Consider the following 57,671-nt stretch of genomic DNA (forward strand, 5'->3'; position numbering starts at 1 on the left):
CCTAAAAATCTTGAAAAACAGTAAAGAAAATCCGAATTTCCAACCCGATACAACAAAAGGTGATCCTACTTATTTTGAAATTATTTTATATACAGGCGAACCAATAGCCTATCAGTATGATATGCAATTTGACGGGGGCACTTATTTCTGGCATCCGTGGGATACATCTATATTGTCAAATAAGATTGGAGAGTTTATACCAAATTAATATTCTTTATTCAACAAACTGGCGCGATAGTCGAAGATCAAGAGCTGCTAATAAGCAGCTTTTTTCATTGAAGCAACTGGCAGGATAGTTCAATATGGAAAGGATTATATGAGGGGGAAATTGAATTAAATAATATGTAGTGTTTAGAGGTAAATGAGGAGGAGCATCTTGTGAGAAGATTATTCTTGTGCATTTGTTTATTAGTTATTGTAGCAAGTTTAATGTCCTGTCAAAAAAAAGAAGACGGAATATCTTTCAAGGAAATCTATACAGATAAAGATATAACTAAAATCGTATACGGTAAAAATGGAAACTTTAAAGAATTAACTGACCTTGAGAATATAAATAATTGGGTTAATAATGTAAGGAAGATTAAGTTTATTCGTGACGAAAATCAAGAAGACCGTGCCGTTCTTTTACTCTTCGACGACGGATGCTCAGTAAAGGCTTATCATAAAAATAAAGAAATTGGAGACTTTAAACTATTAAAATTAAAAGGCGAATTCTACAAGAGTAATACTGAGTTTGATGAACAAGTAAAAACTTTATGTAAATAGAATTTAAAATTTTCTTATTCAACTAACGAAAGCATTAGTTCAATAAGTTCTACTTCAACCTTCACTTTTATGTCCGTGTTATAATGGATATGATTTTTTAGACATTATAAAGGGGATTACATATGTACATTTGGGATGTAAAAGGGCTCGTTCAAGCTTTAAAAGAAGAGAGTCTGTCCAGTAAGTCACAAAGATACCAGAAAATAATAGGTATTTCTTTATTTACAATAGTTTTACTAGCTTATCCGCTAAAATTATTAACTAAAACTTTTAATATCTTAGATATTATTGATATGATTAGTTTTCTGCTTATAAATCTAGTTGGAATTTATTTAGCATATAAAATAAATCAACAAGGAGATGGGAAGGTATTTGTCTTTCGCTATTTTAGTTTGTATCTTCCACTCACACTCCGATTCTTTGTCCTAGTTACGCTTATTATGATAGTCGGTTATTTAATTCTACCTTATATTCTTGCTTCAATTTCCTTGAATGAGACCAACTGGTTCGATTTAGTTACTTCTGTTGGAACAGAATTATATTTCAATTTCTTAATGATTAAATATATAAAAATGTTAAATAAGTAATTAGTTTCTAAGTTGTATCTATCATTTTATTTAATGATTAGCTTATTCAACTAACGAACGCGTTAGTTGAACAAGACGAAAGGTTGCATAGCAGCCTTTTTATTGTGTTAACTGGCAGGATAGTTATATAAAAGGGGAGAAAATAAAAGATATAAAATTATAGATGGAAAGTGATAAATTGAAATATTTAAAAGAGAATTTAGATGATTTATGGGCAAATGTTATTGATGAAATGAATATTGATGTTTTTAATCATAGAATTGTTTTCGATACAAGAGCTATTAATGATGGTATAGTTAAAAATTACAAACTAATATTCGAAGATGTATCGTCATTTTATTTTCTTGAAAATACTAGTGAAAATAGATTTAATCTGTTGGAGCTAGATGAAGACAGTTATTTAGAATTAACATCTATTTATTACTATCCAAAGGGAATAGGATTAATTTCAATTAATTCAAAAACAGATGATAATTGGGTAAAACAATATTCGTCTAATTCGAATTTTTCAATAGAAATTTGGAATTCAATGCTGTTTGTTGAGGCTAAACGAGTAGTTATAAACGATAAAGTATTTGATGTAGGGTACCCTCAATAAAGCATTTGCTTATTGAACTAACTGGCGCTTTAGTTGAAGAACATGATCGGCAATATTGTCGGTCTTTTTTTTGTGCTAACTAGTAGTATATTTCAATAAGAAACTAATAATCCGAATAAATATTATGCCTAAAAAGGAAAAAATTACCTATTGGTAGAATAGAAAGTAATATGTAATAAATGTAAAAGGAGATATTATGGTTAAATTTTTAGTAATCAGCTTAATTTTTATTCCTATAGTCATCATCATTTGTAATCAGAATCCGGAAAACTTGAGTGTTTGGATGTTAGTAATATTATTTTCACAAACCACTGTTTATACACTTTGGGATTATATAATAAAAAGAAAAACAAAAAAACACAATCCAACTAACGAGCGCGTTAGTTGAACAACATGATCGACTGTATAGTCGACGTTAACTGACGGTTTCCTTTAAATGAGTTAAAAGGAATAATCAAACAAATAAAGAATATTCACAAGTATTAGGATGTAATTATAGGGGGACTATTTTTTGTACAAACAAATTAGTTTAGTTATTTTTATTTTTATTTTTATTTTTCTTATAGGATGTACTAATAATTTATCTTTAAGAGATGAATTCAATGAGACAATGAAAAAAGAAAAAAATGTTCAAAAATATACTATATTGTCAGAAGATATACAATCTAATACTGGTACAATTTTCTATCAATACAAATTAAAAGAAAATGGTTTAGGTAGAGGACAGTTGATTTCCCTATCCGTTTTTAATAAACAAGATGATAAATGGAAACTAATGTTTTCAGGAGGTTGTAATGATAAATGGAATATCTCTTCGTCTGAAAACGAGAAAGAGAATATCTATTGTGGAACGATAAATGATCCAATTTATACTAACGTATTAATTGGTGATATAAAAGCAAAAATTATCAAGTTAAAGAATAGCAATTTAAAGGCCTGGTTTTACTTGAATAGTAATCCTTACTTAAGTATTACTGCTGAACGAGTAGATGGCAAAAAAGAGATTTGGCAGCCTGCCAGTAAATAAAAGATACAAGTAGAACACTTATAAAATTTTATTGAACTAACGAGCGCGTTAGTTCAACAAGATCACAAGTCGCTTATTCGGCTTTATTGCGTTGATATTAACGGGATTAATGCATTCTTTCATATTGCTTTTTGAAAATTCTATAATTTGTTATGATTTGTTTTGTAAGTAAAGTAATAAGAGTATACAAAGGGAGTGCTTAAAACTATGGAATACATAACACTTAATAATGGGTTAAAAATGCCAATTGTAGGTACAGGTACAAATACTTATGGAAAATTAAATAACGAGTATAACGGGACGTTAATAAATGAAATTCCTGAACTCGTATCAGCACTTGAGTTGGGTTACCGTTCAATAGACGCAGCCATCATTTATCGAAACGAAGAACTTGTCGGAAAAGTTTTAGCAGAAAGCACAGTACCTCGAGAAGAGTTATTCATTACGACAAAAGTTCCAGGCAACGAAGAATATACTTCTTCAAAAGTAGCAACTCGAGCAGCTATCGATAAGAGTCTAAAAAACTTCCAAACAGACTATCTCGACCTACTTCTTATTCACTTCCCTATCGAAGACAAAGTACAACTTAAAAACACTTGGGAAGTCTTTGAAGAATATTACGAAGCGGGCAAACTAAAAGCAATCGGCGTTTCAAACTTTGGAAAAAATCATCTAGATGAATTGAAAGAATTCGCTAAAGTGAAGCCAGCTGTTAATCAAATACAAGTTAACTTAAAAGAACCTAACAAAGATCTCCTTGCCGTATTAAAAGAAGAGGGCATTACACCTGTTGCATGGGGACCTATGAAAGTCGAAGCCCATCAAAAAAAAGTTTTGGATGAAATCGGTAAAAACTATAAAAAATCTGGTGCACAAGTCTTATTAAAATACCAAATCCAACGCGGTGTAATCGTTATTCCTAAATCTCACAACTGTGAAAATCAAGCATCTAATATAGATCTTTTCGAGTTCGTATTATCTGCAGAAGATATAGAAAAAATTGAAAACTTATAATTAGTTAGTCTTTCATCCTAGTGATATGAATAATATCGCTAGGATTTTGATTTTTTCAAAACAATGAGAGTGGTTTAGTACCGTTTTTTCTCGAACTCAATTAAGCAGTTTACAAGAGGAAGGAAAGCTTTCAAGGGAACGAATTATTAATGCAATTCATGTTTTACGGAGTAATTTTACTAAGTATAAATGTGGAATTATATTTGATTAATAAAGTGATTTCACTCTGAAATTTTCATAATTTATTTTTAAAAATATATATATCCTTAATGAACTAACGAACGCGTTAGTCCAATAGCATAGTCGACTATTTAGTCGGCTTTTTTATTTATTTAAACCTTATTTAAGGAAATAATTGAGAATGGGTATATTAAGAAAAAAATGAAGGGTTTGTGTTTAATGAAATATATAACTACACTCTTAATTTCAATAGTTGTTTTGTGTCTACCATTGGATATTCAGGCAAAAGATTTTAATTATAATCGAAATAGTAATACAGTCTCTGAATTACAAGAAAAAACAAATTTTAAAATTTTGGTGCCAACAAAAATGAATCAAAAGTGGGTGTTACATACAAAAACTTATAACGAATCAGAAAGAATTATTATTGCTTTACACTTTCTAGATGAAAATGAAAAGGAATTAATGGTCGCTATAAGACAGACTAAAAACTCTAGTGGACTTAGAAAATCTATTTTTAAATCTGAAAAAATTGAAGTAAATGGTCATGCTGCACACTATATAGGATGGGCAGATGGTTCTGTAGGTGGACAACTGATATGGGTACAAGCTGGAACATATATAGAAATGCTAAGTCAGAGTTTATCCAAAAATAAAATGCTGGAAATTGCACGAACAATGAAATAGTTAAAGAGTCTTATTCAACTAACGAGCGCTTTAGTTGAACATCACGAGTACCTGATTGGTGCTCTTTTTTATCGAACTAAATGGCAGTATAGTTCATTAAGACAAGGACTTTTTCGAATTAAGTGGAATAAAATAAAAGTAGTAAAATGACTAATAATCTAAAAAAGAGGTTATTAATATAACTTGGCTAGGCTTACATTTTGGGGTCTATGTCTATTAGGGATAATTGTAGGATATTATTTTAAGAAGAAATCTGGAGCAAAAGCAATTGATAAAGAATATGACCAAAATTTAGATCAACAAATTAGAAGACATTCCATTAATGACAGACCTAAAAAATTTTAATTACAAAATTGCTTTAACTATTGCATGTACTAGTTGAAGATTGAGGCAGCCATTGGCTGCTTTTTATATTAGTATTTGCAGATAAGTTGAACAAAGCCATATTTCGTAATGGATAGGAGGTTATCTTTTGAAAAAAGAGCAGATCGAAATGATTAATAATAAATTTCCCTTTTTCAGAGAAATACCAATACATGAATGGAAAGATAGCGGTGGGTTTATAACGATCCTACCTGTTCGTCAAATGATTGAGGAAGGATATATTTTTAAACATGTTTCTTTTGTACTTAGCGGGTGTATTCGAATTTATAAAATAAGTCCATCAGGAAAAGAGTTAACATTGTATCGATTAAGAAGTGGTGACACATGTGTTATCATGTTAGCAAGCGTTTTAGGTGAGACAGGATATGAAGCTATCGCGGAAATAGAAAAGGAAACCGAGCTATTTGTTCTACCTGCGCAATTATTTAGAGAATGGACACATAGATATAAAGAAATAAATACATATATTCATCGTTTATTTATAAAAAGAATAACAACAGTTGCGAATCTTATTGAGGATATAACGTTTAAGCCATTAAATTCAAGGTTGGCTGACTTGTTGCTCCAAAAATCAAGTGGAACATCAGACAATCTTCTTTATATTACTCATCAATCTCTTTCCATAGACTTGGGTACTGCAAGAGAAGTAGTCAGTAGAACATTAAAAGATTTTGAAAGAAATGGATGGATTCAACAGGAACGGGGTAAAATTTTTATCCTTCAAAAGGAAAAATTAAAAGATCTAGTTGAAGAAATGTGATAAAGTCACTGAAATTATTAAATCAAAATCCTAGAATAAAGGATGTAAATCGTTTCATGCACAAAACATTTATAGTCTAGGAGGAAATCAGATGACTTATTATAAGCCAGAAAATTTAAAGAAAATTCCACAGTTAGTAAAGAAAAGCCCTGAAGCTGCAAACGCCTATTTTCAATTTGAGAAGACGGTCTTTGAGAAAGAGACTATTCTTTTAAAAAAAACTAAAGAGTTAATTGCAATAGTAGTAGCTCATGTTACTGGTTGTCCGTATTGTATTGAAATACACATAAAAAAATATAAGGCACTTGGAGGTACAATGGAGGAAGTTACTGAAGCTATTTTAGTAGCAGCATCTACTAGAGCAGGAGCAATTCTTGCTCATGGTGTTAACTCTTTAATCGCTTTCGAGGAAGGGAATTGAAAGAACACGAATTAGCTTTTGCAAAGGGACAAGGACAAAGAGAAATCGTAGAGTTATTAGAAAAAGGCTTATGTAACTAACGAGCGCGTTAGTTATACAAGAACAACAATTAAACAGACATGATTAGGGGATAGTAATAGTGAGGTGAAGTAATTTATGAAGAAGATATTAATAACTTCATTTATGCTATTATTTATGATCCCAAGCACAACTTATGGTGCAAGTCTAGTAAATGCAAAATGCCCTCCAACTGAGAATTTACAAATGCCAAATATAAAGGACAAAGAAAAGTTGATAGGTGCCTTAAATGACATTATTCCAAAAGTATATGAAACAGATCTTAACCATAAAGAATGGCGAATCGAGAAGATTCAACCTGTTGCAAGCTTGACTGGATTCGAGAAACACTACCACGGTATTGCAGTAACTTTTTGTGGTAAAGAAGTAGCAAATCACTCATGGTTCGTTCGACTAATATTCCCTAGGATGCTTCCAGCTGTCAGTGCTGCAACTGGAGAACTCTATATTGTTAAAGATCGGAATGATAACTGGATTCCTTGGTTTCAATATCATTAATACTAAAAGTAATTCAACTAAAGAGCGCATTAGATGGAGAACAAAAAGGCTGTTATACAGCCTTTTTGTTTGCAATCTGGCAGGATAGTGGAACAAGGAATGATATAATTATTATAAGTTTAGTTGAAATTATTACTTCATTTAAGAGGTTGAATGATTTGGAAAAGAAAGGTGAAATAAGTTGAAATTAACTGCTATTCTATCAAGTGTATACAAAGAAAAGTTTAAGGAAGTATTGTTACCTTTGGGATTTAAATTGAAAGGTTCTCTCTTTATACGAGTAATCAATGAAGAAATTATTCAAACCGTAAACACTTTTAAAAAATCTCCTTTCGACTTCTCATTAAATATTGGTATACTTCCTTTTTCTCGAGATAATGAAAAGGAGCTTTTAAAGGAAGGTAATTATAGGCTATATGACTTTGTAGGATATGATTTAGGCGAATTTCATTATCACCCACTTAAGTTTCAAAGCATAAAAGAAGTCGTGGATGAATGTGTAGTCCAGTTTAAAAAAGGAGTATTACCTATTTTTGAATCTGTTCAAACGGAAGAAGACTACTTGTCGTTTGAAGAACAGTATGAAATGAATAGATACGGAGAATATTCCTATCTCGGTCATGAAAGATTGATGATTAATTTAAAGCTAAGAAACTATTCAGAGGTTTTAAAGGGAGTTGAAGCGTATTGGAAACAAAATGTGGATGCAATAACTTCTAACTATCAGGACGGAGATGTCTATGATTTTAAAAGCGAGGAAGAATTTCAAGCATATCTACGTGGTGAATTGCAATTGTGGAAGGATATTAAAAAGGCAATTGCAGAACAAAATATAATCTATCTCGATAATCTTGTCGAGACGAATCGTCAGAAATCAAGAAAGATCCTGAAGGATTATGGACTTGTATTTAAAAATATGTAATTCAACTAACGAGCGCGTTAGATGAACACTACAAAGCTGAAAGAAAGGTAGTCAAACTATGAAACTTTTTAAGAGTAATCATTACTATTTTCCGATACACAAAAGTAGTCCAATAATAGATACCCCTTTTGGTAAAATTTTGATGGAATTAAAAGTTGCTGACTACAATTTTTCTAATACTAATACAGATCCAGAATGCTTAAGGTTGTCTAAGGGTAGTACTTTACTTAGTTATTGTCACAATAAATTTATTGCTGAATTAGTTATTGGTGAACCTGACTACAATATTCCAAATCAAATGGATGTTGATAAAGTTTACGCTGGAGTTTGGAGGATCAAACCTTTAATTAACAATTTAAAATGTATTTTTGAAACTAAATTAATACCGAAAAATACAAAAGGTTTAGTTAGTGGACCTAATAGTGGCGAAGGACTTGATGCAATAACCTTTGAATATGAAGAAAATCAAATGACATTAGGTACTGAAGATGGATTAACATTAATAAATCGTTCAAAGAAGAATGATTTAATGGCAAATCAATTTAGTTCATTTAATCATGAATCACCAGATGCCATTATTGAATATATAGAAGGTTACACAGGACTTTCTGTGCAACTTGACGAGCTTGATAAAAATGAAATATCTCAAATACATTTTGTAGTTGCCTGGAATAAAAATATTGACGAAAACGATGGCTCTACATGGTTTACCGTAGATATGTCAGGTGATGAGATTCTCTTTAAAGAAGGATTAAAATGATAGCTTATTCAACTAACGAGCGCGTTTGTTGAAGAGCAGGAGCACCTTATTGGTGCTCTTTTTTATAGAGGTAAATGGCAGGATAGTAAAAAAAGATATTTTAGAAGCTAGGAATTACTTGGGGTGGAACATGGCCAGAGAAAAAGAGGCATAAGCTACACTTTGAAGTGGCAAAAAATTGGATTGGAACAAATGAAATAAAAGCTAATGTAACAGCTACGAAAGCTGAAACAGTAAATAAAGACATTGTTCCTTATCCTGGTAAACCACTTAAAATAGGTAGCAAAGGAAAAAGATGTCGAGCGAATTCAAAGAGCGCTGAAAGTTCCATTAAGTGGTGTAATTGATGAAGTAATTACGAAAGATATAATGGATCATCAAACAAGAAAAGGTTTAATTGCAGATGGTGTATGTGGATCTATAACGTGGAGTAAGTTGTTTTAATTACTACATTAAAAATACACTTTAATTTAGAAATGAAGTGTATTTTTAATATTCATAAAATAATGTGGTATACTACATAAAAAAAGTAAGGGGGAGGAATTAAAAATGACACTTAATAACTTAGTAAACGGAAAAAAATTACCAATTTTATTTGTTGGATCCGGATTTAGTAAACGATACTTAAACACGCCTGATTGGGAAGGTTTACTAGTAGAATTATTCGAGATGATGGGGAAAAGTAGTCATGATTATAAAATTTTTAAATCGAGAATAAAAACTCACCCTGAAAATAGAAACATATCAACAGGTGAGATATATGCAAAAATTGCGAGTGAACTTGAAATAATCTTTAATAATTATTTTTATGAAAGTGAAATGAACGAAGAACAAATTGAATGGATAGATCGGGGGTTAAATCCATTTAAAGCAAGTATAGCTCAAATTATTAGTACATATACTATTATTTCTGAAAAAGAAGAAGAAATTACCGCTTTTAAAAATTTAAAGGATAAAATTATTTCATTAATAACAACAAATTATGATGTCTTAGTCGAACAATTATTTGAACAACATAAAGAAAGTGTATTCATTGGTCAATCACAATTGTTCAATCCGAATTCTATAGAACTAGGAGAATTGTACAAAATTCACGGGTGTATTACTGAATCGAATAATATTGTAATTACCTCTGAAGATTATGAAGCATTTAAAAATAATGCTAAATTATTTAGTGCTAAGTTATTAACCCTAATAAGTGAAAATCCAGTTATTTTTATAGGTTACTCAATGAGCGATCCGGATATACAACATATTTTGATGGACTTGGTTAGCTGTTTAACTAAAGAGCAAATCGAAAGTTTAAAGGATCATTTTTATTTGGTAGAGTATTCTAAGGACGAAAGTGACATAGTTGAAAAAGTATATTGGTTTAATGCAAAGTCATACTCTGGTGAAGAAACAACATTCCCAATTTCAATTCTCAGCACTGACAATTACTTGAAATTATATAATGAATTAGCTAATTTAACTCCATCAATGAACCTTAATACAGTTAAACAAGTTAAAAGAATCGTAAAAGATATAGTAATTGAATCAACATTGGCAAATACGGCAAACGAAAAGGTCATGACTTTTTTGTTAGAAGATATAAATGATTTATCTAACGTAGGTCCGTCTCAAAAATTTGCAATTGCAGTTGGAAATATTAAAGAAATAAATAACTATGGTTATAAAATAAGACCAATGCAGGAAATTTTCGAGGACGTTTTATTTAATGACAAAGGTATAAATAATGAGAAAATTTTGAGGGATACTTATGAAGAACATTATTTAAAATCTCAAAGTATATTACCAATTTACAAATATGTTAATGGACTAACTGAAGAACAATTAAATTGTTGCCCTAAAGTAATAGAGTTTATTGAAAAACATAATACTGTTGAAGATTATTTAAATGGTGCGATTGTAAAATCACTCAAACATATTCCAAAAGGTAATACAATAGCTGAAGTTCCATACGAATGGAAGAGTTCTACAAGAAGAATGTATTTGTGGATTATTAAAAATTTTTCCAATTTGGAATTAGAAGATGTTGAGAAATTCTTAAAAGAGGAAATGCCAAAATTTAATACATACACCCCCGATAGTCAGGGATTATTTAAAAGATTAATTTCAATTTATGATTTATATAAGTACAAAAAATAAATAACCCAATGAAGTGTTCATATCAGATGATATGAATTTCATTGGGTTATCTTCTTTCATTTGATTATACCCTTATATTAGATTTTTTATGATAAATTGTCAATAAAAAATGTTGCTAAGAGCATAGTTTAGGATTAGCATTTTTTGATTTAGCTTTCTTAAATAAGAAAGAAACTTAATTGCTTTTTCTTCAACTAACGATCGCGATAGTTAAACAACGTTCGACTGCTTCAGCAAGTCTTTTTTATTGCGTAAAATGACAGTTTAGTTGCATATGGAATGATAGTATATATTGAGAGATATGAATAATTAATGAAGGGATTTATTAGTATGAACGATCATCAAATAGAGTTTTTACATGCATTGAAAATTATTAAGGATATTGAAGTTGACTTATCAGAATCATTTCTTAATAATCCACGAAATAGTTCATTAAACAAAGAGTATATGTTACTAAAACAAAAATTAACTTCTGAAGAAGACATTACAGCCTTTAGAAATGTCCAAAATGAACTTGCTGAAACTGTTATTTATAGAATAATGGAAATGATTGATGGTTATGGAGATTTGCCATATAAAGTTGACTTAATTGATAAGGATAGTAATGATTCATTAAAAAGTAATATTCAATTACATGATCAATTTATCAATTATATCTCTTCTGAAGATAATGATGATTGATCATATTCTTATTCAACTAACGAGCGCGTTAGTTACATAACATGATCGACAGTTTCGTCGGTCTTTTTTTTGTTTAGATTGTCAGTATAGTTAAACAAGGATTATTTTGCTAGTTGGAGAATAGAATAACTTAGGAAAAATATGGAAAATAATAACTGTTCTGTTGTCATCGTACGAATTGGATTACTAATTCAATCGTTATTTTCTATGATAATTCGGAAGTACAAAGGAGGGATAAAATGACGTTAATCAAAAAGAAAACTTCAAAATGGATTATATTTATTGGAATAGGAATCTTACTTTTAGTGGTTGGAGGAATAACAAGGTGGCAGTTAATTGACAGACATAAGGAAATTCAACAAATAGAATCAAAATTGGGTTTTGATATTAAGGTAGTAAATAGACAATCGAACGGTACTTTGTGGGATATCTCGAGAACGTATATAGTGAAACCACTTAAAGATGATAAGGAAAAAGGAATAGAATACATTCTTTACTTGAACAAAGATAACAAAATCGAACAATGGGCGAAGCGTAAAAATGGAAAGATAATAGGAAATCATATATGAAGATAAGTAACTAACGAGCGCGTTAGTTGAGGACATGGAGCTACCTAGGTAGTTCTTTTTTATTGTACTAATTGGCACGATAGTGAATCAGCTAAATAAATTATGTTAGAATTATCTTATTAATTGATTCTGGAGGCAAAAACATGAAGCGTATGCCATTTGAACCACCTACAGACCACTACGATTCAAAAATTGAAGTAATAGATGAACAAATATGTAATTTAATTAATCAACGGAAGGAACTTTCAAATAATAACCCTGGTTTTCCAATTAAAGAACTTATTGTTAAGTGGTCATTGAAATATAACTTCTATGAAGATTTTCTAAATAGTGTTTTTTCACACTTATTAAACGAAGATATATATAAACCTGTTGTCGAACCAAAAGGATTTTTGAAAAATATACCATTACTAAAATCATTCGAAAAAGATGGTGTATTTTATACAGTAACATTTGTACGTCAATTTAAAAATGCAAGTGTCGTTCATTTTACCATTGATAAAGAAGAATCAGATATCGAACAAAGAAGGTTTCAAGAATCTTCATTTTTTGAACTATCTATAGAAGCACAAGGGGTTGATTATGACTGCCGCAACAATTTTGGGGGAGGATCAGGAACTCATAATTCTTTTACATTCACCATATCACCAGCTTTACCTAATGATCTTTCAAATATAAAGTTAATATTCAAAGAATGTAAAATACCATATCAAAAACCAACAGGCTTTGAATTTGTTATTCAAATAGACAATTAAATAGGAGTGTTTATAAAACGAGGTGATTAGTTAGTGAAGTTAAATCAAGAATCTCAATACATTAGGTCTGTGAATCTTAAAGGTGAGCAAATATCTTCATCTGATCAATTCCCACTTAATCTCCCAGTAATTAGGAATTTCCAAGAAATAACGTTTCATCCATGTGTTACTTATATTATCGGTGAAAATGGTATGGGTAAGTCAACTTTACTTGAGGGGATTGCTATAGCTTTAGGATTTAATCCGGAAGGTGGCACGTTAAACTTTAATTTTTCTAGTTATGACTCACACTCAAATTTAGATGAATACCTGCAAATAGTAAAAGGAGTAAACAGGGCAAATGATTCTTTCTTCTTTAGAGCAGAAACTTTTTATAATATAGCAACCAATATTGAGGAATTAGATAAGGAACCTTTCTCTGGCCGTAAGATAATTTATTCATATGGAGGGAAATCATTACATGAACAATCTCATGGCGAATCTTTTTTCGCAGCATTTATGGAGCGTTTTCAAGGAAATGGTTTATACATATTAGATGAGCCAGAAGCTGCTTTGTCACCATTAAGGCAAATGTCGATGTTAGCTAGAATTAATGATCTTGTTAATCAAGGTTCTCAGTTTATTATTTCCACTCATTCACCAGTAATTATGGCATACCCGAATGCTAAAATTATCCAGATTACAGAAAACGGAATGAGTGACTCTAAATTAGAAGATACGAATCATTATTCAATTATGAAACAGTTCTTTGAAAATAAAGAACGATTATTGCACCATCTTTTCGAGTAACGTAGGACTTTTGTTAAATTCATAATTTCCTTATGCAACTAACGAGCGCGTTAGTTGAACAAATTAAGGAGTCGATGATAATCGACTCCTTATTGTATTTGGCAGTATAGTGATATAAGAAGGAAGACTAAACGCAACAAATACATGTTTCGGAATGAATTCCGCATTGAGGTCGAAAATCGTTAATATTCAAAGATATTAATAATAGATTAAAAAAATGTGAAGTCGGATGGAAGAGGGATCGTGGAAAAGGTCCTTCTTTTTCAATGGAGAGGATAAAAGAAGCAAAGAAAGATGTTTACTGGATAAAATTACCATTAGAAAATATTAATTTTTTTAATATTGATATTGTTATAAAAAATAATAATAGTTAAAATAATTAAGTTAACATTAATATAAAATAAGGAGACAACAAAGTGAGATTCAGACATCTAAAGAAACTACTACCAGCAACACTAGTTCTTACCCTTGCATTTAGTTCTTACCCACTTACTTTAAAGATAGTAAAAGCAGAAGAAAACTCTAAAACAGAAGCGGAGTATGCAAAGGAACTTAATAATCAGATTAATCTCAACAACCAAAAAAATGTTAAGGCACCACCCGTTGTAGATGAAGAGCTAAAACAACCTAAATTAGTTGAACAAAGTGAGTACTCTAATACTTACTATCTCGGTAAAGGAGAATATAAAAGGGAAATTTTTACTTCTCCAATTAATAATTCTGTTGGAAAAGATAAGTACGTACCTGCTTCTACAAAATTAATAGAAAAGGATTCAGAATTCACCCCTGAAAACACAAAGATAAATATAAAATTTAAAAAACAAATTACAAATGGTGAATATTCAAACTTATCTATAGAAAATCATAATTTAACTTATTCTTTTTTAGGTGGAGTAGGCCCTGAAAAGCAATTAAACGTAAATGAAAATATTAAACCCACAATTAAAAATAATGAGATTACATATGAAAATATATTAGATTCTATTAATCTTCGAAATATTGTACTCAATGATTCTGTTGAGGAAGATATTATCTTAACTAAGTACACTGGCTTAACAAATTTCACATTCCATATCAAAACAGACTTAACAGCATCAAAAAATGGTGAGGGTGAAGTTGTTTTTAAAGATGCGAGTGACAAAACGCTTTATTCTATTCCTTCGTTGCATATGACAGATTCAAGTATTGACGAAAATTCCGGGGGAGCAACTTACTCAGACAAAGTAACCTATGAATTAAAAAAAGTAGATGATGGCTATAATTTATTAATTAATGCAAATGATGAATGGTTACAATCGCCTGACCGTAAATATCCAGTTTTTATTAACCCGGAAATTAAACTTGAAAATGATAATAATATCTCCCTTGTTACAAGTGAAGAGTCTGATTCAGTAACCGGACCAGAGTGGGACTCAAATCAAGGAAAATACATCTTAAAAGTAGGTAATACAGTAGTTGGAAAAAGTGTGGCTTTGGTCAATCCTGAGATACAAGGGCTTAAGGGAGCAATAATTAAAAAAGCTACAGTTTCAATTGATTCAATTGAAACTAACCAAGATTCAGTAGAAAAAGATATTTCATTAGATGCAATTACTGAAAAGTGGGATACTGAATCACTTACTTGGAACAATATGCCTGAATCCGAAATAGTAGACACTGATAGTATAAAAAATGGCGATACAGCCAATTTTGATGTAACAGATTCTGTTCAAGAATGGGCTGAAGGAAAAGAACCTAATTACGGATTTAAATTATATCAAAATACTAGTGAACAAACATCAGCTACTACATTTAGCACAACCGAATCGAGTGATTTAATGATGGTTGTTACTTATTCATATCCAACAATGTCTCCACCTACAGGATCAGTGTACTCCTATAATGATCATACGAATACGGGTTATATGGATTTATCCTGGACAGCTGCAACTGGAGCAAAAGGTTACAAATTATGGTTTTATACTGGAAAAGGTGGTTGGAATGGATATCAATCAATTGATGTTGGAAATGTGACTACTTGGTCTAGTAGGACAAAGAAAATTTGGCCAACAGCGACAGATATTCAGAATGGAACTGTCGATAAAATCTACACTGATAAAACAGGTGCTGAACTACCAAGAGACCCTTCGGATACATATCGAGCTGCTGGTAGTACGCTTTATTCAAATACGCCAAATTATTTTATTCGTGTCACAGCATATTATGATGATGGCGGTGAATCGGTAAAATCCAATCCTTTTACACCTATTATGCCATTGGATATTCCTCAAGGGGTTGTTGAAGCATCTATGGATCCTAATACAGGATTTGTTCAGTTAAACTGGCTTAAGGATTCTTTAGCAGACGGATATCGAGTTTATATTTTTAATGGTAATCCTGCTAGTAGTGGCTATGAAGGAATTGATGTAGGTAATACTACAACATGGAGTACGCAAAACCAGAAACTATGGCCAACAGCATCAGATATTAGTGCTGGTAAATATTCGTTGCATGCTGATCATTTAGGTAGTGAATTAGCGAAAGATCCTTCACCTGTGTACCGAGCAGCAGGTTCCACTGTTTATGCAAATAGTAAAAACTACTGGTTTCGTGTTACTAGTTATTATATTAAAAGTGATGGTAGTGTAATAGAAAGCGCTCTCTCAAACGCATATATGCCAACTATACCAGATTCTATACAGAAATCGATGTTAGGAACTGAGTCTTATTGGACGATGTTTAACGTTTTAGGTGGAGAGGTAAACGCAGTTAATGGTAACTTTGTTTCATCCTATACAGATTTTTCAATTCCGACAACGACTAATACAATAGAGACAACAAGAACGTATAATAGTCAATCAGTAAATGAAGGATTGTTTGGTTACGGATGGACTTCACAATATGAAATGAATATTACTGAAGATAGCAAGGGGAATATAATCTATACAGATGGGGATGGTACAAGCCTCACATATTTAAAAGTTATTGTGGATAATAAAAATCATTATAGACCACCGGTAGGATACAATAATGAGATTGTTAAAGAATCTGATGGTACATATCTTGTAACCTCAACAGATAATACCACTTATACTTTTAATACAAACGGAAAGCTCACTCAAATTAATGAGCCGACTAAAAAAGAAACGATAAAATTTGATCAATCCAATAATAAATTAAATTCAATATCTGTAAATGAAATTAAAAAAGTAGATTACGCATACGGTAGTAACGGAAAAGTAAGTACAATTACTTATTATGTTGATGGAAAACAATTAACCTGGAAATACAATTATCAAAATAATTTGCTTGAGTCTGTTAGTGATTCAAAGGGTAATACAACAAATTACGTTTATGAAAACAATTTATTAAAAGAAATTAGAGAGCCTAATTATACAGAATCTAATCCTTCGAGGACATTATATGGGTATACGGATGGAAAGCTTACAAGTATTACCAATGCGAAAAATAAAGTAATGCAAGTTGTATATGATGCTAATGCTAGAATGGTAACTGTTCGCGATTACAAAGGGACAGAAACAGTTTTCGTGTATGATGATTATGGAAATCCTATAAAAAAGATAGTAGACCCGAATGGTTTAAATATCCAAACAAAAACCGTTTATCGTCAAAATAAATTATCTGAAGAGAGCGATGCAAATACAGTTGCAAAAGGAGCGTCTCAGCCTAGTTCAACAACGGGTTATGATGGAAAAGGAAATGTTACAGGTGAGAAAACAGTAGTTTCTACCGATGACGGTAATCGAGAGGTTGAGGAAAATTGTTATCAATATGATGATGATAACAATTTGAAGAAAGAAACAAATGAGTTCAAGCCTGACGATGGTAATTTATGTGAAAATAAAGATGAACCTATTTTATATAAAAAGAAAATATCTCTTTATACAAATCAAGATTCAAATACTCTAACAACGATCAATCCAGATGGTTCAAGTACTGGGAATTTATATGATGCAAATGGGAATTTAACTCAATCAACAGGACCAATATCACCAGCTAATAATTTATTTTCAAATTCAGGGATGGAACATAGTACCTTCGATATTTGGAAATGGGGTGTAAATGATACACATAGTCAGGGGTCTTATTCAATCATTAAATATAATACGAACAATCCTAGTGATCCGAATAATTTAAATATATATGATGGACAGCAGGCGTTAAAAATCACACCAAAAACAGACGTAAATACGATTGGCTGGCATGCGGTTACACAAACTTTTAATGTAGAAGCAAATACAACCTACACTCTAAGTGGATATTTTAAGACAGAGAATTTAAAAAATGCAAATGCGTTTTTTAACATCCACCAGAAAAATGGATTAGACGGAACAGGTACAACAGTTAAATATCATAGAAGCGACCTCTTAAATGGAACTCGAGATTGGGAAAAAAGGCAGATTACCTTTACAACATTGTCGACAGCAGTTTCTGTATTAGTATATCTGGAAGTTGAACAAACGGGCACAGCTGTGACAGGTAGTGCATATTACGATGATATTCAATTAGAGAAAAGCGAAACATCTACATCTTATAATCCAGTTGAAAACAGTAGTTTTGAAAATGGTACAGCAAATTGGACTATATCAGATCCAGCAGATGCCACGTTTGATACTTCAACTTATTTTGATGGAAAGCAATCTCTTAAAATAACTAAAACAGATTTGGCAGACTATGCAACATCATTTGATCAGACTATTAATCTATATCAAAATTCTGCTAGACCAGTAACTATTTCTGCAATGAGTAAGGGTCAAGTTACGAATGAGGGAACTACCCCTGTTTATGGATTATATTTTGATATAAATTATATGGATGGAACAACAAGTCTAGCTAAAGATAATCCAGCAGCTCGTTTTGCAAGAGGAACTCATGATTGGCAACGAAGTGCAGCAACGATCAATCCTACAAAGCCTATTAAGTCGATAAAAATTTATACTCAATTTGGCAAAAAAATAGGAACTGTTTGGTTTGACAATTTTAGAGTACAAGAGGGAACCGTATGGTCAATATACGAATACGATTCTAATGGGAATGTAACGAAAACGACAGACCCATTAGGGAATAGTACTTCAGCCAGTTTTAATGATAGTAAGTTGTCAACACAAACAACTGATGGGGAAAATTATAAAAGGAATTTTACTTATGATGATGTTACAGGAAACATCAAAACAGCATCTTTACCAAATCAAACGAAGGCTAGTTATGAGTATGATCCTAATGGGAATTTAACCGAAAAAAAAATTACTAACCAAGATGGTTCTACAGTTTATTATAAGACTACTTACAAATATAATGAGTTAAACCAATTAGAATCAATGATTGATCCATTAGGTAAAGAAACCAAAACAACTTATGACAATAACGGAAATAATGAAACAATTACAACTCCAAATGGTCATAACATTACGAATACCTATGATAATGCAAATCGATTAATCGACTTCAAGGTACAAAATAATAGTTGGTTTAAATATGACTATGATAAGAATGGGAATATTACGAAGATTACTGACGTACGCAACAATAATCAGGACAGTTCGTTCACTTACGATTCTAATCGCATGAAGTCACAGACAATTAATAGCAAGACTACAAGTTGGGAATACAATGAAGACAAGCTAGCAATTCGAAAAATTGATGATGAATCTGGAGTAAAATATACTTATGATTCTGGTGATCACAATACACTAGTAGTCGATAGTGAAGGTAAGAAATACCGTTTTGATTATAACGATACAGGTACTATGAATACTTTTGTATCTGGTAATAATGTTGGAACATCAATGAAATACGATTCACTAGACCGTATTAACCGTTTATTAATTAATGATAGCAATGGAACTACTATTGCTGGCTATAAATACGATTATGATAAACGGGATAATGTAAAAACGATAACTTATGATAATGGTAGAGTTTATAGCTATCAATATGATGAGAATAATCAACTGAAAATAGAAAAAAATTTAACAACTAATGAACAAAGTGAATATGTTTATGATAATGTTGGTAATCGTAAACAGAAAATTGTTTCTGGCTCCTCAACGAACAAAACCATTAATTATGAGTATAATTCTGCCAATCAACTAACAAAGGTGGATGGACAGGCTTATACTTATGATAATAATGGTAATTTAACAAATGATGGGAAATTTATCTATGTTTGGGATGAACTGAATAACCTTACAATGGTCAAAAAGGTATCAGACAATTCAGAAGTCGCAAAATATAAATATGATAACCAAAACCGTCGAATTTATAAAGAAGTAGGAAGTAACATTACAAAGTTTGTATATGATGGGGATAGTATTCTCCCAATCTATGAAACAGATAATAATGGAAAAATAACATATAAATATATTTATAATGCTAATGATGAGTTAGTTGCACGATATGACGCTATAGGCAGTAAAAAGTACTATTACCATTTAAATCAACATGGTGATGTAATTGCAGTTACTGATGACAATGGCTCAGTAGTAGCATCTTATGAATACGATGCATGGGGGAATGTAGAATCTAAATCGGGCTCATATGCAGACGTAAATCCAATTCGGTATGCTGGATATTATTATGATAGTGAGATAAATTTGTATTATTTAATTGCACGTTATTATAATAGTCAAAACGGAACTTTTATATCGAGAGATAATTTTAGTGGTGATAACAGTGACATTTTTGGACAAAATGGATACCTTTATGTGTCTGGCAATCCAGTATTTTATGTTGATAAAACAGGCAATTATCAAGCAATTGATGGTATAAGCGTTAAAAAGTACGATCAAAAAACGGTAAGTGGATATAATTATTGGAAACAAGATGGGTATGAGTATTATGAAAGAAGTTATACCTTTACAAAATTTGATTTCTATACAGCCCAAGTAGGTGATTTCATGTATCCAATAGCAATTGGCTGGTTAGCAAATAGATTTATGGGTCCAACAATAAGAAAATTGACAAATAATCAACTGAAAAATTTGGGAGCTGGATTTTTAATTAAAATATTGGTAACCGGCAAAGTTAGCAGTGTTCCCGATGCAGGGACTAAAGAGATAATAACTTATAGAAGAAAAATTGGAACTAAATCTTGGTATATGAAATTAACATTTAAAAGAAAAAATTATTATGATTCAAGTGGGTGGAAAAAAGCATCATGGTAAAACAAATAGGGGCACATATTGTACGCTTAATATTTTTTTATATAACAATTTATTTTATTATTAAATATAACTCATTAAAATTATTCTTAATGGTTATGATCACATTAATTCCATTTGTACAATTTTATTTTGAGAGTATTGTAACAAAAAAATGGTTAATATGGTTAATTGCAAACTTAGATGCGTTAATCTGTTTTCTAATTTTCTTAATATATTTATTTCAAGAAAATTTTAGAATAAATTACTTGGGGTTTATTTTAACAGGGATATTTATTTATTTTACATCAAGAAATAAAAAGGTTAATAATTAATTTTAAAGAAATTCAAAATAGAATTATTTATTGAGACTAATTTAGTTATAAGAAGGAGCGCAGAACGCTCCTTTTTTTTTTTTTCATATTCCCATAGAAAATAATATTTTACTATCAAATGTTGTTAGAAATAGATGAAATATTAAATATTGGTATACAGTGTATAAATAGGAAGTGTTTTATAATAAGTTATACGTTCTTCAGTAAATTTGTGTAAGTAAAAATCTGCATCAGCTTTATTCTGCAACAATACATTTACACAGAATTGTAATTCGTAATTTTCCAAGTCTTTAATCTTAATGGAAATAAGATGTTGTTGTTCTTGTGTTGTTAAACCATCGCGTCTATATTTTATTTGCATTAAGTTAGTTGTAATAATAACATTATCATCAGAATTACTTTCATAGTATTTTTGGTATATAAATTCCGCAAGATCTAATAATTCTATATTCTTAGATATATCATATGCGCAGATGCAATTTAAACAAAAGTTATTGGAATAATCAAATGCAATATCATTTTCATATATGTTATATCCACTAAAAGAAGATTTAATCATTGATAGATTAATATTAACGGCTTTGGCCAGTGAGGAACTTCCTATTAAGGAATATAAACTATGTTTGAACTTGGTTCCATCACTGGTACTTAAAACTAATTCATAATGATTATTTTCATTAGAGAATACATCTATTAATTTTTTTTCTTGATTTGGGGAGAAAAATAATAATATATTTAGATCACCAAATGAAAATAGAGTATATGATGATTGTGTTGTATTAGGTAAATTTATGCCATCATAATTATTGTCTAATATCGCATTTGTAAGTTGTTCCGCTTTTATTATAAACTCTCCAAAACTATTACCAGCCATATTAATTTGAGTGTTATTATCAATATTTAACAATTTAAAAACTTTATCTAATCGATTCATTAAAAGATTAAGACTATCTAATTGTCCTATGAAGTTTTCACTTTTTTCTAACTTTGTAAAATTAGCAATACCATATGATGAAAAATAAATTTCTTTACATTTAATTGCGTCAATGAGTAAAGGAACTATTTTTAATTGTGTAGCTACAGAATTGAAGTTTATTAATGAAAAATTCAATTTCTTCTTTTGTTCATTAAATGTAAATCTTAATGAATTATCGATAATTATTTCAATATCAGAATCTTTATTAGTAGTAATTTTTAGATCACATTCATATTTTTTTTCGTCGATGGTAATGGAATCAGCTATTGTTTGCTGAATGGATTCGGGTTTTACAATCTGAATAGGAAATTCGAAATCCCCATGCATACCATATAATGAAAAATCATGTTCAAATATATTGTTATCCTCTGTATTTTTTGGATCAAAAGTTAAACTTGTTAATTTAAAAGAGTCGTATTTCTCTAAGTTTTGAGGTTTTAATTCAATTAGATTTTTGGGTTGTTTATCACTTTCGACTATGAATTTTCGACACACTTCATATATTGATGTTCCACTCAGTTCCCTTAATTTAACTGCTTTTTCCTTCTTATTAGTAGAAGCACATTCATTAATTATGCTCTTTAATTCTAATCCGAGTAATTGCTTGTAAAAAATTTTTGTTTCATGAGAAGGCTTAATTTCTACAACAAATAATATCACACCATCATGATTATAAAAATTTTGATAATGATCTACTTTTAAAGAATATGACCTACTTTTCTTTGAAAAATTTTTAACTGTTTTCCCTTTTACTTGAACTCTAACATTTTTAATCAATGTACTTATGCTAGGTTTTCCTCTATAAACACCGATTTCACCGTCAAATGAAGGAGCTTTATCTCCCACGGGAATATTTGGTTTTAAAAATGAGCCTGGCTTGAGCGTTTCAGCTACAACAGCACTTACACCCAATAATTCAATAGTATCACTTGGTATACTAGTCATAATCTGTACCTCACTTGCTATTATTTTTATTTAAAATGCTTCTTTATTTTTCCACTGCATTGCAACGTTATTTTTCCTTTTTGACTTTTTATCTAAGTATAGCATTGTAGTCTTAATTGATTCATGGCCTAACGATTGCTGGATTCGAAAAACATCTGCTCCTTGTTCAGCACTATATATTGCGAAAAAGTGCCTCAAATGGTGAGGACTGATGATTCCGTTTCTTCCATTTAAATAAAGAAAATCAAAACCTGTACGAGAAAGAACTTTTGTCATATATTTGCTTAGGTATGCATGTCCATATTTCTTATTATTAAAAGAAGTAAATAAAGGTGATTCGTCAAGAGGATTTAATTCAATTGGTAATCTTCTTCTTTTTCTATATTCAACGATAGCATCAAAAACATAAGGGAAAATATATACGTCACGTTCTTTTCTTCGTTTTCCTACAACCTTCAACCAATATTCTCCGTTTTCACACGTAAGATCCTTAAACCTCGCATCTGCTAATTCACGAATACGAATTCCAGTTGTTGCCAATACTAATATTAAGCCATATTGGATAGGAGCATCCTTATAAAACTCTAGTAGTTTTTGCACTTCCGCATAAGTCATATCCCGATTTGGCAGATCATCTCTGTGTACATTGCTTGATAACAGGCCATCACAGAGATTTTCATTTGTATAACCGACTTTATATAAAAATTTAAAAAAAGCTTTTAAGATAACGGTTTTTCTGGATAAAGTCGTTACTTTATAAGGTTGTTGGTTTCTACCGAGAGGAGCTGTAGCGATATATTCCTGGTAAGCTTCGATATGTCTTCTTTTTAGATACTTAATGGCAACTTCATGCTCGTCAATGTTAAGAGCTTCTTGGTTTTCATGAAGAATAGAAATGAACTGTAGAAGTTCTCTTAAATACTCACGTTTGGTATCTTCCGTTTGCACTTTCTTAATATCCTTTTTTTGATGTACGAAAAAATAGATCATCTGCAAGTCATTAAATCCATCAAATGAGTTTTGATTTTCTTCCTCATTCATAAATTTCATTTGTTTTAAAATAGGAAAATTAGTTTCATCCAAATAATTCTTTATATTCGTCGATATTTTTTGATTTTGTAAAATTTGTACTTCGTACATATTTTCACCTCAATTCTAAAGTAATGTTATGGGTATTTAATGATTGGTAAAATATGTATTTATCTTCTATTTAAATATACTACAAACAATTATTCTATAAAAGAAATATAAAATGAACAATTGTAAGTTACATAGATATTTAGATTAATTGATAATATCGAATATTATTGAATACCACCTTATACTACAAATAGTTCATTTGTATACCTACTTAATAAATAATAAGAATGATTAATATTGAAGTAATTATAATTATTTATTTTATAATTAAATGATATAAATATTCTGAATTAATATCTATTATATATTTCCATATATTGTATATTTGTTATATAATTAGATAACATCGATAGAATTTACAGAAAACGATAACGTATTCTATGGAGGTATAAATATGGAGCAATTAGATATCTTTTCACAAAACCAAACTAAGGACCCATTATTTAGTAAATTAGCAAACTTACAAAAATCAGAGCATTTTACAGTGGAAACAAATTCTGGTGAGATCCTTATTAAAAACAACCAATTTGGAAAATACGAATACTTTATTAATGGGACAGAAGGTGTATGCAGCAATCTAGATAAATTATATTTAGTTGTAAAATCTTACATAAACCAAATCGTACTTGAAGAGGGTGTAGAAGAAATAGATGAATAATAACTTTTTGACAACAAAAGATGCAGCAGAAAAATTAAACCGTTCTACATATTCGGTTCATCAATATGTTAAACAAGGGAAGTTAAAACCTGTATATAAAGATAGATGGAGAGCCGATCGTACATTACTCTTTAGAGAAGAAGATGTAGAAGCTTTAAAAGAACAATTAATCAAACCAGAAGGAATGACTACAGGTGAAGTAGCCAAAGCACTAGGTCTTCATATAAGCACAGTTATAAATTGGCTAAAAACTGGAGAGCTCCAGGCTGAAAAGAAAATGTATCGTGGAGTCGAAACCAATTTTATTTCTAATGAAGATTTTAATAGGTTGAAAGAAAGCTATTCTAAACAGGATCGCTTATCTATCATGACGAAAGATAATCAGTACGCACTTTTTCAATCATTTATTAATGAAGAAACTGGTGAATTTGCTCGATTAATTCATATAGAAAATGAAGAATTGTTAACGACTGATGGGCGCAAAATTCCCTTATTGGATGCTCTAAATACAGGATTTAAAGCTAAATATCTATTAAATGAATCAGATTATATTACCCAACGTGGTACAGCTGTATTTAAAATGTCTGTTCAATTGAATGCAGTAGCAAGTCTTGCATATAAAGTGATCGATTTTTTCTATTTATACCTAGGTCCAAAAAATATCAAATGTCATCATGATGGACAGTTCCTTCATATAGAAACTAAACCAGCCAAAATTACATTAATAGGCGAACAAATAGAGCAATATCATGAAGAAATTAAATTACTACGAAAGTCAGTTATAAATGGTAACACTGATTTAAGGCATAATGGGGTCCTTATAACAAGTGATGTTGAAAAAATTAATTTTCATGTATCAAGTGAACAAAAGGATATGTTAAAAACACTGGCGAAAGAACAAAAAATGTCTTTAGATGACTACATTAGCACATTAGTCGAAAATCATCTTCAGGAAATAAAAGTAAAAGAAGAAAACGAGCAGCCCAATTAACTCTTCAAAAACAAGAGGAAAACATGCCGGAGATAAAACTTCTAATGAAATAAAGAAGGGAGGTTCCTCATGTTAGATATTTCATTAATTGAAGAACTTGAAAAGTACAATAAAAATGCTGACCCAGGAGAATCTTTCTATATCAGTGAATGTGAAGATTGTGGAGAAGCTATATTTAGAATGGTGATCATACCAGAAAATAATTATCATAGCGATGCTTGTCTTTGTGGAAAAACAAATCAATAAGGTATATAAGAAAGGAAATAATATGCGTAAAATAATTAAAGCTAGTTCACTTTTATTTATTGTAGCTATTTTCATCTTAGTTAATAGTTTCAACCAACCTGTAGGTCATGCTGCGCAAAAGTACCATACCTACTATAATAATAGATTCGGTTTTACTATACAAATCCCAAGTGGATTTAAAGCAGGTCCGCCTCCAACGAATGGTGATGGACTAGAATTTTCAAATAAAGAGAGTTCAATTACTGCATATGGGTTTAATAATTTTGATGACTTCAGTGCTAAGTCATACTTTCAAAATTACGATAGACCATATATAAAGGAAAAAATTACATATCAGAAATTCACAAAAAACTCTTATGTCATTTCATATAAAAAAGGAAATAAAATTATCTATAGAAACGTGAGAATAGGAAGCGATTCAGGTAATGCATTCGAAATTGTTTACCCTGCAAATAAACAAAAAACATACGGACCTATTGTTTCATATATCTACAAGACGTTTAAAACTCCTAATTTAAACGAGTCTTATTAAAATAATTAATAAAGGCTAGCTAAGTGCTAGCTTTTTAATTATAGTTTTTTCTAATTTAATTAACTGGAATAAAATTCAGTCTATATATAAATTGCATTAGATGATTTTCTAATTAAAAGAAACATGGTTTGATAAGTAACATCCTTAGATTGTGAAGTATTACACTTAAACTAAATGGCAGGTTAGTTTAAGTGAAGCATTTCACAAATAGGGTCGTGAATTTATAATTGAATTAAAAATTTTATAAGCAAAAGGAGATTTTTGATCCATTTTTAAAAGAATTTACTATAATGCTCATGGCGTTGTTTCCCACTAAGTTGAGCATATATACGAGTTGTTTCACTCTTTTCATGACCTAATAAACTTTGTATAACTTCAAGAGGAGCACCATTATCCATTAAATGAGTTGCATAACTATGTCTAAGTTGATGTGGTGAGATTTCTTTATTAGACTCTGAACGTAAAGAAACATTTTTTATAATATATCGTGTTTGAGCGATACTTAATCTGTGAGGGGCTCTATCAGTTACAAATAATGCGGCATCTTCGTCTTGTCGCTCATTTAAGTATCTATTCAACCAAATTTCAGATCGAATGTTAAAGTAAACTTCTCTTTCCTTATCGCCTTTCCCACGTACAACAACGGAGTTATTAGACCAATTAATATCTTTTCTATTAATTAATACAATTTCACCGATCCTACATCCTGTTGAATACATAAATTCGATAATTGCCTGTTCTTTTGCAGTTTGACATGCTTCGCGAAGGTGTTCAATTTCTTTTTCAGTTAAAAATTTAGGGATTCGTATACCTGCCTTCGGTTCTTTTAATTTTGAGGAAGGATTTCTTTCAATGTTACCTTCTTCATGCGCCCAACGGAACAAAGATTTAATAAAACGGACACGATGTGCCAGACTTGCTGGTTTTAAAGTTTTACCAACCTTTGCTAGATACTGTTTCAATCCATCAGTAGTAATTTGGTCAACTGTAATATCACCAAAATGTTGAATTAATAGATTCGATTGTATCTGATAAGCTTGTAATGTGATTAGTGAGTATCCTTCAATTAATTTATCATTATAGTAACTTTGCCAAGCAGTGGATAATAACATTAGTAAATTCCCTCCAATAATTCTTTCATAATAGTATTATTGACGAAAATCTTGATTAAAAGCCCTAAAGAGCAGGACCTTGTTGCATTTTTTTAGTTAAGTATTTGGCAGTATTGTTCAATAAGAAATGATAAAATATATGTAGCTAAATTGTCTAAAAGTAGGTGCAGAATAATGCTTGAGAAAAATAAAGGAACGATTAACGAAATAATATACGATAGTACCGCCTACAATAAAGGCAAATACAGATATTTTCCGACAATTACGGATTTATATAGTATATTAGATAAAATTATTAGTTCAAATTCAACTACTGATTACATTAGAATTACCCCATTCTATATAAATGAAAATTTGAATATGCAAATTGAATTTGAAGAATATATGTTTTATATAGAATGTAGAAATTCATTTGATGAAAAAACTCTTGAAAAGCACATTTTAGAATGTCTTGATCCAGAAGATAAACAGAGATCACTTGAAGATTTGAGGCTAGGTTCAATATTATATCCTTTATGTAGAAATAACGATGTAAATTCTTATATAAATGCACTTAAGAATTATAAAGAATGTTTAAAAGAAATTCTACCCAAAATGATGTACATTGCAAAATCAGAAATGGAATTAAACGATGAAGATATAGCATTTGGATATTTCTGCTTTGAAATTCATAGTGGGTAAGAAGTTGTTTTAACCATCGCAATGCTTATTTACATAAACGAATTACAAATAGATCTTTTTAAAGTTAAATGATTAAATTAGAGGTACTTTATGACAGATAAAATAGAAGCTTCTTTAAGAATGACAGGAGATAATTTTTCTCCTGCTGTATTAGAAAAACTAACAGGTTGGACATTAGTAAGAAAAAAAGAAGTGGGAGATTTAACTAAACGTGGGAAATTGACAGTTGGAAGTGCTGATTTATGCCCACCTAAAGAAGTGGAAAATAATGAGGACTTGTTTAAAGGTTTAGAATGGATATTAGAAGTGGTACCATCCCATCTAAGTTCAATTAATAAAAGTGGAGCTGATGATGTCTATTTAGACATTGCATATTATAGAGATGTTGCTGTTTTTAATTTAGGATTTAAACCAGAAATATTAAAGAAAATTGCAAATTTGAATATGCCTTTTTTAATTAGTTGTTACGGAGATTATATGGATTAGGAAGAGTCTTAAGCAAAAATCTTATTGAACAAACGAATGAGTTATTTGTATAAGCATCAGGAGCTAATGATTGTTCAATCAGATCCTTTTTTGACTAGCTGTCAGTGCAGTTGAACAAGGAATTGGAATCAATTGAATAAAGGTAGTATGTATTGAATTTGGAGGATAAAATGACTGAAATTTATAAAAAAGATTATTATTATGTTCTAAGGCCATTTAATTATGATTTTGAAGAACAGGTTGATTTTTTACAGAACATTTTAGAAAATGATGAAGTTGTTTTATTTGGATATAAATTGTATGACTTTGATTTAAGTAATTCAGATGAACTATTAGACGAAAATTTAAAAAGATATTATGAATCAATGATTGATCTGATTGATACAACTATTTCTTCTGAAGAACTCAAGGAGAAAAATGATAAAGCTGATTTTCTTAATGGAAAAGCAGAGTTTTTAAATGAAGAATGGATTTTGGATCATACGCCAAAAATGCGTAATGAGCCATTAACTACATGGGTAAAACCTGAAACAAAAGAAGAGTTTATACGAGCTTTAAAAATAACAACAATAGACCATGAGTTTATGTGTGTTTTTATTAAAGAGAATCATGATTTTAACACTTACCGAATAGGAATTAAGCTTGTTGAAGGTGACGAAAGTAATGAATTAATTATTGTTGAAAATAAGAATGGCACATTTCTAAATGATGTTCTTCCAAGACTAAAAAAAATCTATAAAAATATTGAAATAAAAGAAGAATAAACTCTTATATATACATCTAACGCATGCTTTATTTGAATAACCAGCTACCAATTCAGGTGGCTTTTTTTATTCGATAAGGAAACCCTAATTATTTGTAGAAATATATAGTAAAATTGATTAGTTGAGGAGGGTGGAGAAATGGATCTAGAAATCATAAGAAAAGTAATTGAAAGCGATAATGTAGAGTCAGCAGAAAAAATATTGGAAGAAATTGGAGAAACAAAGCAAGAAAATTGTATTCCTCTTCTGATTGATTATTTAAAAAGCACAAAAAACCATAGAATAAGAAATTCAATTGCGATTGCTCTTAGTGATATAGGAAGTGAAAAAGCAATTGAACCACTGATAGAAATGATAAATGACCCTAAAACACTGGGGTTTAGAGGTTCTTTGTTTTATGCATTGAAAGCATTTGATTGTTCCTCACATTTAGAAGTGCTAGTTTACCATTTGTTAACTGGAAACTTCGAAGTCCAAGCAAACTCGTTTCAATTGATCGAAGAAAATATAAATTCAGATGTAAATGATGAAGTTTTATTAAAATGTATTTTAAAGGTTAAGGAAGAACTTAATGAAATTGAGCGACAAAAGGAAATACTTTTAGATGCTTTAGAAATGTTAAATTCATTCAAAAAAAACTAATTTTTCTTATTCAACTATGGAGCGCATTAGTTGTACAAAAAGAGTTGCTTCGGCAACTCTTTTTTAGTTTTATTACTTTAATTTGAAAATTTAGATCCATTCTTACCAAATTCTTACAAAGTTTTTGTACAATTATTTGTAAGGAGTGAGAATGAAATGGGGATTCGGATACTGGTTGTAGAAGATGATTTAAAGATTGCTCGATTATTAGAGCTAGAATTAAACCATGCTGCTTATCAAGTAGACTGTGTTTATGATGGGGTTAGTGCGTTACGTATTTTGCATAAACATGACTTTGACTTAGTTTTGTTAGACATTATGATGCCTGAATTAGATGGAATGGAAGTTATTCGAGAAATTCGAAAATATGATTCCGAGTTACCTGTTTTAATACTATCTGCTAAAGGACAGATTCAAGATAAAATTAAAGGTTTGGATCATGGAGCAAATGATTATGTAACAAAACCTTTTGTTGTAGAAGAATTGCTAGCCAGAATAAGAGTTTTATTGAGAAATAGAAAATGGAATAATACAGAACAAATAGGCGAATTACTTATAAATTACAAAGAGAAATCGGTTATGAAAAATGGAAAGGATATAGCTCTAACAGAAAAGGAGTATTCATTATTAAGTTATTTTTTACGTAATAAAAACACAGTCCTTTCAAGAGAACAAATTTTAAATGCAGTTTGGGGATTTGATTTTGAAGGTGAAATCAAAATTGTGGATGTATATGTCGGCTATCTTAGAAAGAAGTTACAACAAAATCGATTGGTAACAATACGAGGTAGTGGCTATCAATGGAAGGACTGATGTCATGAACATGAAAACGAAGTTAGTATTTGTATTCAGTTGTATCTTAATACTATGTACAGTAACTGGTAGTATTGCAATATATTTAACGACCTATAATCATGCTACAGCGGAAAGCTATGCTGAAATGGAGAATAATTTTAAAGAGATAATGAAAGACATCCCTTTAGAAGATTGGGATAAAGGTAATGTAAGTGCGGGAATATTTTTTAATGAAGGGTATATGACTGTTTATAAAAAAAATAAAGTTTCATATAAAAAAGAAGTTCATGGTGGTAGGCCAGGTGAGGAAGAAAAATTAAATAAGGCTTTAAATGGCCAAAAATATAGCAGATATTTAGGACCATTTATAACATCCTTTGGAATGTCTATAAGCGATAAAACGAATGATTATTTTGTGGCATTTACATTTTACAATCGTGATCTAAATGAAATGTTAATCCACCTTCAAAAAGTATTAATAGAAGTTACAATTAGCATTATTACACTTGGAACAATATGTATTTATTTATTTGTTCATTTTTTATTTAAACCAGTTAAAGTAATTATCAATACAATGAACGAGATTACGGAAAGTGAGGATTTAAAGGAAATAGGATTGAAACATAAACGAGATGAGTTAGGTCAAATTGTAATGGCTTTCAATCAGATGATTCTTAAAATTAAAGACATGGTAAAGAGACAAGAATCTTTTGTCATTAATGTTTCACACGAATTAAAAACACCAATTACAATTATCGAAGGATACGGAAAATTATTGGAGCGATGGGGACTAGAAGATCGAGAAGTTGCTAAAGAAAGTATTGAACATATTATTGAAGAGACCAGTCGTATGAAGTACGGTTTAATAGAGCCTATGTTGCTTTTAACGAGTTTAAAAAAACGAAGCATAATTAATGATACAATTCAGTTAGATTTATTAGCAAAAGGAGTAGCAAAGAAGTTCGAGGTTATTAGCAAAAGGCAAATAGAGATAGAAGGTAATGGTACCGTATTCAGTAATAGAGAATTAATAGAACAAATTCTTTATATTTTTATTGATAACTCGATAAAATATAGTAGTTCAAAGATTGAAATTATTGTAGATGATAATTTCATTTGTGTGAAAGATAGTGGCTCTGGTATTTCAGAAGAAGATATCCCCTTTATATTTGACCAATTCTATCGCGGTAATAAAGAACGTTCTGATAAAAAAGGTGTAGGACTTGGATTAGCGATCGCCAATGATAGTGCGAATTTATTAGGTGCTAAGTTAGAATATAGAGCAAATCCAAAAGGTGGAAGTATGTTTAGTATTCTATTTCAAAATGATTAAACTGTAGCATTTGAGGAATGGAATATTATAAGAACCGTTTAAAGTTTAAAAAAGTATAATTCATCTTCAACTAACGCAAAGCGTTAGTAGAAGAGCAAAAGCAGTCATTGGCTGCTTTTTTATTTATATATTTAGAAGGATATTACAATAAGAGTTTTATAAAACACGCCAAACAAATGGATAAATATGGTAAAATGTAAGGGTTGTAATTTGGAGATTACTTGTAAATGGAGATGATCATGATGAAAATGAACACTTATCTGATTCATTAGTAATTTCAAGAATTATAGGAGGTAGGATTACTGAGCATAAATTAATTTTAGTATTGGAGTTGTATTTTTTGAAATACTTTTTGAAACTTAACGCAGTAAGTGCTCTTTATGGGTTTCTTGCGTGCTTATTTATCATTTCACTAATAAGTAGCGAACAAATCCACGATTTAACAAGCTTGAATACGAAAAATATATGGAACATTTCATTGGGAGTAGCAATAATACTGTTGATTGGATTGTTTGTTATTATTCCATTTCTAACAAAAAAATGGTTAGAATGTAGACTTTGGTCTTTATTTTCCTCTGTTATGTGGTTTCCATATTTCGTTCTGTTCATTGGATTAACAGGACTTTTATTTCCAAACAATAATCTAGATGACGATAATTTCGGAGCAGGCTTGATAATGATGTTCTTTTTAATTTTCTATCCTGTTTATTTACTAATTACAACGTTTATTGGAACTAGACTTAAAAAAGCCACATGAAATTCTCTTGTAACTAAAGCTCATCGTTAGTTCAGCATAAAAATTAAAAGTAATCTAGATATAAGGCATGAATTTACTAAAATCTGCTTTGTTATATATGCAGGATATCATACAAAAAAAGAGAAGTTTCAAATGATTAGCATCTTTTACGGTTGGATTTGGAGGAGATTTTCTAAAATGGAAAAGGCGTTTTTTTTCAATGGTTGGATATTGTATGGATCTATAATTATAGTATTAATGATATTATTTGTTTTAAGGGTAAAATTCAAAAAAGATATGGTGTATTTATTCTTTTTCTCTATTATGTCTATTTATTTATGTTATGTGTTAAATTATACGCAATTTCCAATCTATGTATCTGAAACTTATAGGAATTTGATTGGACTACATTTATCGAGAAATCTGAATCTAGTTCCTCTTATAAACCTTACAAAGGAGGATTATGAGACTTCTTTGCTTAATGTTTTGATGACAATACCATTTGGTTTTGGACTTCCTTTTATTACAAAAAGTACATTTAAAAAAATAGCGATAGCAGGATTATTTTTGGGGATCATACTTGAGTCTTTGCAAGGGTTTATCGGTCTACTTAATGGTTACACTATGAGAATTGTTGATATTAATGATCTCATATTTAATTTTACAGGATCGTTAATTGGATATAGTATATTTAAATTATTTTCTTATTTATATAAGTTATCAGTAAAAAAAGCAAATATAAAATTAAACTCGCTATTAAAACATATATATGATGCTTGAGAAGTGATTTAATTCGATAAACGCCTTCGAAGGTTCCTTAATAACCTTCTAAGGCGTTTGATTTTAAAGATTAAGCACAAATTTAATACTTAAATAAATAAAGAATGATATAATTATGCCGTAAAAAAAATAGATGATGATGGAGCAAATTAAATGGAAATTAATGAACTATATTTAAAATTTCTAAATAAGAATATACCAAATTATATTCTTATAGAGGAAGTTGATCGAATATATAAAGAAAAATATAAGGCGAATGAATTAGACAAAACGAACTTTATCGATTTAAAAAAGGATGCATATGTGGATTACGCTAACATCGTTAAGTGTTATGAAATTACCGATGAAAAAGTATTAGACAATTTGTATAGTAAAGAAGAAAAAGAAGAACATCATAGGTATGCTAAAGAATACGCTCCAAGATACCCTGAAGAAGATCATCGATTGGAAGAAGGAAAATTGATAAATGTAATGTTAGAAAGTAAAGATGGAAAACGAATAAGTGGTTATACCGTACAAGGTAGCTGTTCATATATTTCGAGTGAATTAGTTGTTTTTATCGGAACAAAGCAGGAAGACCAAAATTTAGACAATCACAGATTTAGGTATTATTTAGATTGCCTAGAAGAAACTGGGTATTTATAAACCATAAAGTTGTTCAACTAACAAATGCTTTAGTTAAAGATTATGAGTCACTTTTGTGGCTCTTTTTTTTGTTTTAACTGGCAGTTTAGTTGCATAAGGAATGTTATAATAATGGATGAAATTTGTATTTGATTAATAAATTCTGGTGATGTATTGAGGAAAGAAAAAAATGAACAAAAAATACTTAAATGTTTCATTAAATGATTTAAGGTTATTGTATGAAATTTTTGGTTCTTTACAAGTAGAAACAATTGAGACACCTAAATCTATCTTTAATGGAATCGGGATCTTAGATGTTTTTAACTATTGTTTATCAGAAAACGAGGCAAGAAAAGTCTTATGGATTGATGGTTTTGGACAAAAACATGTTGATAAATACCTGAATTTCATAAGAGATGTTTATCAACTAAATAATAGTGAACCTGTCTTTGTTAAAATTAATAAATTTTTTAATAAGTTACACAGGAACAATGTATTTAATAGAGCAATCCATGAACTAGCTCCAAAAGAGAGATCGATATTTTTAAACTTGTTATTAAATGATGAGTATTTCTTAAAAGTTAATGATCTAGAAGTTTTAAATACTCTTGTAAAATTAATTGCAATGGAAGAAGTGTTTTCGACATTCTATTTTCCAAAGACAGAAACAGTCTTAATTGGTAATTATGATCTTAGTTTACCTCTATATTCAAAACATGAAATAACGTTTAAAGAATACGGAAAATTGGCGCATAAAAATAAGTTGTACATTAGATGAAAAAAAGAATATCTTATTCAACTAACGAAAGCAATAGTTTAAGATTAAAAGCAGCCATTGGTTGCTTTTTTATTTATGTATTTGGAGGATAGTTGCATTATTAAATTCTTCTATTGTTGGTATTCGAGTTTTATTAATAATGATACAATCGTTGTTGTAATTAAAAAAAGGATAAGGACCTTGGATAAGATTAAGACAGACATTTAAATACCTCTTTTTTTCCAGATTCGTTAAATCATCTTATCCATTAAGATGTGATACTATTAATATTGCAATAAACTTTCAAGGGGGAAACTAATGAGCAAAACAGACCGTTTGTTAGCCATTGTGCTGGAGCTGGAACGTAAAGAAATAGTACGGGCCGAAGATTTGGCAACCCTATTTGAAACCAGCGTACGGACCATCTACCGCGACATACAGGCGCTGAGTGAAGCGGGCGTGCCGATTATTGGAGCCCCTGGGACAGGATATTCCTTGATGGAAGGCTATTTCCTGCCGCCAATCAGTTTCACAGTGCAAGAAGCTGTGGGCTTGTTGATTGGAACGGACTTTATCGAACAACAATTTGATGATGATTATCGTGTCAGGGCTCAAGCCGCTCGCGGTAAAATCGAGGCCATTCTATCGGATAGCGTTCGCAACGAAGCATCTCGTATACGCAAGTCTATGCGTTTGCTCATTTCTGATAAACAGTTCAAGCCGTCAAAAGAAAAGAAATATCTAGAAAAGATCCGTCGAGCGATATTAAACGAGAAAAAGATCGGCTTTCATTATGCAAAAAGACTTGCAGATTTTGAGGGGAATCGCCATAGTATTCGCACCGTTGCTCCCTATGGATTGGTGCTCACTCAAGGATCGTGGATGCTTGTGGCCCGGTGTGATCTGCGTCAAGACATTCGCCATTTTCGCTTGTCCCGAATGACGAAACTTATTGATCTGGAAGAACGATTTGAACTGCCGGCATATTTTAACTTAAGTGAGTATACCCCTCCTGATGATCGACACTTAGAAGTTCGCCTTCGATTTAACCCTGACATCTCAGATAGGGTGAAGGAATCGAACTATCATTACATAGAGGATATGGAAGAACATCTAGATGGATTGCACGTGGTCTTACGTGTTCGTCAAATGGAAGAATTGCTTCAATGGGTGCTTGGCTGGGGAGCGGGTGTGATTGTATTGGAGCCTGAATCATTCCGAAATCGGATTCGTGAGGAAGCCGAAAAAATGTTAAAACGCTACTGACATACTGTTGTCAGTAGCGTTTTATTATAATAAGAGTAAGAACGTAAAGGAGTGAGAGATAAATGCGAAGGTTGTCTTGCATCGGTTAGAGGACACTAGGACACTATAGATCAATCGAGCAGCAATCAGGCGTGGAGGATGACTGTTGGACCAAATGGTTCAGTTTCTGATTAAATCAGATTTATTATAGGAAGGATGATATCTTATGAATTTTGCTTCTGTACGCATCATTACCGACGACGTGGATCGACTCGTCGAGTTCTATGAGAAAGTCTTGGAGGTTTCGGCGGAACGCCCCGCACCTGTTTTTGCCGAGCTCGTTGTGCCATCGTGTACCCTGGCGATCGGTCACACCCAGACGGTGCCACTGTTCGGCACTGGTTCCGCAGTGGCAGCCGATAATCACACTGTCATCATCGAGTTCCGCGTCCACGATGTCGATGCAAAATACGAGCGCTTGAAGCCGTTTGTCGACGAGTGGGTAAAAGAACCGACCACGATGCCGTGGGGGAACCGTGCTATGCTGTTCCGTGATCCCGATGGCAACCTCGTTAACCTCTTCGAACCGGTGACCGAGGAAGCGATCAAACGGTTTAGCGGTAGGGGTTGACGGACAGTTGAAGTGAGTGTGGCCACAATTCTCCGGTGATAACATCGTTTATCCTGTTATAGCAATGATCCATTAAGAAGCTTTTGAAGTATTATCGGCTTGTTTAATATGGCCAAAAAAACAGAAAACGTTGCCGTATTGCTCGAATAATAATAAAATTATTTTGAAATCAAGTCTTCAACCAAAACCGATTGTTGAACAACATAGGAAGAAAATGATCAAACTTTTTTATAAAAACGAAATTGAAATTTGTTAGAGAAGAATCCATTTTGATCAATCTTTTTTCGAAATGGATTCTCTTATTTTGATTAATATGAGGATTTGAAAGGAATTATTGATCAAACTTTATTTCAAACCTATATGAAGTTTGGGTTAAATATTTGGAGCCTTCGGAAGTATTGTAAGTTTATTCTACTAATGAATGAATTACTTGAAAATCAAGAGTTACTTGGGTAACTCTTTTTTTTGTGGCGTTCCATTTCATGGGCAGTAAAAGGAACTCCACTGCCGAATGTGTAACCGAGGCTAGCTAGAGAATCAATAACAGGAATTGTAGTATTGATGTCCTTCCAACCGTCACCGGAACTTTGATTAACCCAGCCAGTTCCTTTGGAGGGTGATGTCATATTGTATAGGATTCCAAACTCTTGAAAATTAATAGAAGTAATTTCAACAGGTTTCATTTTTGACTCAACGTTTCTAATTGTTATTTAAGGTTGCCGAAACGTACAAAGTCCTCAGTGTGTTCCTTTATGAATTGGAATACAGCCTCCGTTCCACAAGCACCGGCTCTGCCACCCATAATAGTGACTGCACGAGCAGCTGCAAAGTTAGCAAATTCCGCTGAAAGTTGAATGTTTTCGGTACGTCTATAGGCATAAAGGAATGAACTGCAAAAGGTATCACCAGCTCCGGTAACGTCCGTAATTGGCACATTAATACCTTTTACAGTAAATTCGTTATGTACAGTAAATATTCGACATCCCTTTTCCGCATAGGTAACAACGATCATCTGAATCCCTTTTTGGAATAAAAATTGTTTGGTTTCTTCTTCGGTTTTATTGCGCATTAGATTATTGAATCCAGTTTCATTTACAAAAATAGTGTCGACATACGCAAATAGTTGATCTTCTCCCGGCTGGAGATCGGCGACATCAAGATCACACCATATTTTTGATCCGTTAGCTTTTGCTTTGGAGAGGACACCTGCTGCATCTAGTTCACCACAACAAAGTGGTTTTAATTCGCAAAAGTTTGAATAGATATATTCCGCATTACAGATTGCCTCTAATGTTTCCGGAGTAATCTCAAGACGTTGGATACCCATGGTAGGAATAAATACGGTATGTTCGTTTTCTGCTAGAATAATAATGGTCTTAGAATCTGGTAAAGAATCATCTCTAATAATATAAGAGGTATCAATCCCAGCATCTTGTAAATTCTCACAAAGTTGTTGTGAAATGAAACCGTTATTCAAGGCTGATAAAAATTTGGCAGGTTGTAGATAACTAGCATAGACACTTGCTGCATTGGCAATCATTCCACCCATTTGTGCGGGTAGTGTTTGAACGATTACTTTATCGCGCAAGTTTGGAAAGTACGCAGCACGATAATATTCATCCAAAGCTATATCCCCAATAAAAAAAGTGTATCCCTGATGATCCATAAAGAGAGCTCCTTTTCTTAAAATTTTGAGTTAAGTATATCATGTGAATTTATTGTATACAACGTGTTAATACGACTTAAAATATGTTAATACATTTTATTTGAAAATTGATAGACAGATAAACTAAGACGTGTTAACATGTATTAAGAAAGGAGGCGGAAAATTCAGAATAATAGGGCTTCTATAAACGGAAGTGACTTTAGATTGTTAATGCAAACGGTATCTTCTTAATTACAGTCATAATGATTAGTCAGCTGGCGAAGGAACTTGGATTGGTAATAGTATTTAGCATCATAGGGATATTATTGTATTCACAATCCGTTACGTACGGAAACCAGCGGAATGGAGAGTAAGATGAGTGGTAAAGGTAATTTCATAGATTTATTTAGAAGCGAAAAGCCAATTATGGGAATGTTACACCTTAAAGGCGACAATGAAGGTAACATGCTGGAAATCGCTAAAAAAGAGATTAATTTATTAATTGAAAATGGTGTGAATGCAGTTATAGTGGAGAACTATTTTGGCTCAGTAGAGGATGTTGCAACAGTACTAGATTATCTTCAACGTGAAAAGAAACAGATCGTCTATGGGGTTAACGTTCTTGATCATGATGAAATAGCGTTTGAATTTGCTAATAAATATGGAGCAAAATTCATTCAATTAGACTCAGTTGCAGGACACCTCACACCAGAAGAAGATGCAATCTTTCATGAGAAAATGAAAACATGGCGCAAAGAATCAACAGCATTTGTTATGGGTGGTGTACGATTTAAGTATCAGCCTTACAAATCTGGACGTTCCCTTGAGGAAGACTTAAAAATCGGAATGTCAAGATGTGATGCAATTGTTGTAACTGGCGATGGGACTGGCATGCAGACTCCAATCAACAAAATCAAGGAGTTCAGAAAGGGGATTAAGGACTTTCCATTAATTATCGGAGCAGGTTTGACTCCAGCAAATAGTGTAGAGCAATTGGAATTTGCTGATGGAGCAATCGTTGGTAGTTACTTCAAGGATACTTATACAGACAACGGTGATATGGATGCTTCCCATGTGCGATTTTTTATGGAAGCTGTAAGAGGTTGTAGGTAATTGACGGGGGAAGATCAAATATGGGATGATCAGTTTATCAGCTAGTAGGATTGATCGGTAGCTGAAATTCGATTTGATCTTGAAGAATAAAGGAGCATTAATTGGTCATGGATATTAAATCACTAGAAGCTGATCATATGGTACCTCTTTACCAGCAGCTTTATAATACAATACGAGAAAAAATTGCATCTGGCGAATACAAACCTGGCGACCGCATCCCATCGGAAGCTCAGCTTATTGAAATCTACAATATTAGTCGGGTGACTGTTCGAAGCGCATTGAATAAATTAGTAGAAGATAATATTCTTGTGAAGCGTCATGGTAAAGGAACCTTTGTTTCGATGCCAGAATATGTAGAAAGTATTGGGGTGGGTGGAAGTTTTACTGCATCTTGGCAACAAACGGATGTAGTTCCAGGCACTAAAATTATTTCAAAGCTTTATGTGAGTGCCAATAAAAAAATTGCTAAATCATTGAACGTAGAGGAAGGTTCCAAGATTATTCATATCAGGCGCTTGCGTTTAGTCAATGATCTTCCTGCAATTTTAGAAGAAGATTATTTTTTACCGGAGTATGATTTTCTTTTGGAAATGGATTTAGAGAACAGGTCTATTTTAGAAATTATCCGTAATCAGACAGGGCTTGTTGCGAAGGAATTTAATGATATTTTCGAAGTGAAATCCGCGACAAAGGTGCAGGCGGAATATCTAGAATATAAGACTGGTAGCCCATTGCTGAGAGTTAGCCAGACGATTTTCACTGAAAAATTCGATCTCCTATATTATAACGAAGAATATATTAGAACAGATCGATATAAATATGCAATCCGTTCTTACTGATTGCATGAACTCGGGATATTCCCAATTGAAAAATTGTTAGACTTTATATTTCTAAAACAAACACGATTTAAAATGATACAAGTAATTATCGTTTTTCATTAAAAAAAAAGACGGTTAATTAGTTGTCTATTTGTTATGCAAAAAAAATGGAACGATAAGAGTTTTACTGACACTAATAAATAAAATATTTTGACTTCATTATATGAGGAGTGTAAATTGATGGCGAATAATATGGAAAGAAAATTGGGACTAGCCCCAACAATTGCTCTGTCAGTAGGAACAACCCTTGGCGCGGGAATCTTTATTTCAATTAGTGAGGTCGCAGGGGCATCCGGTTCTGCACTCTATACAGTATTGGCATTTTTAATCGGTGGTTTAATTATGATTCCGCAGAATTTAATTTTAGCCGAATTAGCGACGGCCTATCCGGAAAATGGCGGGAACTATGTGTTTATTAAACATGCGGGTTGGCGAAAGCTTGCGTTCTTAACAGGATGGGCATCATTTTGGTCAAATGATTCAAGTGCACTCGCAATCGTATCTTTAGCGGGGGTACAGTATATTGCTTACCTTTTTCCAATGAATGGCCTTGCTATTAAACTTATTGCAGTTGCCTTCATTATACTCTTCATGATGATCCATATTCGCTCGGTAGAAGGAGGCGGTAAATTTCAGGCCATCATTACTTTTATAAAGATTCTGCCTTTTGTATTGCTGATTGGTATGGGGTTATTTTTTGTAAGAGGTGACCTAGTTATGACTCCAGCAGTAGCTACTGCTCCAGTTGGCTTGATGACCTTGCTTGCAGGTATTTCGGCAACAAGCTGGTCGTTTGACGGTATGGGTGCATGCACATACATGACGGGCGAAATTAAAAATCCGAAAAAGACCATGCCTAGAGCATTAATCAGCTCGGTTATCATAATTATTCTATTATACGTGGGTTTAACTTTTATAGTTACAGGTGTAATACCTTTCGACCAATTGGTCAATTCGAAAGCACCACTTGCTGACGCTGGTGCGGCAATTCCGCTGATTGGAAATATCTCAGGTACGTTTATAGCCATTTCAGGTATTATTGTAATTCTCGCTGCTTTGTCAGGAACCGTTATGTTCCAACCGCGCTTGGAATATGCAATGGCAAAAGACGGACTTTTCTTTAAAAGCTTTAGTAAAGTGCACAAAAAATATGGTACTCCATATTTCTCTATGATGGCACAATGTATGTTAGCTATTGTTCTGATTTTCTTATCCAATATTACTGAGTTGCTTGGATATTTCACCTTTGTATTGTTATTAAAGAATACGCTTACATTTACTTCGATTTTTGTGCACCGAAAAAAACCGGATTATAACCCATTGTGGAAAGCACCAGCTTGGAAATTCATGGCTATTATTTCGATTGCATCTAGTTTGATATTGGTAGTTTCTACGTTAATGTGGGCAGCAATTCCAAGTGTTATTACAGCTATCATCGTCGTTGTTACGGGCCTTCCTGTCTTCTATTTTTGGGAGAAACGAAACAAAAAAGAAGAAATTAAAGAGGAAGAATCGATAAATATCTAGCTGAAGGGATGATAATCTGATGCAGTTTTCAACTTTCAAGGCGGAGCTATTTGATAAACACCAACATAATAAGATGGATGAATTCTGTGCGGAATTTGGGCTTGATGGAATGGAAGTTTTTATGGACGATTTGGTTTCAAGAGAACAAGATTTGAATGATGAGAAACTAGTAATCTTGGAAATACTACGTACTTTACACGTAAAAAGAGTGCATTGTTCTTACTGGGCGTATCCAACCAGCTTTCTTACAAAGAATGATTTTCAAGAACTGGTTGAGAGATTTGGAAGCAGGGAAGATGTCGTGAATTATTATGGTGACCTAACAGGTGATCATATGTATAAAAGATGGGCAGATGAGTATCAGATTGCTACAGAACTAAAAGCACAAGCGTATACGTTTCATCTAATCGATTACGCGCCAATTGATGGGAAATGGGAGTTCACAATTTCCAAGAGAGATATTCGTCAGGCGATGATATATATGATTCAGCAATTCTTAAATTTTCTGATGGATCAAAATCTACTCACTGAAGATTCTCCAATGATTGAAGTGGAAAATGCCGGTTGGGGATTGGAGCATGGTTTGCAGACCGCTGAGGACTACAAGTTAATGTATTGCCAGCTTTACGATCCTCTCAAAAAAGTAAAGATTGGTTGGGATATTAACCACTTATTACATGCGCTTGGCTTTGACGAGACTCATAATCGCGCCAAATTCTTCCTGCCTGACAGCGAAATTACCACCCAAATGTTTGAATTGCAACAGTTTTATGGCCACGAGCCGCAGGTATTTGCCCAGAAGTGGTTGGAGCACAATATTATGGACCCAGAGTTAGTCGATCGTGTTGGTTGTATACAGCTTTCAGATTGTGCGTTAAAAACGACTGAGTTTTTCCGTAATGGTAAATTGACAGGACAATATTATGACGAAATCATTGCTCTTGATAGTTGGGGAGAGAAGGAGGATTATGGTGTTAATATAGTACTCACATGCTATGACTCCCATTTACCATTGGGGGATGGGATATTGTCCCCTAAAGCGATAAAAGAGCTGATTCTCAAGATTCGTGCTGTAAATTCGGATTTGGTCATTTTACATGAACTCAAAAACAATACTGACCAGGCTGCGGCATTAAGGAAGCAGTTGGATCGACTTGACCTAAAATAAGGAGATGATCCGTTTATGAAATATATTATTGTTGGTCCCACAATTGTGAATGATATCCAATATGCAGATGGTAGCATAAGCAAGGGGCATATTGGTGGCGCCATATTTTGTCTGGGAGGGGTAAAAATATGGAGTGACGACTGTCTCTATGTATCAAATGTAGGTGAAGACTTCTTGAAGTATTATGGGGAGTGGATGGATGCTAATCATTGTTCCTATGAAGGACTCAATTATAATCTTCCAAATACAGAATATACGACTCTTATATATGGGGATGAAGGACTTCATGATGAGGTTTCTATTTATAGCGAGGACATTGAAAAGAAAATCTCAGAGATAGATATAAGAACCGCAGAGCAGATTGCCAATCATTGCGGTAGTGAAACAAGAGGGATATATATTGAAGCGTCAGAAGTGGACGCTCTGTGGGATAGCTTGCATCTGATTCACATGAAATGTAATGCTAAGATCATGTGGGAAATCCCTACTTCCGCAGCGATGCAAAAGCAAAGGAAAGAAAAAGTCTTAAATACGATTATCAAGGCAGGGCTGTACTCGGTTAATTTGCCAGAGGCGATGAGCATATTTGAGACAAAGGATGAAAAATCAACGGTTGAGGCAATTATTTCCTTTGGCGTTCCATGTTTTTTTAGAGTTGGTAGTAGAGGTTCGTACATGATTTCGGATGGTCAGGCATATTTTGCTCCAAGTATCACTGTCGGAGATGTTGTTGATGCTACTGGATGTGGTAACTGTTCCACTGCTGCTGCGCTTTATGCATATAGTGAAGGCTTTGCACCGAAAAAAGTTGCGGCTATGGCAAATATTTCAGCGGCATATAACCTATTGCAGTTTGGGCCATATCCTGTTATCACCAGTGAAACAAGGGCCGAAGCTATGAGTTTGCTAGAAAAGTAGATGAGTAATTTGTTATTATTAGACATGTAACTGCTACTTTTAAAAGAAGCCTCAATAGAACTCAAATAGAGCAATCATTTTGATATCCGGAGGACCGGTACAATCCAATTATCTAAATAACAACCTAAAATACGGAAGGAAAAAATATAATTCTAAAGAGTATTTCAGCTAAATTAGATAATGAAAAAAATACAAATACTTAATTCTAATTGAAAGAGTAAGTTACTCTTTCTCTTTTTTATTTAATAAAATTTGTTAATTTAATATTAGTGAACTTAATCAACTAACGAGAGCGTTAGTTGAATAAGATCTCGAATCGCAGCTGCGGCTTTTTTTATAGGACAAATTTGCGGTTTAGATGAATAAAACAAGGATAAAATATAACAATTAAAATATAATTAACGGTGGAATCATGTGCTTATATACATTTTTAGTGGGTTAATTTTACCTTGGCTTGTTGGATTTATTTTACTAAAAAAGGTACCAAAAATAATGGTTGTCTTTATACCTATTTGTGTAGCAATTGCTTTCATCATAAATACATGGGGATTTAATTATTATTGGAGTTTAAAGGTTAAATTTAATGAGTTGGCCTTGTCAGCATTTCCATTCAATCTTGGGCTTTATCCAATATTAGGCTGAATATATATATGTACTATTTATTTTAAGAAGTTAAATATTTTTATTGCCATTATTCTGTTCACAGTAACTACTACATTAATTGAGTTTTGGGCTTTAAGTGAAGGACATGTAATTTATCGAAATGGATGGACGATATATTTGACAGCCTTAAGTTATTTAATTGCTTATGTAGTTGTCTTAGGATATTACAAATTAGTACTTTATTATGGAATATTAAATGAAGATGAATAAAATTCTACTTCAACTAACGAGCGCATTAGTTGTATTAATATTTGGAGTTGAAATAGGTTAGACATGGATAATGTAATTAAAGAAATTAATAAATTTTTTCAGAATTTAAATTTAAATAAAATAGTGATCAATGGTATAGAAAACTTTGAATACAATGGTGAGTACTATCTGTTAACTAAATCCGGAACTAACTATTATCTCGAATGTGCATTATCTTTAGAAGATGCAAAGAATAATATTTATGAGGATATGGAGGCCTATTCTTCAAAACTATATTCATTTGATGAATTAATAGTAAATATTAAGAATGATATTACACAATTCTTATTGAACTAACGAGCGCGTTAGTTGAAGATCACGAGTCACAAAAGTGGCTCGTTTTTTATTGAACAAACTGACAGGATTGTTGAAGAAGGGAATAAAGACTGATACCAAGAATATAAGTAATAATATGTAAAGTGTGTGTATTTCAACAAAAAATTGGATGTATTAAGAATTAAAGGAGGGGAGTTAATTGAAAATTGAAGGTGTTTGGCTTCCTATTATAACGCCTTTTCATAATGGGAGTATTGATTTTCCTTCGTATGTTAAATTAATTGAATTTTTTATTAGCAAGGGTATTTCAGGAATCATTCCATTAGCTACTACTGGAGAAAGTCCTACAATTGAGGAATTTGAATACGAAGAACTGCTTGAAAAAACTGTTGAAGTTTCAATAGAAGAATTCCTATTTTTGTGGGACATGGTGGAAATTATACGGAAAAGTGCGTAAAACAATTAAAAATTATTGAAAAATATAATGTGGACGGTATTTTATCTGTTTCACCTTATTACAATTTACCAAGTCAGGAAGGTATTTATGAACATTTTCGTAAAATATCAGAAGCAACAAATTTAAACATTTTAATATATAATATTCCATACCGGACTGGCAAGAACATTGATAATGAAACGATTTATAAGCTCAGTGAGTTAGAAAACATAATTGGAATAAAAGATTCCTGTGGAAATCTCAAACAATCCCTGGAATTGTTATTAAAACCAATTGAAGGATTTTCCAATTTGACTGGTGAAGATGCTTCATACTTTCACCACCTTACTTTAGGTGGGGCAGGAGGAATTTTGGCTTCTGCTCACTTAGATACTAAATGTTTTTTAGATGTTTATCAAAATATAAAAGAAAACAATCACCTTAATGCATTAGAAAAATGGAAAAAGCTATATCCGATTATTTCTTTGTTATTCCAGGAAACTAATCCAGCACCATTAAAATATTGTTTATATAAACAGGGCTTAATTCAATCACCTGAAACAAGATTGCCAGTGACAGGAATATCCTCTGGTTTAAAAGATAAGTTGGATAAATTGATTAGTCCAACAAATTAATGAATCGTACCAGATGCTAAAATGGCATCTTTTTTTCTTTATTGTGAATTAATACACTTAAACTAACGAGCGCGTTAGTTGAATAACTTTTTAATTTAATGAACAAAAGGGACAGTATACGCTCGCCATTGCCAACGAATAATAACTCATGACTATTAAAGTGTGCATTTATCCGCTTTATTTGGTATGCTTAACGGACAGTTATGGACCGAATCCACTAAACTGAATGAAGAAGAGGGTAAAACATGGGAAAATTGAATGCAGTCGAAAAATTGCAAAAAGAATTAATGAAGACGCGCGAAGCGATCGACATCGTCAAGATCATCTTAGCGAAGAAAAACGACCCTCATCTCGAAGAACAGTTGAAAAGATTAATCACCGAACACAACGAAATTGTTACACAAATCAAGAGCATCCAGTAAGGATGCTTTTTTATCTTATCGCCCTCTACTCGTAACTACCAGGACGCTATCCATTAGTTCAACCAGTCCATCCATATTTTATGTCATGACTTTTTCATTTTTGAATGGTAACATTTTTACACATTCAACCAAACTAAAATGATATCTTTCCTTTTTTACACAAACCAGAAATGACCGATCGATTATCGTTCGAATCGAATCGAAAGGATGAAGTCAAAATGAATGATGAATCAACGCAAGTGATTTTAATGGCAATCAAATCATTAGACCAAAGAATGCAGTCAATGGAAAATAAATTGCAAGCGATGGATGAAAAATTCACATATTTCATGGACCTACAACATTCAATTGAATAAATGGAATACAAAAAATCAAGTGGAATTTACCATCAATACGCAAGGCTCTGTTAAATTTAATTGATGATTTTTGAACTAAAAAAGGTTGTCTAATTAGACAACCTTTAGAAACTCTTATACAACTAACGAGAGCGATAGTTCAACAACATGAGTTGCTTCGGCGGCTCTTTTTTGTGCAACAATAAGTTTTTACTTTTAATTTGTATCTTAATTAAATTAATCACAGTCAACATTCTACTTCAACTTGAAATCGAATAACATTTTATTGATAGTTATTTTCTTGCAAGGAGGGGGATATCTATGATTCAAAAATTACTTCTTTCAAAGGATCAAATGATATACATAATTCAAAATGGCTTGCAAAAAACTAATTCACCAAAACATGTAACTATTATAGGGGCAGGAATATCTGGCTTAGTAGCTGCTTCACTCTTAAAAGAAGCTGGACATCAAGTTACTATTATAGAAGCAAATAACAGAATAGGGGGGAGAATTTACACAAAAAGGGAACCTTTTATTAATCATGAATATATAGATCTTGGTGCAATGCGGATACCTTCTTTTCACTATTTAGTTTTTGAATATATAAAAAAATTCAATTTACAAGTAAATGAATTTATTAATAGTACTCCTAATGATCTAATTTTCATTAATAATGTATTAACTGATGAAAAAAATTATAAAACAAATCCAGACCAATTAAAGTTTAATGTCTCCCCAAGTGAAAAAGGAAAAACAGCAACAGAGTTACTATTATTAGCAGTTGGTCCAGTAATTGATTTTATAAATCAAAATCCTGAAAAAAATTGGGAAATAGTTATTAATATGTATGATCATTATTCAATGTATAACTTTTTAAAATATAATCCAGTTGGTGTATCATTATCAATTGAAGCAATCAACTTGATAGAAACAATGGTTGGATTAGAAGGGTTTGTTGAACTTGCATTTACTGCAATATTAAGAGAAGTTTTAGTACTTCTAACAAAGGATTTAAAACTTTATGAAATTACAGGAGGCACAGATTATCTTATTAATGGGTTTTTACCACAACTAAAAGATAATATTATTTCGAATCAAAGAGTGAAAAAAATTATACAAAATGAATCAAACGTAACGATCTATTCAGAAAATTATATACTTAATACTGAGCATCGCCTTACAAGCGATTTTGTAATTTCAACAATTCCTTACACTTTATTGAATTTCGTAGAGTTACTTCCCTATGAGTCTGTATCATATAATAAGCGGAAAGTCATAAGACAGATACATTATGCAAATTCAACTAAAATAGGTCTTCAGTTTAAAACGAGATTTTGGGAAAAATATGGATTAAATGGTGGGAAAATAACTACTGATCTACCAATCAAGTTTGCGTATTTTCCTAGTCATGGTCAAAAAGCGTCAGACAACACAGGGATCATATTAGCTAGCTACACATGGGAAGACGATTCTAGTATCTGGGATAATATGACACAAGCAGAACGGATTAAAATTGCTTTGAATGATCTCTCACAAATATTTGGAAATGTGGTATTTTCAGAGTTTTTAATTGGATATTCACATAATTGGTCTCAATTTCCTTTTTCTGGAGGAGCTTTTGTCATGTATAAACCCGACCAATTAAAAGAATTTGGTCAATATATTGGTACACCAGAAGGGAGAATTCATTTCGCAGGATCACATTCTTCTACTACACCAGGTTGGATTCAAGGTGCGATTGAAGCAGGAGTTAGAACAGCTTATGAAGTTAATAATAGGTAAATTTTTTAAACATTAAAGGATGATTCCCCTAAAAGGTTATCTTTTATTTACTTTTAGTGGAATTATTTTTAAAAAAATTACCAAATATTTAATCATCATTATTCAACTAACGAGCGCTTTAGTTCTATAAGACGAAATGAGTAGCAGTAATTGCAACTCATTTTTGTAGTTATATTGAAATTAGAAGATTACAAATAATTAAACGTAAAATCTATGGAGGAATAAAAGAATTGATTTCTAAAGCAGAATTAATTAATCAGTCATATTCGGGACAATACAAGGAAAAAATTTACGATATACCAAGTCCCTGGAATTCACAAGACTGGACCTGGGTTAAATTTGAAAATGACGATTTTGACGAATGGTGTGGAGAATTTAGAGGGTCCCAAGACATTGAGCTTAAGGGACTATTTTTATTTAATCAAAATTTACACGCAATTAGTTGCTTTGCTAGTAAGAGTACAATAATAAACCTGATGGTCCACCACTAACAATAAAAATATTAATACTAACTTCTTACATAACAACCTTTCAAAATAAGCCAGTTATGAATTCCTTTTTTTCTTATTTGATTATGTATTATCTAAATCACCTTTAGTATTTACAAAATTAAAGAAATATACGATAATAACGATACGGTACGTTTCGTTTTGTTTTGATTTGTAGATTATTAATTTATTGGAGGAAAAAACACTTATGCCAGCAAAGAAAAATGAGCCACGTAGTAGAAATGAGATTCTGAAGGCAACTATCAAAATGTTAGAGTCTACTACTTATTCATCTTTAACAATTGAAGCAATTGCTGCACAAGCAGCAGTAGGGAAAACAACAATCTATCGATGGTGGGAAAATAAAGCGTATCTTGTTCTAGATGCATTTTTAATGGTGACAGATACTCAATTCCATTTTGATGAAAATAAACCATTGTTTGATAGTTTTAGACAACAGCTTAACTCTTTAGCTATGATCCTTAACACTCAAATTGGTAAATCAATGTTGACAATTGTTACTGAGAACGATGAAATTGCTAATGTGTTTTATAAGTCATATCTAAGTCCTAAAAGAAGTGAAGCAAAAAAATTTCTCTATGCAGCAATTGAAAAGCAAGAAGTTAAATCAACAATTAATTTAGATGTTGTTCTAGATATGTTATATGGTCCAATTTATTTCCAAATACTTATCTATAAAAATGTCCCAGACGAAAATTATATCGATGAATTGATAACTCAAATTATGAGTGGAATATTAATCAAAAAACAATTTTAAAGGAGGAGTTTTGTGACTCAATTAAAACATGATACATCGAGGAATATGAATTATCCATTAATGACCACAATTTTATTTTGGTGTGGATTAGTTATATTGACTAGTATGTATATTACAATTCCCTTATCCAGTGTCTTTACGAAAACTTTTAATGTTAGCTCAACACAAGCTGCTTGGCTAGGAAGTTCCTTTTCACTATCTTATGCTTTGGGGTGTCTTATATATGGTCCATTCTCGGACAAATATGGACGAAAAATATTTTTAGTTACAAGTATTAGTGTATTAACAATTGTAACAATCGTTATAAGTTTTGTAGATAATTTTTATGTATTAATTATTTTGAGGGGGATACAAGGTCTAGTAGCAGCAGCTTTTGCTCCAATTTCACTCGTATATGCTGGAGAAATGTTTCCCACTCATAAAAGATTAACAGCTATTGGTTTTATAAGTTCGGGTCTACTGATGGCAGGGGTAATAGGTCAAATTTTTAGCGGCGTTATAAATGAATATTTTGGATGGCATAAAATATTTTTTATTTTAGGAATCCTCTATTTTATCACTACTTTGATTGTAATAGTTTTTCTACCAAAGGATGAAATGATAAGATCTAACGAAAATGTATTTGTTAAGTTTAAACAGATACCAACTCTTTTGAAACAAACACAGTTACTTTTGGCTTTTTCTATTACATTTATGCTCTTATTATCTTTGGTTGGAATGTATACAGTTCTTGGTAGTTACTTAAGTTCAGAAAAGTTTAGGCTTACAAGTCAACACATACTTTATGTTCGAGCAATTGGGATCGTGGGTATGCTAGTTTCACCATTTTCTGGTCGAATTGCAAATAAAATAGGAATTACAATTGTACTTCGATGTGGATTAGCATTAGGAGCAATAGGATTATTTACTTTAGGTGTTAGTACTTCTCTACCAGTTCTTGCGATAATGAGTGTAGTTTTTGTGGCAGGAATATCATTAGTAACTCCAATTATTATTTCGATAATCAATCAATTAGCTGGAGATTCTAGGGGAAGTGCTATTTCTTTCAATGCATTTATTCTCTTCCTAGGGGCTAGCACTGGACCATTATTTGCTATTGAATTATTAAAAACAGAAAAATATCAATTATCTTTTGGAATCTTAGGATTCGTACTCTTATTAGGATTATTAATATCCTTTTTTATTAAAATATCATCTGAATCAACTAAGAGTGTTGGTTCAAAGCAAATTTCATAAATTATTTAATTAAGATTACTTAATTTAAGTATTCATAGGATGAAATTATGCTAATTGTTATACAAATTATTATAGGTCTTTTTTTTGCTTTTCTTGGTATTTCATCACTGGTTGGGACAAAGACGGAATTAGAAAATTTTCAACATTTAAAATTACCAAAAGTGGTTTCGAATATTAACTGATTTGTGCAGCTGCTAGGAGATTTTGGAATGTTAATTGGGATATGGTTACCAGCTTATACAGTTTTCAGTAGCATATGATAGCTATAACTATGATAGTTGGAATCCTACTACACATTAGAGTGAAAGAACATTTTGCAGCAAGTGTTCCTGCTGTTGTAGTAATGATGGCATCAATAATAGTGTTATTATTTTCCTAAATTAAAAAGATATAAGCACGACTAAAATTAATATAAAAAAGCTTAATAGTGATCTGTATACGTGATTAATAAAATTGGTACTATTTAACATGAAATCAGGAGAATTAAAAAGAGTACAAATATGTAGTAAGTAAGAAACAGAGAAACCCCGAAAAGGGATTTACTGTTTTTTTGTTATAAATAGTTAAATTCTAAAAATAGCGTAGAGAGGATCCTTATTCAACTAAAGAGCGCTTTAGTTGAACAATACTTTGGAACGAGTAATCAGTTCCTATTTTAATTTTGAACATTTAAATAGTATAAAGGAATCATAATTTTACTTATCGAATAAAACTATGATTAGTGTTTTAGGAGGATAGGTATGTTAGAAAGAAGATATGGTGACCGTTCTAATTGGAAACGTGTTTTAAAAAGAAGTTATTTACAAACGTTTTTAAATATCGAAGAATTTAAAGGTTATGTAACTCTATTAAATATAGAACGCGTCTCTGAGCCATTAATTGTTCAATATAAGGAAAATAAGGTATGTATAGTTGATGATGGTTATAGTTGGCTTCAACATTTCCCTTCGGATGATCATTATTCTCTAACTACAATGTTTGATACTGATGGAGCAATTGTGCAGTGGTATATTGATATTTGTCGTAGAAATGGTATTGAAAACGGCGTACCTTGGATGGAAGATTTATTTTTAGATATTATTGTTCTTCCGAATGGAGATGTTCATTTATTAGATATAGATGAACTCGAAGAAGCTATGCGTGTCGGAGTTATTGATAAGGATCTTTACAAGTTGGCATGGGATGAAGCAAATAGATTAAAAATCTAATAAATAACGGAAAGTTCGATTTAATTAACTTATCAAAGGAGCACCAAGAACTCCTTACAAAGAAAATATTAAAATAACATTATTCAACTAACGAGCGCTTTAGTTGAACATCAAGATCGACTGCATAGTCGATTTTTTTATTGCTATAAATACATTTTAATTGAAGGGGAATTTAGAAGAATCTCGAATTTGTTTTAAATGCTTAAAGAAAAAAACTTTCAGGAGTGTTTGAATGAAACAGTTATTTATTTCTAAACTTAGATTTATTGTTGGTTTTATATTGGTAGTATCATTATTGTTCAATTTGTTTTTTCTGTATAAAAAACACCAGCAATATCAAGAGGAAATTACTACTGTCAATAAACTCTTTGAAAACTATAGGGAAACAGAATTCCACTTAAACGCTTTAAAATACCTACCTCCATTTAGTGATCAAACAAAGTCTGATTATCAATTTCATATTACTCAAGCATTTAATCTTTTAACAGCAAATGAAAATATTATTTGGATTAAATCAAGAATAATTCCCGAATATATAAAATCATTTAATAATAAAGAAGCATTTGAATTATATTCAATTCAATTATCAATTAATTACAATCATCCTGATGTCAAAAAGGAACTTTATAATTACAAAAAAGTTCTAAAAAATATTCAAGAATATGTTACAGGACAGTCTTATAATCAATTACAAGAACCCCAAAAAATCTTAGAAAATATGAATAATATATTAGAGAAAAATAATAAAAAGTGGCATTAAAAAGCAATATTAAAGAAGTTCCTAATATAATAACACTGTAAATTAATTAAAGTTATACTGTAAACCTTATGTAACTAACGAGCGCGTTAGTTCAACAAAAAGATCGACAATTCGTCGGTCTTTTTTGATTGAGCAAACTGTAAGATTTCAATTAATTTATGAAAATTTAGTTGGCGGAATTATAACAACACCAAACGATCTCATAATTTTCGCTAAAGGACAGTTTTTATATACAAAGAGTTTCTGTAATCATATTGATTTCAATATTATTTAATGATAAATATTATTTAACTGGTCTTCATTAAGGATCGACTCTGTTTCGAAATTCTTAACTTTCTGTAAGGAAAATTCATTGATAGTCGTATCAAATTCACCTGCTTTAAGTCATAGTTGCTATGGTAATATTTCATCTTCAAAGTCATAACAGCTCCATGAGTTTTAAAAAAACATCAGCATGGAGTGGATGGGCAAATTATTTATCTTAGTACAGAATGAAGTTAACCAGTTAATTGTTGATTTAGAGAAATTAAAGTCCTTGTATCACTGATACATATAAGAGTATTTTGTTCGAACTAAAGAAGCAGACCCGAATGGATCTGCTTCGTTTTATGATGGATTTGTTGACCATAATCCAGCTGTTTTAATGAAAACTCTTGGATTAAATTTTAAACTAGCCACGACTAATTCTGCAAGGTCTTCTGGGTGCATAACGTTTTCTTCATTGCCTTTAACAAGATTTGTATCAATGGCTAAATCAGTAACGACCGTACTTGGTGTTAAAGCAGTAACACGGACATTATGTTTTCTTACTTCTAGCATAAGTGATTCTGTTAGCCCTAAAACAGCGAATTTAGAAGCACTGTAAGCACTTGTAACAGGAGCACCTTTTTGGCCAGCAGATGAAGAGATGTTGATGATATCTCCTGATTTTCTTTCGATCATTCCTGGTAATACAGTTCTTGTTACATTATACACACCCATTAAATTGACTTGGATGATTTTTTCCCATTCTTCTGGTGTTAGATCAAGGAACCCACCAAATTTAGCAACACCAGCATTGTTGATTAGGATATCAATTGGACCTAAGTCTGATTTGATATGTTCAACAGCATGGGTAACGGATTCAAGATCGGTCACATCTGCTGTTGCTGCTGAAACCTTTACATCAAATTGTGCTAGTTCAGCAGCTACCTTTTCTAGATTAGATATATTTAAGCCGATTAGGCCTAAATGAACGCCTTCTTTTGCTAAGGCGATAGCAGTAGCACGTCCAATGCCTCTTCCTGCGCCAGTAACAATTGCAGTTTTTCCATTTAAAGAAATCATTTTATCACTCCTAAAAATTATTATAAATTGAAGTAGTTATTCTAACAGAAAGAACGCAATCTTGCATGGAAACAGCTTGCGGTCTTTCCTATTTAGAACTCAAAAAATAATATATTTATTCTAAGTTGGCGTGTCTACCGTACATTTTATTGGTATCCAAACCTTTTTTCGCCATGAACCGAAGAATCACAGCGTCGTAAAATAGTAAAAGTGTTTGCTCAAATAATGAGCCCATTGGTTGAATCGTCTTAAAATCACTCTCCGACTGATCTTTAGGTGAGCCAGGCAACTTAATTGTGATATTCGCTAATTGTCCAATAGTGGACTCAGGGAAAATGGTTACAGCTACAATCGTCCCACCAATGCTTTTTGCCTTCTCGGCCATGGACACTAAACCTTTCGTTTCTCCTGAACCTGATCCAATGATTAAGATGTCATCTTTTTCAAAGTTAGGGGTTACTGTTTCGCCAATCACATAAGAATCTATCCCCATGTGCATCATTCGCATGGCGAATGATTTAGCCATAAATCCAGATCTACCTGCGCCTGCAACAAAGACTTTTTTTGATCTAAGAATTCCATTAACTAATTTTTCAGCTTCATCATTCGAAATTAAATCTACGGAGCGATTTAACTCTTTTATGATTTCAGCTAGGTATTGAGTTGTATTCATAATCTGAATTACCCTTGATTAATCATTTGTTGCATTTTGGCAGCAGCAGCTTTTTTATCAGCTTGTCCAGTAATCCCGCCACCTACGATAACAAGGTCTGGTTGTACTTTGATGACTTCTGGAAGTGTGTCTAATTTAATACCACCTGCGATTGCGGTTTTAGCATTTTTTACAACACCTTTTATGGTTTGTAAATCTTCAAAAGAGTTCTTTCCAACTGCTTGAAGATCATAGCCAGTATGAACACAAATATAATCAACACCCATAGCGTCCACTTCTTTTGCACGTCCAGCAAGGTCTTTTACAGCAATCATATCAACAAGGATTTTTTTACCTTGTTTTTTCGCTTCTTCAACAGCACCTTTGATTGACATATCTTCTGCAGTTCCAAGAATTGTGACGATATCAGCACCTGCTTCAGAAGCTTTAGTTACTTCATAACCAGCAGCATCCATGATTTTTAGGTCTGCTAATACCTTTAAGTTAGGGAATGCTTTTTTAACTGCTTTTACAGCATGAAGACCTTCATTGATTACAACCGGTGTACCGATTTCAATGATATCAATGTGCTCCTCCACTTCTTTAACTAACTCAATTGCTTCTTGGATATTTACTAAATCTAATGCTAATTGTAATTCCATCTATATTCACTCCTATAGTTTTTTAAATTGTTGTTCAGTGATAATGTCTCCAAAGTATAGCAATAAGGAATGTCATGTCCTCTCACTGAACAATTGCAAGTATACAACGTATGATTAAATGTTAAAAGTACGCACTTTTATTTTACATAGTGTTAAAAAGTATACTATAAGACAAACCGCTTATATAGTCTTACTATTAACTTTAAAAGAAACAATGCACCATTCCGCATGGGCAATTTTCTGTATAAGTTGCTTGATAACTGCCCAAATTGTCATAATTTATAAAAATCTAAAATTAATAAAAACATTTCTAGCTGGGTGTATTAGTTCTTTTTGAATCCATGCCTGTTATTACACAATTGGATGTGTTAATTGTTATGTACTGTGGAGTAATTGTAGGTTTAGGAATTGTTGTAAAAAGCGGAGGGGCCATCGATGGAATTGAAATTCTGCATATATGGTTTAACCGGAATTATCGAATAACGTTTGACACATTCTTATTAGCTGTTAATGTTGTAATTATTAATATTGCCGCTTTTGTCTTTTTACTAGTAAAAGCCATACTGTCACTTGCTGTGTATTAGACATCCGATTTAGATAGTAAGTTTATTACGCCAAAAGCTTCAACACATAAAGAATACTGTTCTCAACAAATTTATATCACATTTATTTTTGTGGCCAGGGAGAAGATGCTCACCCTGGCTTTTTATTTTATTTAACACAAAAATAGATGAGTTTTATTTCCTATAGTGTAGATACTATACTTACATCTTGTTGCAATATTCGATTCAAGAAATACTTTGGTTATTGATCAGTGATCTGACCTTCCACATTCAGTTTACTACATTGAAAGGGTGAATAGTCGCATAGACCTCTATCTTGAAAGCCGATGGTACAAAACCTGGAAGCGTTAGGATTTAGAAATCCAGTGCTACAAGCATTATGGAACAACCAATACATTGAAAATGTGCAAATTACTGCAAGCGAAACAGTTGGGGTTGAAGAGAGAGCTGGTTATTATGATCAAGCTGGGGCAATTCGCGACATGTTTCAAAATCATATACTGCAAATGTTGATGATGACAGCAATGCATCTGCCAAAACAAATTAGTGCAGAAGATATCCGCAATGAAAAGAGAAAAGTAATAGAATTCGAGGTCAATATGGTCCTGTGAAATCCAAGGTAAACCAGTTGTTGGGTATACAAGAGAACTTGAAGTTGCTCCTTCTTCTTTAAATGACACATTCGTGGCTGCCCGTCTATGTGTAGATGATGATTTTTGGAGAGGGGTTCGCTTCTATATCCGTACAGGAAAAAGAATGACAGAGAAATCCACCCGA

Annotated in this window: 58 protein-coding genes and 3 pseudogenes (1 of these 61 running past the window's edge); 53 read left to right on the plus strand and 8 right to left on the minus strand. The window is 31.8% G+C overall.

What is annotated here, in order from left to right; genetic code table 11:
• The 20 genes and pseudogenes from B7R67_RS22090 to B7R67_RS09935 form a co-directional block, all read left to right on the plus strand.
• Window positions 1-208: pseudogene (locus tag B7R67_RS22090) on the plus strand (hypothetical protein); the annotation flags it as partial.
• Between the two features lie 170 nt (window positions 209-378).
• Window positions 379-765, plus strand: coding sequence for a hypothetical protein (locus tag B7R67_RS09835; RefSeq protein WP_088069943.1), 387 nt, complete (start codon window positions 379-381; stop codon window positions 763-765).
• Between the two features lie 122 nt (window positions 766-887).
• The gene (locus B7R67_RS09840; protein WP_088069945.1) at window positions 888-1,352 is read left to right on the plus strand and encodes a hypothetical protein; all 465 of its coding nucleotides are present in this window, start codon (window positions 888-890) and stop codon (window positions 1,350-1,352) included.
• A 163-nt stretch (window positions 1,353-1,515) separates the two neighbouring features.
• A complete protein-coding gene (locus B7R67_RS09845) occupies window positions 1,516-1,950 on the plus strand; it encodes a YxiG family protein (RefSeq protein WP_088069947.1) in 435 nt (144 codons plus the stop codon).
• Window positions 1,951-2,461: 511 nt separating this feature from the next.
• Window positions 2,462-2,977 carry a hypothetical protein gene (locus tag B7R67_RS09855; protein ID WP_088069950.1) on the plus strand — a complete coding sequence of 172 codons (516 nt, stop codon included), beginning with the start codon at window positions 2,462-2,464 and terminating at the stop codon, window positions 2,975-2,977.
• Window positions 2,978-3,184: 207 nt separating this feature from the next.
• Window positions 3,185-3,991, plus strand: a complete 807-nt coding sequence (locus tag B7R67_RS09860; RefSeq protein WP_088069952.1) for an aldo/keto reductase — start codon at window positions 3,185-3,187, stop codon at window positions 3,989-3,991.
• A 399-nt stretch (window positions 3,992-4,390) separates the two neighbouring features.
• The gene (locus tag B7R67_RS09865; protein ID WP_158095063.1) at window positions 4,391-4,858 is read left to right on the plus strand and encodes a DUF4367 domain-containing protein; all 468 of its coding nucleotides are present in this window, start codon (window positions 4,391-4,393) and stop codon (window positions 4,856-4,858) included.
• A gap of 472 nt (window positions 4,859-5,330) precedes the next feature.
• Window positions 5,331-6,002: a Crp/Fnr family transcriptional regulator gene (locus B7R67_RS09870; protein WP_088069956.1), complete on the plus strand. Its 672-nt coding sequence runs from the start codon at window positions 5,331-5,333 to the stop codon at window positions 6,000-6,002.
• Window positions 6,003-6,093: 91 nt separating this feature from the next.
• Window positions 6,094-6,423, plus strand: coding sequence for a carboxymuconolactone decarboxylase family protein (locus B7R67_RS09875; RefSeq protein ID WP_088069958.1), 330 nt, complete (start codon window positions 6,094-6,096; stop codon window positions 6,421-6,423).
• Between the two features lie 156 nt (window positions 6,424-6,579).
• Entirely contained in the window at window positions 6,580-6,999 is a 420-nt protein-coding gene (locus tag B7R67_RS09880) for a hypothetical protein (protein ID WP_088069960.1), read from the plus strand.
• 181 nt (window positions 7,000-7,180) lie between these two features.
• Window positions 7,181-7,921 carry a DUF4304 domain-containing protein gene (locus B7R67_RS09890; protein WP_088069963.1) on the plus strand — a complete coding sequence of 247 codons (741 nt, stop codon included), beginning with the start codon at window positions 7,181-7,183 and terminating at the stop codon, window positions 7,919-7,921.
• Between the two features lie 205 nt (window positions 7,922-8,126).
• Complete coding sequence (locus B7R67_RS09895) at window positions 8,127-8,681, plus strand: hypothetical protein (RefSeq protein ID WP_142289538.1); 555 nt, start codon at window positions 8,127-8,129, stop codon at window positions 8,679-8,681.
• A gap of 167 nt (window positions 8,682-8,848) precedes the next feature.
• Complete coding sequence (locus B7R67_RS09900) at window positions 8,849-9,028, plus strand: hypothetical protein (RefSeq protein WP_088069966.1); 180 nt, start codon at window positions 8,849-8,851, stop codon at window positions 9,026-9,028.
• 202 nt (window positions 9,029-9,230) lie between these two features.
• Entirely contained in the window at window positions 9,231-10,829 is a 1,599-nt protein-coding gene (locus tag B7R67_RS09905; protein ID WP_088069968.1) for an SIR2 family protein, read from the plus strand.
• 330 nt (window positions 10,830-11,159) lie between these two features.
• Window positions 11,160-11,510: a hypothetical protein gene (locus B7R67_RS09910; protein ID WP_088069970.1), complete on the plus strand. Its 351-nt coding sequence runs from the start codon at window positions 11,160-11,162 to the stop codon at window positions 11,508-11,510.
• Between the two features lie 239 nt (window positions 11,511-11,749).
• Window positions 11,750-12,079 carry a hypothetical protein gene (locus B7R67_RS09915; RefSeq protein ID WP_088069972.1) on the plus strand — a complete coding sequence of 110 codons (330 nt, stop codon included), beginning with the start codon at window positions 11,750-11,752 and terminating at the stop codon, window positions 12,077-12,079.
• Window positions 12,080-12,222: 143 nt separating this feature from the next.
• Window positions 12,223-12,834: a hypothetical protein gene (locus B7R67_RS09920; RefSeq protein WP_088069974.1), complete on the plus strand. Its 612-nt coding sequence runs from the start codon at window positions 12,223-12,225 to the stop codon at window positions 12,832-12,834.
• Between the two features lie 33 nt (window positions 12,835-12,867).
• Window positions 12,868-13,623, plus strand: a complete 756-nt coding sequence (locus tag B7R67_RS09925; protein ID WP_088069976.1) for an AAA family ATPase — start codon at window positions 12,868-12,870, stop codon at window positions 13,621-13,623.
• Window positions 13,624-14,039: 416 nt separating this feature from the next.
• Window positions 14,040-20,786, plus strand: coding sequence for a DUF6531 domain-containing protein (locus B7R67_RS09930; protein ID WP_088069978.1), 6,747 nt, complete (start codon window positions 14,040-14,042; stop codon window positions 20,784-20,786).
• Window positions 20,780-21,097: a hypothetical protein gene (locus tag B7R67_RS09935; RefSeq protein ID WP_088069979.1), complete on the plus strand. Its 318-nt coding sequence runs from the start codon at window positions 20,780-20,782 to the stop codon at window positions 21,095-21,097. The genes B7R67_RS09930 and B7R67_RS09935 overlap by 7 nt, the downstream gene beginning before the upstream one ends.
• A 142-nt stretch (window positions 21,098-21,239) precedes the next feature.
• Here the strand turns inward: B7R67_RS09935 and B7R67_RS09940 are convergent, their stop codons facing one another.
• Together B7R67_RS09940 and B7R67_RS09945 are read right to left on the minus strand one after the other, a co-directional pair.
• The gene (locus B7R67_RS09940) at window positions 21,240-23,018 is read right to left on the minus strand and encodes a DUF4365 domain-containing protein (protein ID WP_088069981.1); all 1,779 of its coding nucleotides are present in this window, start codon (window positions 23,016-23,018) and stop codon (window positions 21,240-21,242) included.
• Between the two features lie 30 nt (window positions 23,019-23,048).
• Window positions 23,049-24,158 carry a tyrosine-type recombinase/integrase gene (locus B7R67_RS09945; RefSeq protein WP_088069985.1) on the minus strand — a complete coding sequence of 370 codons (1,110 nt, stop codon included), beginning with the start codon at window positions 24,156-24,158 and terminating at the stop codon, window positions 23,049-23,051.
• Window positions 24,159-24,552: 394 nt separating this feature from the next.
• Here B7R67_RS09945 and B7R67_RS09950 point away from each other — a divergent pair, with 394 nt between their 5' ends.
• The 4 genes from B7R67_RS09950 to B7R67_RS09960 all read left to right on the plus strand — a co-directional run bounded on the left by B7R67_RS09950 (window position 24,553) and on the right by B7R67_RS09960 (window position 26,585).
• On the plus strand, window positions 24,553-24,816 hold the full coding sequence (locus B7R67_RS09950; protein ID WP_088069987.1) for a hypothetical protein: 264 nt from the start codon (window positions 24,553-24,555) through the stop codon (window positions 24,814-24,816).
• Window positions 24,809-25,807 carry a helix-turn-helix domain-containing protein gene (locus B7R67_RS09955; protein ID WP_088069989.1) on the plus strand — a complete coding sequence of 333 codons (999 nt, stop codon included), beginning with the start codon at window positions 24,809-24,811 and terminating at the stop codon, window positions 25,805-25,807. The genes B7R67_RS09950 and B7R67_RS09955 overlap by 8 nt, the downstream gene beginning before the upstream one ends.
• A 69-nt stretch (window positions 25,808-25,876) precedes the next feature.
• Window positions 25,877-26,053, plus strand: a complete 177-nt coding sequence (locus B7R67_RS22100) for a hypothetical protein (RefSeq protein WP_158095065.1) — start codon at window positions 25,877-25,879, stop codon at window positions 26,051-26,053.
• 22 nt (window positions 26,054-26,075) lie between these two features.
• Window positions 26,076-26,585, plus strand: coding sequence for a hypothetical protein (locus B7R67_RS09960; protein ID WP_088069991.1), 510 nt, complete (start codon window positions 26,076-26,078; stop codon window positions 26,583-26,585).
• Window positions 26,586-26,857: 272 nt separating this feature from the next.
• Here the strand turns inward: B7R67_RS09960 and B7R67_RS09965 are convergent, their stop codons facing one another.
• The gene (locus B7R67_RS09965) at window positions 26,858-27,697 is read right to left on the minus strand and encodes a tyrosine-type recombinase/integrase (RefSeq protein WP_088069993.1); all 840 of its coding nucleotides are present in this window, start codon (window positions 27,695-27,697) and stop codon (window positions 26,858-26,860) included.
• Between the two features lie 174 nt (window positions 27,698-27,871).
• On the opposite strand from B7R67_RS09965, the gene B7R67_RS09970 reads away from it, so the two are divergent.
• The 12 genes from B7R67_RS09970 (at window position 27,872) to B7R67_RS10025 (ending at window position 37,171) form a co-directional block, all read left to right on the plus strand.
• Window positions 27,872-28,378, plus strand: coding sequence for a hypothetical protein (locus tag B7R67_RS09970; protein WP_088069995.1), 507 nt, complete (start codon window positions 27,872-27,874; stop codon window positions 28,376-28,378).
• A 90-nt stretch (window positions 28,379-28,468) separates the two neighbouring features.
• Window positions 28,469-28,864, plus strand: a complete 396-nt coding sequence (locus B7R67_RS09975) for a hypothetical protein (protein ID WP_088069997.1) — start codon at window positions 28,469-28,471, stop codon at window positions 28,862-28,864.
• Between the two features lie 170 nt (window positions 28,865-29,034).
• A complete protein-coding gene (locus B7R67_RS09980) occupies window positions 29,035-29,628 on the plus strand; it encodes a hypothetical protein (protein ID WP_088069999.1) in 594 nt (197 codons plus the stop codon).
• Between the two features lie 138 nt (window positions 29,629-29,766).
• A complete protein-coding gene (locus B7R67_RS09985; protein WP_088070001.1) occupies window positions 29,767-30,270 on the plus strand; it encodes a HEAT repeat domain-containing protein in 504 nt (167 codons plus the stop codon).
• Between the two features lie 156 nt (window positions 30,271-30,426).
• A complete protein-coding gene (locus B7R67_RS09990) occupies window positions 30,427-31,083 on the plus strand; it encodes a response regulator transcription factor (RefSeq protein ID WP_088070002.1) in 657 nt (218 codons plus the stop codon).
• A 4-nt stretch (window positions 31,084-31,087) separates the two neighbouring features.
• Window positions 31,088-32,398, plus strand: a complete 1,311-nt coding sequence (locus B7R67_RS09995; protein ID WP_088070004.1) for a sensor histidine kinase — start codon at window positions 31,088-31,090, stop codon at window positions 32,396-32,398.
• A gap of 340 nt (window positions 32,399-32,738) precedes the next feature.
• A complete protein-coding gene (locus B7R67_RS10000) occupies window positions 32,739-33,155 on the plus strand; it encodes a hypothetical protein (protein WP_088070006.1) in 417 nt (138 codons plus the stop codon).
• Between the two features lie 177 nt (window positions 33,156-33,332).
• A complete protein-coding gene (locus B7R67_RS10005; protein WP_235822129.1) occupies window positions 33,333-33,914 on the plus strand; it encodes a VanZ family protein in 582 nt (193 codons plus the stop codon).
• A gap of 153 nt (window positions 33,915-34,067) precedes the next feature.
• Window positions 34,068-34,559, plus strand: a complete 492-nt coding sequence (locus B7R67_RS10010; RefSeq protein WP_088070008.1) for a hypothetical protein — start codon at window positions 34,068-34,070, stop codon at window positions 34,557-34,559.
• 169 nt (window positions 34,560-34,728) lie between these two features.
• On the plus strand, window positions 34,729-35,316 hold the full coding sequence (locus B7R67_RS10015; protein WP_088070010.1) for a hypothetical protein: 588 nt from the start codon (window positions 34,729-34,731) through the stop codon (window positions 35,314-35,316).
• Between the two features lie 297 nt (window positions 35,317-35,613).
• Window positions 35,614-36,561: a helix-turn-helix transcriptional regulator gene (locus B7R67_RS10020; protein WP_088070012.1), complete on the plus strand. Its 948-nt coding sequence runs from the start codon at window positions 35,614-35,616 to the stop codon at window positions 36,559-36,561.
• 205 nt (window positions 36,562-36,766) lie between these two features.
• Window positions 36,767-37,171 (plus strand): VOC family protein, encoded by a 405-nt coding sequence (locus tag B7R67_RS10025; protein ID WP_088070014.1) that lies wholly within the window; start codon window positions 36,767-36,769, stop codon window positions 37,169-37,171.
• Between the two features lie 437 nt (window positions 37,172-37,608).
• On the opposite strand, the gene B7R67_RS10030 is transcribed toward B7R67_RS10025, so the two are convergent.
• Window positions 37,609-37,854, minus strand: coding sequence for a hypothetical protein (locus tag B7R67_RS10030; protein WP_088070016.1), 246 nt, complete (start codon window positions 37,852-37,854; stop codon window positions 37,609-37,611).
• A gap of 23 nt (window positions 37,855-37,877) precedes the next feature.
• A complete protein-coding gene (locus B7R67_RS10035; protein WP_088070018.1) occupies window positions 37,878-38,837 on the minus strand; it encodes a carbohydrate kinase family protein in 960 nt (319 codons plus the stop codon).
• A 354-nt stretch (window positions 38,838-39,191) separates the two neighbouring features.
• On the opposite strand from B7R67_RS10035, the gene B7R67_RS10040 reads away from it, so the two are divergent.
• From B7R67_RS10040 to B7R67_RS10105, 15 genes and pseudogenes are all read left to right on the plus strand, one after another.
• Entirely contained in the window at window positions 39,192-39,929 is a 738-nt protein-coding gene (locus B7R67_RS10040; RefSeq protein ID WP_088070020.1) for a BtpA/SgcQ family protein, read from the plus strand.
• Window positions 39,930-40,036: 107 nt separating this feature from the next.
• A complete protein-coding gene (locus tag B7R67_RS10045) occupies window positions 40,037-40,768 on the plus strand; it encodes a GntR family transcriptional regulator (RefSeq protein WP_142289539.1) in 732 nt (243 codons plus the stop codon).
• Between the two features lie 219 nt (window positions 40,769-40,987).
• Complete coding sequence (locus B7R67_RS10050) at window positions 40,988-42,334, plus strand: amino acid permease (protein WP_088070024.1); 1,347 nt, start codon at window positions 40,988-40,990, stop codon at window positions 42,332-42,334.
• Between the two features lie 19 nt (window positions 42,335-42,353).
• Window positions 42,354-43,502, plus strand: a complete 1,149-nt coding sequence (locus B7R67_RS10055; protein WP_088070026.1) for a hypothetical protein — start codon at window positions 42,354-42,356, stop codon at window positions 43,500-43,502.
• Window positions 43,503-43,517: 15 nt separating this feature from the next.
• The gene (locus tag B7R67_RS10060; protein WP_088070028.1) at window positions 43,518-44,420 is read left to right on the plus strand and encodes a carbohydrate kinase family protein; all 903 of its coding nucleotides are present in this window, start codon (window positions 43,518-43,520) and stop codon (window positions 44,418-44,420) included.
• A gap of 414 nt (window positions 44,421-44,834) precedes the next feature.
• The gene (locus tag B7R67_RS10065; RefSeq protein WP_088070030.1) at window positions 44,835-45,062 is read left to right on the plus strand and encodes a hypothetical protein; all 228 of its coding nucleotides are present in this window, start codon (window positions 44,835-44,837) and stop codon (window positions 45,060-45,062) included.
• Between the two features lie 294 nt (window positions 45,063-45,356).
• A complete protein-coding gene (locus tag B7R67_RS10070) occupies window positions 45,357-45,629 on the plus strand; it encodes a hypothetical protein (protein ID WP_088070032.1) in 273 nt (90 codons plus the stop codon).
• 178 nt (window positions 45,630-45,807) lie between these two features.
• Window positions 45,808-46,679, plus strand: a pseudogene (dapA, locus tag B7R67_RS10075) (4-hydroxy-tetrahydrodipicolinate synthase).
• A gap of 245 nt (window positions 46,680-46,924) precedes the next feature.
• Window positions 46,925-47,101 (plus strand): hypothetical protein, encoded by a 177-nt coding sequence (locus B7R67_RS22105; RefSeq protein WP_158095066.1) that lies wholly within the window; start codon window positions 46,925-46,927, stop codon window positions 47,099-47,101.
• Between the two features lie 218 nt (window positions 47,102-47,319).
• Window positions 47,320-47,457 (plus strand): hypothetical protein, encoded by a 138-nt coding sequence (locus B7R67_RS22110; RefSeq protein WP_158095067.1) that lies wholly within the window; start codon window positions 47,320-47,322, stop codon window positions 47,455-47,457.
• 300 nt (window positions 47,458-47,757) lie between these two features.
• The gene (locus B7R67_RS10080; RefSeq protein ID WP_088070034.1) at window positions 47,758-49,221 is read left to right on the plus strand and encodes a flavin monoamine oxidase family protein; all 1,464 of its coding nucleotides are present in this window, start codon (window positions 47,758-47,760) and stop codon (window positions 49,219-49,221) included.
• A gap of 696 nt (window positions 49,222-49,917) precedes the next feature.
• The gene (locus B7R67_RS10090) at window positions 49,918-50,487 is read left to right on the plus strand and encodes a TetR/AcrR family transcriptional regulator (RefSeq protein ID WP_088070038.1); all 570 of its coding nucleotides are present in this window, start codon (window positions 49,918-49,920) and stop codon (window positions 50,485-50,487) included.
• A 12-nt stretch (window positions 50,488-50,499) separates the two neighbouring features.
• A complete protein-coding gene (locus B7R67_RS10095) occupies window positions 50,500-51,723 on the plus strand; it encodes an MFS transporter (RefSeq protein WP_235822130.1) in 1,224 nt (407 codons plus the stop codon).
• Window positions 51,724-52,463: 740 nt separating this feature from the next.
• A complete protein-coding gene (locus B7R67_RS10100) occupies window positions 52,464-52,931 on the plus strand; it encodes a DUF402 domain-containing protein (protein ID WP_235822131.1) in 468 nt (155 codons plus the stop codon).
• Window positions 52,932-53,163: 232 nt separating this feature from the next.
• Entirely contained in the window at window positions 53,164-53,691 is a 528-nt protein-coding gene (locus tag B7R67_RS10105; RefSeq protein ID WP_088070040.1) for a hypothetical protein, read from the plus strand.
• Between the two features lie 606 nt (window positions 53,692-54,297).
• On the opposite strand, the gene B7R67_RS10110 is transcribed toward B7R67_RS10105, so the two are convergent.
• From B7R67_RS10110 to hxlA, 3 genes are all read right to left on the minus strand, one after another.
• Window positions 54,298-55,017, minus strand: a complete 720-nt coding sequence (locus tag B7R67_RS10110) for a 3-ketoacyl-ACP reductase (protein WP_069033091.1) — start codon at window positions 55,015-55,017, stop codon at window positions 54,298-54,300.
• Between the two features lie 115 nt (window positions 55,018-55,132).
• Complete coding sequence (hxlB, locus tag B7R67_RS10115; protein ID WP_088070042.1) at window positions 55,133-55,690, minus strand: 6-phospho-3-hexuloisomerase; 558 nt, start codon at window positions 55,688-55,690, stop codon at window positions 55,133-55,135.
• Window positions 55,691-55,698: 8 nt separating this feature from the next.
• The gene (gene hxlA, locus B7R67_RS10120) at window positions 55,699-56,331 is read right to left on the minus strand and encodes a 3-hexulose-6-phosphate synthase (protein ID WP_088070044.1); all 633 of its coding nucleotides are present in this window, start codon (window positions 56,329-56,331) and stop codon (window positions 55,699-55,701) included.
• 314 nt (window positions 56,332-56,645) lie between these two features.
• Here hxlA and B7R67_RS10125 point away from each other — a divergent pair, with 314 nt between their 5' ends.
• Window positions 56,646-56,915: a YitT family protein gene (locus B7R67_RS10125; RefSeq protein ID WP_407920390.1), complete on the plus strand. Its 270-nt coding sequence runs from the start codon at window positions 56,646-56,648 to the stop codon at window positions 56,913-56,915.
• A gap of 299 nt (window positions 56,916-57,214) precedes the next feature.
• A pseudogene (locus B7R67_RS10130) lies at window positions 57,215-57,671 on the plus strand (glucose-6-phosphate dehydrogenase) (its annotated part continues 39 nt past the right edge of the window); the annotation flags it as partial.

Source organism: Gottfriedia luciferensis (genome assembly GCF_002156865.1).
GTDB lineage: Bacteria > Bacillota > Bacilli > Bacillales > Bacillaceae_G > Gottfriedia > Gottfriedia luciferensis.

Bases quoted from the DNA above. Each gene is read 5' to 3' on its own strand.
- B7R67_RS10100 (WP_235822131.1), top strand. From the start codon at position 52,464: ATGTTAGAAAGAAGATATGGTGACCGTTCTAATTGGAAACGTGTTTTA.
- B7R67_RS22100 (WP_158095065.1), top strand. From the start codon at position 25,877: ATGTTAGATATTTCATTAATTGAAGAACTTGAAAAGTACAATAAAAAT.
- B7R67_RS10105 (WP_088070040.1), top strand. From the start codon at position 53,164: ATGAAACAGTTATTTATTTCTAAACTTAGATTTATTGTTGGTTTTATA.
- B7R67_RS22110 (WP_158095067.1), top strand. From the start codon at position 47,320: ATGAATGATGAATCAACGCAAGTGATTTTAATGGCAATCAAATCATTA.
- B7R67_RS09955 (WP_088069989.1), top strand. From the start codon at position 24,809: ATGAATAATAACTTTTTGACAACAAAAGATGCAGCAGAAAAATTAAAC.
- B7R67_RS10035 (WP_088070018.1), bottom strand. From the start codon at position 38,837: ATGGATCATCAGGGATACACTTTTTTTATTGGGGATATAGCTTTGGAT.
- B7R67_RS10050 (WP_088070024.1), top strand. From the start codon at position 40,988: ATGGCGAATAATATGGAAAGAAAATTGGGACTAGCCCCAACAATTGCT.
- B7R67_RS09915 (WP_088069972.1), top strand. From the start codon at position 11,750: ATGACGTTAATCAAAAAGAAAACTTCAAAATGGATTATATTTATTGGA.
- B7R67_RS10005 (WP_235822129.1), top strand. From the start codon at position 33,333: ATGGAAAAGGCGTTTTTTTTCAATGGTTGGATATTGTATGGATCTATA.
- B7R67_RS10060 (WP_088070028.1), top strand. From the start codon at position 43,518: ATGAAATATATTATTGTTGGTCCCACAATTGTGAATGATATCCAATAT.
- B7R67_RS10025 (WP_088070014.1), top strand. From the start codon at position 36,767: ATGAATTTTGCTTCTGTACGCATCATTACCGACGACGTGGATCGACTC.
- B7R67_RS10090 (WP_088070038.1), top strand. From the start codon at position 49,918: ATGCCAGCAAAGAAAAATGAGCCACGTAGTAGAAATGAGATTCTGAAG.
- B7R67_RS09940 (WP_088069981.1), bottom strand. From the start codon at position 23,018: ATGACTAGTATACCAAGTGATACTATTGAATTATTGGGTGTAAGTGCT.
- B7R67_RS09845 (WP_088069947.1), top strand. From the start codon at position 1,516: ATGGAAAGTGATAAATTGAAATATTTAAAAGAGAATTTAGATGATTTA.
- B7R67_RS09935 (WP_088069979.1), top strand. From the start codon at position 20,780: ATGGTAAAACAAATAGGGGCACATATTGTACGCTTAATATTTTTTTAT.
- B7R67_RS10055 (WP_088070026.1), top strand. From the start codon at position 42,354: ATGCAGTTTTCAACTTTCAAGGCGGAGCTATTTGATAAACACCAACAT.
- B7R67_RS10015 (WP_088070010.1), top strand. From the start codon at position 34,729: ATGAACAAAAAATACTTAAATGTTTCATTAAATGATTTAAGGTTATTG.
- B7R67_RS09990 (WP_088070002.1), top strand. From the start codon at position 30,427: ATGGGGATTCGGATACTGGTTGTAGAAGATGATTTAAAGATTGCTCGA.
- B7R67_RS09945 (WP_088069985.1), bottom strand. From the start codon at position 24,158: ATGTACGAAGTACAAATTTTACAAAATCAAAAAATATCGACGAATATA.
- B7R67_RS09875 (WP_088069958.1), top strand. From the start codon at position 6,094: ATGACTTATTATAAGCCAGAAAATTTAAAGAAAATTCCACAGTTAGTA.
- B7R67_RS22105 (WP_158095066.1), top strand. From the start codon at position 46,925: ATGGGAAAATTGAATGCAGTCGAAAAATTGCAAAAAGAATTAATGAAG.
- B7R67_RS09880 (WP_088069960.1), top strand. From the start codon at position 6,580: ATGAAGAAGATATTAATAACTTCATTTATGCTATTATTTATGATCCCA.
- B7R67_RS09960 (WP_088069991.1), top strand. From the start codon at position 26,076: ATGCGTAAAATAATTAAAGCTAGTTCACTTTTATTTATTGTAGCTATT.
- B7R67_RS10080 (WP_088070034.1), top strand. From the start codon at position 47,758: ATGATTCAAAAATTACTTCTTTCAAAGGATCAAATGATATACATAATT.
- B7R67_RS09975 (WP_088069997.1), top strand. From the start codon at position 28,469: ATGACAGATAAAATAGAAGCTTCTTTAAGAATGACAGGAGATAATTTT.
- B7R67_RS09905 (WP_088069968.1), top strand. From the start codon at position 9,231: ATGACACTTAATAACTTAGTAAACGGAAAAAAATTACCAATTTTATTT.
- B7R67_RS09920 (WP_088069974.1), top strand. From the start codon at position 12,223: ATGAAGCGTATGCCATTTGAACCACCTACAGACCACTACGATTCAAAA.
- B7R67_RS09950 (WP_088069987.1), top strand. From the start codon at position 24,553: ATGGAGCAATTAGATATCTTTTCACAAAACCAAACTAAGGACCCATTA.
- B7R67_RS09860 (WP_088069952.1), top strand. From the start codon at position 3,185: ATGGAATACATAACACTTAATAATGGGTTAAAAATGCCAATTGTAGGT.
- B7R67_RS10030 (WP_088070016.1), bottom strand. From the start codon at position 37,854: ATGAAACCTGTTGAAATTACTTCTATTAATTTTCAAGAGTTTGGAATC.
- B7R67_RS09865 (WP_158095063.1), top strand. From the start codon at position 4,391: ATGAAATATATAACTACACTCTTAATTTCAATAGTTGTTTTGTGTCTA.
- B7R67_RS10070 (WP_088070032.1), top strand. From the start codon at position 45,357: ATGGATAATGTAATTAAAGAAATTAATAAATTTTTTCAGAATTTAAAT.
- B7R67_RS09985 (WP_088070001.1), top strand. From the start codon at position 29,767: ATGGATCTAGAAATCATAAGAAAAGTAATTGAAAGCGATAATGTAGAG.
- B7R67_RS10020 (WP_088070012.1), top strand. From the start codon at position 35,614: ATGAGCAAAACAGACCGTTTGTTAGCCATTGTGCTGGAGCTGGAACGT.
- B7R67_RS09840 (WP_088069945.1), top strand. From the start codon at position 888: ATGTACATTTGGGATGTAAAAGGGCTCGTTCAAGCTTTAAAAGAAGAG.
- B7R67_RS09965 (WP_088069993.1), bottom strand. From the start codon at position 27,697: ATGTTATTATCCACTGCTTGGCAAAGTTACTATAATGATAAATTAATT.
- B7R67_RS10110 (WP_069033091.1), bottom strand. From the start codon at position 55,017: ATGATTTCTTTAAATGGAAAAACTGCAATTGTTACTGGCGCAGGAAGA.
- B7R67_RS10045 (WP_142289539.1), top strand. From the start codon at position 40,037: ATGGATATTAAATCACTAGAAGCTGATCATATGGTACCTCTTTACCAG.
- B7R67_RS09995 (WP_088070004.1), top strand. From the start codon at position 31,088: ATGAACATGAAAACGAAGTTAGTATTTGTATTCAGTTGTATCTTAATA.
- B7R67_RS09970 (WP_088069995.1), top strand. From the start codon at position 27,872: ATGCTTGAGAAAAATAAAGGAACGATTAACGAAATAATATACGATAGT.
- B7R67_RS10010 (WP_088070008.1), top strand. From the start codon at position 34,068: ATGGAAATTAATGAACTATATTTAAAATTTCTAAATAAGAATATACCA.
- B7R67_RS10040 (WP_088070020.1), top strand. From the start codon at position 39,192: ATGAGTGGTAAAGGTAATTTCATAGATTTATTTAGAAGCGAAAAGCCA.
- B7R67_RS09980 (WP_088069999.1), top strand. From the start codon at position 29,035: ATGACTGAAATTTATAAAAAAGATTATTATTATGTTCTAAGGCCATTT.
- B7R67_RS09910 (WP_088069970.1), top strand. From the start codon at position 11,160: ATGAACGATCATCAAATAGAGTTTTTACATGCATTGAAAATTATTAAG.
- hxlA (WP_088070044.1), bottom strand. From the start codon at position 56,331: ATGGAATTACAATTAGCATTAGATTTAGTAAATATCCAAGAAGCAATT.
- hxlB (WP_088070042.1), bottom strand. From the start codon at position 55,690: ATGAATACAACTCAATACCTAGCTGAAATCATAAAAGAGTTAAATCGC.